This is a genomic window from Trinickia symbiotica, assembly GCF_003028655.1.
Classification (GTDB): domain Bacteria; phylum Pseudomonadota; class Gammaproteobacteria; order Burkholderiales; family Burkholderiaceae; genus Trinickia; species Trinickia symbiotica_A.
Window position 1 is genome coordinate 1 of record NZ_PYUC01000012.1, and the last position, 54,944, is coordinate 54,944.

54 protein-coding genes, 2 tRNA genes and 2 rRNA genes (1 of these 58 running past the window's edge) are annotated in these 54,944 nt (G+C 65.8%); 23 read left to right on the top strand and 35 right to left on the bottom strand.

The window, feature by feature from the left end:
• The 3 genes from C9I57_RS22335 to C9I57_RS22345 all read left to right on the top strand — a co-directional run.
• Positions 1–110: ribosomal RNA gene (locus tag C9I57_RS22335) — 23S ribosomal RNA — on the top strand; the annotation flags it as partial.
• Between the two features lie 194 nt (positions 111–304).
• A 5S ribosomal RNA gene (rrf, locus tag C9I57_RS22340) occupies positions 305–417 on the top strand.
• Between the two features lie 239 nt (positions 418–656).
• A complete protein-coding gene (locus C9I57_RS22345; protein WP_107152822.1) occupies positions 657–1,769 on the top strand; it encodes a PA0069 family radical SAM protein in 1,113 nt (370 codons plus the stop codon).
• A gap of 10 nt (positions 1,770–1,779) precedes the next feature.
• On the opposite strand, the gene C9I57_RS22350 is transcribed toward C9I57_RS22345, so the two are convergent.
• The gene (locus tag C9I57_RS22350) at positions 1,780–2,250 is read right to left on the bottom strand and encodes an NINE protein (protein WP_107152823.1); all 471 of its coding nucleotides are present in this window, start codon (positions 2,248–2,250) and stop codon (positions 1,780–1,782) included.
• A gap of 228 nt (positions 2,251–2,478) precedes the next feature.
• Here C9I57_RS22350 and rpsP point away from each other — a divergent pair, with 228 nt between their 5' ends.
• The 6 genes from rpsP to C9I57_RS22380 all read left to right on the top strand — a co-directional run bounded on the left by rpsP (position 2,479) and on the right by C9I57_RS22380 (position 6,671).
• A complete protein-coding gene (gene rpsP, locus C9I57_RS22355; RefSeq protein ID WP_018441513.1) occupies positions 2,479–2,733 on the top strand; it encodes a 30S ribosomal protein S16 in 255 nt (84 codons plus the stop codon).
• Positions 2,734–2,819: 86 nt separating this feature from the next.
• Positions 2,820–3,509 carry a ribosome maturation factor RimM gene (rimM, locus tag C9I57_RS22360; RefSeq protein WP_107152824.1) on the top strand — a complete coding sequence of 230 codons (690 nt, stop codon included), beginning with the start codon at positions 2,820–2,822 and terminating at the stop codon, positions 3,507–3,509.
• 2 nt (positions 3,510–3,511) lie between these two features.
• Entirely contained in the window at positions 3,512–4,303 is a 792-nt protein-coding gene (trmD, locus tag C9I57_RS22365; protein ID WP_107152825.1) for a tRNA (guanosine(37)-N1)-methyltransferase TrmD, read from the top strand.
• A 155-nt stretch (positions 4,304–4,458) separates the two neighbouring features.
• Positions 4,459–4,839, top strand: a complete 381-nt coding sequence (gene rplS, locus C9I57_RS22370) for a 50S ribosomal protein L19 (RefSeq protein ID WP_107152826.1) — start codon at positions 4,459–4,461, stop codon at positions 4,837–4,839.
• Positions 4,840–4,936: 97 nt separating this feature from the next.
• The gene (locus tag C9I57_RS22375; RefSeq protein WP_107152827.1) at positions 4,937–5,617 is read left to right on the top strand and encodes a CoA pyrophosphatase; all 681 of its coding nucleotides are present in this window, start codon (positions 4,937–4,939) and stop codon (positions 5,615–5,617) included.
• A gap of 115 nt (positions 5,618–5,732) precedes the next feature.
• On the top strand, positions 5,733–6,671 hold the full coding sequence (locus C9I57_RS22380; RefSeq protein ID WP_107152828.1) for a CobD/CbiB family protein: 939 nt from the start codon (positions 5,733–5,735) through the stop codon (positions 6,669–6,671).
• A gap of 45 nt (positions 6,672–6,716) precedes the next feature.
• On the opposite strand, the gene C9I57_RS22385 is transcribed toward C9I57_RS22380, so the two are convergent.
• From C9I57_RS22385 to C9I57_RS22395, 3 genes are read right to left on the bottom strand one after another with little or no spacing between them, the layout of a single operon-like run.
• Positions 6,717–7,040: a putative signal transducing protein gene (locus C9I57_RS22385; protein WP_107152829.1), complete on the bottom strand. Its 324-nt coding sequence runs from the start codon at positions 7,038–7,040 to the stop codon at positions 6,717–6,719.
• A gap of 44 nt (positions 7,041–7,084) precedes the next feature.
• Positions 7,085–8,062, bottom strand: a complete 978-nt coding sequence (gene rsgA, locus C9I57_RS22390; RefSeq protein WP_107152830.1) for a ribosome small subunit-dependent GTPase A — start codon at positions 8,060–8,062, stop codon at positions 7,085–7,087.
• Complete coding sequence (locus C9I57_RS22395; RefSeq protein WP_107152831.1) at positions 8,059–9,318, bottom strand: M48 family metallopeptidase; 1,260 nt, start codon at positions 9,316–9,318, stop codon at positions 8,059–8,061. Before C9I57_RS22395 ends, rsgA begins: the two co-directional genes overlap by 4 nt.
• A 72-nt stretch (positions 9,319–9,390) precedes the next feature.
• Here C9I57_RS22395 and orn point away from each other — a divergent pair, with 72 nt between their 5' ends.
• Positions 9,391–9,999, top strand: a complete 609-nt coding sequence (orn, locus tag C9I57_RS22400) for an oligoribonuclease (RefSeq protein WP_107152832.1) — start codon at positions 9,391–9,393, stop codon at positions 9,997–9,999.
• Positions 10,000–10,014: 15 nt separating this feature from the next.
• On the opposite strand, the gene mog is transcribed toward orn, so the two are convergent.
• Together mog and yjgA are read right to left on the bottom strand one after the other, a co-directional pair.
• Positions 10,015–10,635, bottom strand: coding sequence for a molybdopterin adenylyltransferase (gene mog / locus C9I57_RS22405; RefSeq protein ID WP_107152833.1), 621 nt, complete (start codon positions 10,633–10,635; stop codon positions 10,015–10,017).
• Positions 10,619–11,242 carry a ribosome biogenesis factor YjgA gene (yjgA, locus tag C9I57_RS22410; protein ID WP_107152834.1) on the bottom strand — a complete coding sequence of 208 codons (624 nt, stop codon included), beginning with the start codon at positions 11,240–11,242 and terminating at the stop codon, positions 10,619–10,621. Before yjgA ends, mog begins: the two co-directional genes overlap by 17 nt.
• A gap of 171 nt (positions 11,243–11,413) precedes the next feature.
• Between yjgA and pmbA the strand changes: the two genes are divergently transcribed.
• Complete coding sequence (gene pmbA / locus C9I57_RS22415; protein WP_107152835.1) at positions 11,414–12,784, top strand: metalloprotease PmbA; 1,371 nt, start codon at positions 11,414–11,416, stop codon at positions 12,782–12,784.
• 15 nt (positions 12,785–12,799) lie between these two features.
• On the opposite strand, the gene C9I57_RS22420 is transcribed toward pmbA, so the two are convergent.
• The 10 genes from C9I57_RS22420 to C9I57_RS22465 all read right to left on the bottom strand — a co-directional run bounded on the left by C9I57_RS22420 (position 12,800) and on the right by C9I57_RS22465 (position 22,184).
• Complete coding sequence (locus C9I57_RS22420) at positions 12,800–14,023, bottom strand: PepSY-associated TM helix domain-containing protein (RefSeq protein WP_107152836.1); 1,224 nt, start codon at positions 14,021–14,023, stop codon at positions 12,800–12,802.
• Between the two features lie 180 nt (positions 14,024–14,203).
• Entirely contained in the window at positions 14,204–14,710 is a 507-nt protein-coding gene (locus C9I57_RS22425) for a dihydrofolate reductase (protein ID WP_107152837.1), read from the bottom strand.
• Positions 14,711–14,782: 72 nt separating this feature from the next.
• Positions 14,783–16,219 (bottom strand): sigma-54 dependent transcriptional regulator, encoded by a 1,437-nt coding sequence (locus C9I57_RS22430; protein ID WP_107152838.1) that lies wholly within the window; start codon positions 16,217–16,219, stop codon positions 14,783–14,785.
• Positions 16,220–16,320: 101 nt separating this feature from the next.
• A complete protein-coding gene (locus C9I57_RS22435) occupies positions 16,321–17,742 on the bottom strand; it encodes a hypothetical protein (protein ID WP_107152839.1) in 1,422 nt (473 codons plus the stop codon).
• 156 nt (positions 17,743–17,898) lie between these two features.
• A complete protein-coding gene (locus tag C9I57_RS22440) occupies positions 17,899–18,768 on the bottom strand; it encodes a peptidase C39 (RefSeq protein ID WP_107152840.1) in 870 nt (289 codons plus the stop codon).
• 6 nt (positions 18,769–18,774) lie between these two features.
• Entirely contained in the window at positions 18,775–19,485 is a 711-nt protein-coding gene (locus C9I57_RS22445) for a C39 family peptidase (protein ID WP_107152841.1), read from the bottom strand.
• 65 nt (positions 19,486–19,550) lie between these two features.
• Positions 19,551–20,657: a hypothetical protein gene (locus C9I57_RS22450; protein WP_107152842.1), complete on the bottom strand. Its 1,107-nt coding sequence runs from the start codon at positions 20,655–20,657 to the stop codon at positions 19,551–19,553.
• A 30-nt stretch (positions 20,658–20,687) separates the two neighbouring features.
• Positions 20,688–21,158: a hypothetical protein gene (locus tag C9I57_RS22455; protein WP_146166250.1), complete on the bottom strand. Its 471-nt coding sequence runs from the start codon at positions 21,156–21,158 to the stop codon at positions 20,688–20,690.
• A 176-nt stretch (positions 21,159–21,334) separates the two neighbouring features.
• Positions 21,335–21,802: a hypothetical protein gene (locus C9I57_RS22460; protein WP_107152844.1), complete on the bottom strand. Its 468-nt coding sequence runs from the start codon at positions 21,800–21,802 to the stop codon at positions 21,335–21,337.
• Positions 21,803–21,812: 10 nt separating this feature from the next.
• On the bottom strand, positions 21,813–22,184 hold the full coding sequence (locus C9I57_RS22465; protein ID WP_107152845.1) for a hypothetical protein: 372 nt from the start codon (positions 22,182–22,184) through the stop codon (positions 21,813–21,815).
• Positions 22,185–22,694: 510 nt separating this feature from the next.
• Between C9I57_RS22465 and C9I57_RS22470 the strand changes: the two genes are divergently transcribed.
• Together C9I57_RS22470 and C9I57_RS22475 are read left to right on the top strand one after the other, a co-directional pair.
• Positions 22,695–24,065 (top strand): sigma-54 dependent transcriptional regulator, encoded by a 1,371-nt coding sequence (locus tag C9I57_RS22470; protein ID WP_107152846.1) that lies wholly within the window; start codon positions 22,695–22,697, stop codon positions 24,063–24,065.
• Between the two features lie 259 nt (positions 24,066–24,324).
• Entirely contained in the window at positions 24,325–25,296 is a 972-nt protein-coding gene (locus C9I57_RS22475) for a thymidylate synthase (protein ID WP_107152990.1), read from the top strand.
• Between the two features lie 20 nt (positions 25,297–25,316).
• Here C9I57_RS22475 and C9I57_RS22480 read toward each other — a convergent pair whose 3' ends face one another.
• Positions 25,317–27,794 (bottom strand): DUF6600 domain-containing protein, encoded by a 2,478-nt coding sequence (locus C9I57_RS22480; protein ID WP_181321928.1) that lies wholly within the window; start codon positions 27,792–27,794, stop codon positions 25,317–25,319.
• A gap of 230 nt (positions 27,795–28,024) precedes the next feature.
• Positions 28,025–28,756: an ArsR/SmtB family transcription factor gene (locus C9I57_RS22485; protein ID WP_107152848.1), complete on the bottom strand. Its 732-nt coding sequence runs from the start codon at positions 28,754–28,756 to the stop codon at positions 28,025–28,027.
• Between the two features lie 171 nt (positions 28,757–28,927).
• On the opposite strand from C9I57_RS22485, the gene C9I57_RS32840 reads away from it, so the two are divergent.
• Both C9I57_RS32840 and C9I57_RS22490 read left to right on the top strand, forming a co-directional pair.
• Positions 28,928–29,068 (top strand): hypothetical protein, encoded by a 141-nt coding sequence (locus C9I57_RS32840; protein WP_181321919.1) that lies wholly within the window; start codon positions 28,928–28,930, stop codon positions 29,066–29,068.
• Positions 29,069–29,167: 99 nt separating this feature from the next.
• Positions 29,168–29,671 carry an acyl-CoA thioesterase gene (locus C9I57_RS22490; protein ID WP_018441543.1) on the top strand — a complete coding sequence of 168 codons (504 nt, stop codon included), beginning with the start codon at positions 29,168–29,170 and terminating at the stop codon, positions 29,669–29,671.
• A 19-nt stretch (positions 29,672–29,690) separates the two neighbouring features.
• On the opposite strand, the gene fumC is transcribed toward C9I57_RS22490, so the two are convergent.
• From fumC to fdxA, 11 genes are all read right to left on the bottom strand, one after another.
• Positions 29,691–31,073 (bottom strand): class II fumarate hydratase, encoded by a 1,383-nt coding sequence (fumC, locus tag C9I57_RS22495; RefSeq protein WP_107152991.1) that lies wholly within the window; start codon positions 31,071–31,073, stop codon positions 29,691–29,693.
• A 38-nt stretch (positions 31,074–31,111) separates the two neighbouring features.
• Entirely contained in the window at positions 31,112–32,695 is a 1,584-nt protein-coding gene (locus C9I57_RS22500; protein ID WP_107152849.1) for a phospholipase D-like domain-containing protein, read from the bottom strand.
• 161 nt (positions 32,696–32,856) lie between these two features.
• Positions 32,857–34,227: an MATE family efflux transporter gene (locus C9I57_RS22505; protein WP_107152850.1), complete on the bottom strand. Its 1,371-nt coding sequence runs from the start codon at positions 34,225–34,227 to the stop codon at positions 32,857–32,859.
• Positions 34,228–34,386: 159 nt separating this feature from the next.
• On the bottom strand, positions 34,387–34,608 hold the full coding sequence (locus C9I57_RS22510; RefSeq protein WP_107152851.1) for an RNA-binding S4 domain-containing protein: 222 nt from the start codon (positions 34,606–34,608) through the stop codon (positions 34,387–34,389).
• A 137-nt stretch (positions 34,609–34,745) separates the two neighbouring features.
• A complete protein-coding gene (locus tag C9I57_RS22515) occupies positions 34,746–35,513 on the bottom strand; it encodes a DUF4088 domain-containing protein (protein ID WP_107152852.1) in 768 nt (255 codons plus the stop codon).
• Between the two features lie 224 nt (positions 35,514–35,737).
• Positions 35,738–36,061, bottom strand: a complete 324-nt coding sequence (locus tag C9I57_RS22520; RefSeq protein WP_107152853.1) for an AzlD domain-containing protein — start codon at positions 36,059–36,061, stop codon at positions 35,738–35,740.
• On the bottom strand, positions 36,058–36,762 hold the full coding sequence (locus C9I57_RS22525) for an AzlC family ABC transporter permease (RefSeq protein WP_258187791.1): 705 nt from the start codon (positions 36,760–36,762) through the stop codon (positions 36,058–36,060). Before C9I57_RS22525 ends, C9I57_RS22520 begins: the two co-directional genes overlap by 4 nt.
• Before the next feature lie 163 nt (positions 36,763–36,925).
• Positions 36,926–37,765 carry an AraC family transcriptional regulator gene (locus tag C9I57_RS22530; RefSeq protein WP_107152992.1) on the bottom strand — a complete coding sequence of 280 codons (840 nt, stop codon included), beginning with the start codon at positions 37,763–37,765 and terminating at the stop codon, positions 36,926–36,928.
• Between the two features lie 162 nt (positions 37,766–37,927).
• Positions 37,928–38,003, bottom strand: a tRNA-Asn gene (locus C9I57_RS22535).
• Between the two features lie 70 nt (positions 38,004–38,073).
• Positions 38,074–38,149 (bottom strand) — tRNA-Asn (locus tag C9I57_RS22540).
• 195 nt (positions 38,150–38,344) lie between these two features.
• Positions 38,345–38,668: a ferredoxin FdxA gene (gene fdxA / locus C9I57_RS22545; protein WP_107152855.1), complete on the bottom strand. Its 324-nt coding sequence runs from the start codon at positions 38,666–38,668 to the stop codon at positions 38,345–38,347.
• A 271-nt stretch (positions 38,669–38,939) separates the two neighbouring features.
• Between fdxA and pncB the strand changes: the two genes are divergently transcribed.
• The 5 genes from pncB (at position 38,940) to rmuC (ending at position 44,876) form a co-directional block, all read left to right on the top strand.
• Positions 38,940–40,142, top strand: a complete 1,203-nt coding sequence (gene pncB, locus C9I57_RS22550) for a nicotinate phosphoribosyltransferase (RefSeq protein ID WP_107152856.1) — start codon at positions 38,940–38,942, stop codon at positions 40,140–40,142.
• Positions 40,143–40,262: 120 nt separating this feature from the next.
• A complete protein-coding gene (locus C9I57_RS22555) occupies positions 40,263–40,934 on the top strand; it encodes a LutC/YkgG family protein (protein WP_107152993.1) in 672 nt (223 codons plus the stop codon).
• Positions 40,935–40,972: 38 nt separating this feature from the next.
• Positions 40,973–42,394, top strand: a complete 1,422-nt coding sequence (locus tag C9I57_RS22560; RefSeq protein ID WP_107152857.1) for a sodium:proton antiporter — start codon at positions 40,973–40,975, stop codon at positions 42,392–42,394.
• Positions 42,394–43,383, top strand: a complete 990-nt coding sequence (locus C9I57_RS22565; protein WP_107152858.1) for a 2-hydroxyacid dehydrogenase — start codon at positions 42,394–42,396, stop codon at positions 43,381–43,383. Before C9I57_RS22560 ends, C9I57_RS22565 begins: the two co-directional genes overlap by 1 nt.
• A complete protein-coding gene (gene rmuC / locus C9I57_RS22570; protein ID WP_107152859.1) occupies positions 43,380–44,876 on the top strand; it encodes a DNA recombination protein RmuC in 1,497 nt (498 codons plus the stop codon). The genes C9I57_RS22565 and rmuC overlap by 4 nt, the downstream gene beginning before the upstream one ends.
• 13 nt (positions 44,877–44,889) lie before the next feature.
• On the opposite strand, the gene C9I57_RS22575 is transcribed toward rmuC, so the two are convergent.
• The 6 genes from C9I57_RS22575 to C9I57_RS22600 form a co-directional block, all read right to left on the bottom strand.
• Positions 44,890–45,441 carry a GNAT family N-acetyltransferase gene (locus tag C9I57_RS22575; RefSeq protein ID WP_258187782.1) on the bottom strand — a complete coding sequence of 184 codons (552 nt, stop codon included), beginning with the start codon at positions 45,439–45,441 and terminating at the stop codon, positions 44,890–44,892.
• On the bottom strand, positions 45,441–45,716 hold the full coding sequence (locus C9I57_RS22580) for a hypothetical protein (RefSeq protein WP_107152860.1): 276 nt from the start codon (positions 45,714–45,716) through the stop codon (positions 45,441–45,443). The genes C9I57_RS22575 and C9I57_RS22580 overlap by 1 nt, the downstream gene beginning before the upstream one ends.
• 51 nt (positions 45,717–45,767) lie before the next feature.
• Positions 45,768–47,150: a molybdopterin molybdotransferase MoeA gene (moeA, locus tag C9I57_RS22585; RefSeq protein ID WP_107152861.1), complete on the bottom strand. Its 1,383-nt coding sequence runs from the start codon at positions 47,148–47,150 to the stop codon at positions 45,768–45,770.
• Positions 47,151–47,254: 104 nt separating this feature from the next.
• Positions 47,255–47,908, bottom strand: coding sequence for a molybdenum cofactor guanylyltransferase MobA (gene mobA / locus C9I57_RS22590; protein ID WP_107152862.1), 654 nt, complete (start codon positions 47,906–47,908; stop codon positions 47,255–47,257).
• A 14-nt stretch (positions 47,909–47,922) separates the two neighbouring features.
• Complete coding sequence (moaA, locus tag C9I57_RS22595) at positions 47,923–49,032, bottom strand: GTP 3',8-cyclase MoaA (protein ID WP_107152863.1); 1,110 nt, start codon at positions 49,030–49,032, stop codon at positions 47,923–47,925.
• Positions 49,033–49,166: 134 nt separating this feature from the next.
• Entirely contained in the window at positions 49,167–52,436 is a 3,270-nt protein-coding gene (locus tag C9I57_RS22600) for an Rne/Rng family ribonuclease (RefSeq protein WP_107152864.1), read from the bottom strand.
• A gap of 762 nt (positions 52,437–53,198) precedes the next feature.
• Between C9I57_RS22600 and C9I57_RS22605 the strand changes: the two genes are divergently transcribed.
• The 3 genes in view from C9I57_RS22605 to C9I57_RS22615 are tightly spaced (each overlapping or abutting the next) and all read left to right on the top strand, a layout consistent with a single transcriptional unit that may run on beyond the window.
• Positions 53,199–54,221 (top strand): RluA family pseudouridine synthase, encoded by a 1,023-nt coding sequence (locus C9I57_RS22605; protein WP_107152865.1) that lies wholly within the window; start codon positions 53,199–53,201, stop codon positions 54,219–54,221.
• Positions 54,202–54,861, top strand: coding sequence for an HAD-IA family hydrolase (locus C9I57_RS22610; protein ID WP_107152866.1), 660 nt, complete (start codon positions 54,202–54,204; stop codon positions 54,859–54,861). Before C9I57_RS22605 ends, C9I57_RS22610 begins: the two co-directional genes overlap by 20 nt.
• Positions 54,858–54,944, top strand: partial view of a Rieske (2Fe-2S) protein gene (locus C9I57_RS22615; RefSeq protein WP_107152867.1) — the 5' end (the start) only. Its footprint extends 312 nt past the window's final position; only the first 87 of its 399 coding nucleotides appear in the window; its start codon is at positions 54,858–54,860; its stop codon lies off the right edge, out of view. Before C9I57_RS22610 ends, C9I57_RS22615 begins: the two co-directional genes overlap by 4 nt.

A 54,944-nucleotide genomic window follows, 5' to 3' on the forward strand; every position in this document is an offset into this window, starting at 1 on the left:
CTTCGAGCCCCTTGAAGGGTCGTTCAAGACCAGGACGTTGATAGGTCGGGTGTGTACACGCAGTAATGCGCTGAGCTAACCGATACTAATTGCCCGTAAGGCTTGATCCTATAACCGGAGCGTTTTGAAAGGCGACCAGCGAGTGCTTGAGCACTGACTGGGAACCACCCCCTAGGGGGTAAGCCCCCAAAGGGGTACGCTTCAGGATCCTCGCGTGTGCCACGATGCACTCGCTACCCACCCCTTACTCCCCTTCTTCCCAGATTGGCTGTGCCGCCCACCCGCGACACGGCAACAAGTCATGCCTGATGACCATAGCGAGTTGGTACCACCCCTTCCCATCCCGAACAGGACCGTGAAACGACTCCACGCCGATGATAGTGCGGATCCCCGTGTGAAAGTAGGTAATCGTCAGGCTCCCCAACCCCCAGCAAACCCCCGCCAGCTCTCGCTCGCGGGGGTTTGTGCTTTGGGGCGCGAATAGCTCTCTTACCCCAACCGATCTCCCAGCGAAAAGCGCATTGACACTGTATAACCATACAGTATCATATCAATCTCGGTCGCGACATTGACCTCGAGTACCCGAACTGGGGCTACATGCCTGCTCTTTGTCCGACGAAAGGCAAGGCTTGCCGGATTCTTGTTTCAACGAGCAAATGGACGATTCAGACGTCGAATTTCCAATTGCCCCGCCCGCGCCGAGGAAAGGGCGCGGCGCCGTCTCCAACCTCCAAGGCCGCTACGAAGTCGATCAGCGCGAGGCGGTCGACGACGGCTGGACGACACAAGAAGCCGATGAAGCGCCGCCGCTGCGAACCGAAGTGTTCGAGGAGCATGCGAAAAGCATCCTGACGCGAAACGCGTCGCCCGACATTCCGTTCAACGTTTCGCTGAATCCTTATCGCGGTTGTGAGCACGGCTGCATCTATTGCTTTGCTCGACCGACGCACAGCTATCTCGGCTTGTCGCCGGGCCTCGATTTCGAGAGCCGCATCTACGCGAAGGTCAACGCGGCGGAATTGCTCGCGCGCGAGCTCTCGAAAAAGACCTACGCACCCGAGCCGATTGCGTTGGGTGTGAACACCGATGCTTATCAGCCCATCGAGCGCGAGTTGAAAATCACGCGCCGCGTGATCGAGGTCCTGCACGATTACGGGCATCCATTCGCCGCGATCACCAAGTCCTCATTGATCGAGCGTGACCTCGACCTGCTCGCTCCGATGGCTGCTCGCGGTCTCGTGATGGCCGCCGTTACCGTCACGACGCTCGATGCGGCTATCGCGCGCACGCTGGAGCCGCGCGCCGCGGCGCCCGCACGGCGCCTGAGGACGATCCGAGCGTTGAGCGAAGCCGGCGTTCCAGTCGGGGTCAGCGTCGCGCCCGTCATTCCGTTCGTCACTGAGCCCGATTTCGAGCGTGTGCTCGAGGCCTGTGCAGAAGCCGGAGCGACGAGCGCGAGCTATATCGTCTTGCGCTTGCCGTGGGAAGTGGCGCCGCTCTTCAAGGACTGGCTCGCCGCGCATTTCCCCCAGCGCGCAGAACGTGTCATGGCGCGCATCCACGACATGCGGGGCGGCAAAGACTACGATTCATCGTTCGCGCATCGGATGAAAGGCGAAGGAACATGGGCGCAGCTGCTGAAGCAGCGCTTCGCGAAGGCTACCAAACGGCTCGGCCTCAACGAGCGGCAACGAGGCATTCTCGACATGTCGCAGTTCCGGCGTCCCCAGCCACCCGAAGCGCCCGATCGGCAGCTGACGCTGTTCTGACGTTGCCGAGTCACCGAGATAGCGAGTGATTCGTATCGATCTGCGACTCGAAGTAAGTCTGAAACGCGAGCGCAAGCCCGGCCATCAGCAGCATCGCCCCGAAGAAGAGCGAGAAGATGACGATAAAGACGACGGTCCAGCCGGAGCGGCTGCGCTTGTCCGACCTCGCGTTGAATTGAGCATCCCACTTCTCGTCGGGTCGCAGCCCGTAGACGATCGCTGCCAGACAGCCCGTGAGCACGGAGACGGCGCCAGGTATCGCCAGTGCCCAGCCGAGCGTCGAGGTGCGCGCGGTCGCGATCAGTAGCAGTACGCCGCGAATGCCAAGCAACGTGCCCACGATGTGCGCCCAGCCGAACTTGTCGCGAAGGCCGTACAGATAAAAGCGGTGCGCGCCGAGGCTGCCGAAGAAGAAGGCGAGCGCGGCAGTCAAGGTTTTCGAGCGAAAGCGCGTCAGGGTCAGCGAGGCGGGACGGGACATAGAGCGGGAATATCGGAATCGAGCGGCCGGCACGGCCAGGGGTCACGTACCCCTCGGTCGCGACGCCGGATCGCGCATTCTACGCCGCTCGCTGGCGACGGGTCATGCGATCCCGACGCCTTGCCGCTCGCACTGATCTAAGTGTTTGTTATGGTTTCAATTTCCAGCTATAATCGAGCGTTTCGGTAGTCCCGAACCCCGGTTTTCAGGATTTTCAAGGATCAAGGCATGGTCATTATCCGTCTGGCACGCGGCGGCTCGAAGAAGCGCCCGTTCTACAACATCGTAGCCACCGATTCGCGCAGCCGTCGTGACGGTCGCTTCATCGAGCGCGTCGGCTTTTACAACCCGGTCGCGACGAAGGGTGAATCGCTGCGCATCGCGCAGGATCGCCTCACGTATTGGCAAGGCGTCGGCGCGCAGCTGTCGCCGACCGTCGAGCGTCTCGTGAAGCAAGCTCAGAAGGCGCAGCCGGTTGCTTGAACGCGGTATCGGCGGCTCGCGTCGGGTGCGCACCGGTTCTCCGGAGCAGCGGCGCAAAGAGGCCGCCAGGGCATGGAGGCGCGCCAATGACCGCTGGTGACTCGGGTGGTTCGGGGCGCGCGAAGTCGGACTCGCGTGCGCACGCGTCGTTTGGAGCGTTCGTTCCGAAGCGCGCCGAGCGCGCCGCGCCGGGCAGCGAAGCCGAAACAGCACTGCGTGCGGAGTCCACCGATAGCTGGCCCGAAGATGCGGTCGAAGTCGGCGCGATCGTCGACGCTTACGGGCTCAAGGGCTGGGTAAAGGTCTCGGCCCACGCAAGCGCCGGTCAAGGCGGCGATGCTCTGCTCAGCGCAAAGCGCTGGTGGCTCGAGAAGGGCCGAGAGCGGAAATCAGCGCGAGCGGCGCAGGCAAAGGTACATGGCGAGCATATCGTCGCGCAGCTCGGTGGTCTCGCCGATCGGGATGACGCACTCGCGCTGCGCGGGTATCGCGTTCATGTCAGTCGGGCCGATTTCCCCGCATTGGGCGAAGACGAGTTTTACTGGGTCGACCTGGTCGACCTCGAAGTCGTCAACGAGGCAGGTGTCGCGCTGGGCCGCGTTGCCGACCTGATCGACAACGGCGCGCATACCGTCTTGCGCGTCGAGTACCCGTCGATCGGCAAGAATGGTGAGCCCGCGACAGGCGAACGGCTGATCCCGTTCGTCGGGGTGTACGTCAAGGCGGTCGACCAGGCGGCGAAGCGCATCATCGTCGACTGGGAAGCCGATTACTGAGCATGGTCGAGCAAGGAGAGCGCGCGATGCAGTTCGATGTCGTCACGCTCTTTCCCGAGATGTTCCGCGCGTTGACCGAGTGGGGCATCACGAGCCGCGCGGCGAAGCAGGGGCGATTCGGTTTGCGCACGTGGAATCCGCGTGATTTCACGACCGACAACTACCGCACCGTCGACGATCGTCCTTACGGCGGCGGTCCGGGCATGGTCATGCTGGCCAGGCCGCTCGAAGCGGCGATCGCCGCGGCCAAGGCCGCGCAGGCCGCGCAAGGGATCGAGGGCACCCGCGTGCTCATGCTTTCGCCGCAGGGTGCGGCGCTCGACCATGAGCGCGTCATGCGGTTCGCGCACGAGCCCGGTTTGGTCCTGCTTTGCGGGCGGTATGAAGCGATCGACCAGCGACTCGTCGACCGCTGTGTCGACGAAGAGGTCAGTCTCGGCGATTTCGTCCTGTCGGGCGGCGAATTGCCGGCGATGGCGTTGATGGATGCCGTCGTGCGCCAGTTGCCCGGCGTATTGAACGACGCGCAGTCGGCGGAGCAAGACAGTTTCGTCGACGGATTGCTCGACTGTCCGCATTACACGCGCCCCGAGGAGTACGAGGGCGTGCGCGTGCCGGACGTGCTGCTCTCTGGGCATCACGCGGAAATCGAGCAGTGGCGCCGCCGCGAGGCGTTGCGCAACACTGCTGCCAAGCGGCCCGATTTGATCGAGCGCGCGAGGCGCAACAAGATGCTGAGCCGTGCCGACGAGGCATGGCTCGCGAGTCTTGCCAAGGAACCGCCGAAAGCTTGATTCGCTTTCGGTGAGCCGTGGCGGACGAGGGGGTGCCATTGCACGAAAGTGCGCGGCACCTGATGTGAACCCATCCTCTATCGGGGCCGTGCCGGGCGTGTCGTTTCGAGCGCAAGGCGGGCAAAACGCCGACAAGATGGCTTTAGGAGTCAGTGATGAATCTGATTGCAAAACTCGAGCAGGAAGAGATCGAGCGCGTGCTCGCCGGCAAGTCCATCCCCGATTTCGGCCCCGGTGATACCGTGGTCGTCAACGTGAATGTCGTCGAAGGCAACCGCAAGCGCGTCCAGGCTTATGAGGGCGTCGTGATCGCGAAGCGCAATCGTGGCCTCAACTCGTCGTTCATCGTCCGCAAGATTTCGTCGGGCGAAGGCGTCGAGCGTACGTTCCAGACGTACTCGCCGCTGTTGGCCAGCATCGTCGTCAAGCGTCGTGGCGACGTGCGCCGTGCGAAGCTCTACTACCTGCGCGAGCGTTCGGGCAAGTCCGCGCGCATCAAGGAAAAGCTCGTGACGAAAGACCGCGCCGCTTCCTGAGCGTCGGTAAGAGCTGTAAAAAAAAGCACCCTCCTCGGGTGCTTTTTTGTTTTGCAGGCGAGAATAGCGGTATCGAGGCCTTACGTTCGGAGTTGCGTTGATCCGCCCCGTTTTCGAACCTGACGCTTTGCCGGTCGAATCGACCGGTGCCGACTTGCCCGCTGTTCCCCATGCGCGGCTTACGCCGGAGGGCTTGCGTACGCGTTTCGCGCAGCGCCTCGTCTGGTCTCCGGAGCCGAGCGACGCTCACCGACGCGAAGTGGAAGATCCGCGCGCTGCGGCGGTATTGATGCCGCTCGTGGTCCGCGAAGAGCGCTTGACCGTTCTCCTGACGCAACGTGCCGATCACCTGAGCGATCATGCCGGGCAGATCAGCTTTCCGGGCGGCCGGCGCGAGCCGGACGACGAGAACGCGGTGGCAACGGCGTTGCGCGAGGCGCGCGAAGAAGTCTCGCTCGCGTCCGAGCGCGTCGAAATCCTGGGCGCGCTGCCCGATTATCTGACCGGCACGGGTTTTCGCGTGACGCCGGTTGTGGGCCTCGTGCATCCACCATTTTCGGTGCGGGCCGATACGCTCGAGGTCGCCGAGATCTTCGAGGTACCGCTCGACTATCTGATGGACCCGGCCCATCACGAGGTGCGATTGCTGCGCTGGGAAGGCGGCGAGCGGCGCTTCTTCGCGATGCCCTATCCGCGCCACGGCACGGGCGGACATTACTTCGTCTGGGGTGCGACAGCCGGCATGTTGCGCAACTTCTACCGCTTCCTTATCGCGTGATGCGCGTGCGCGCGCGACGCCACGCACCTGTGGCGATTCCGCACGTTCGGATGCAGCCGCCCTGTGCTATCGTTACGCGACAATAGCTAAGAATCCAATAGGCACGGCGCGTCGCATGACTTTTTTCTCCGTATTGCTGGCTCTCGTTATCGAACAGTTACGTGCGCTTTCACCGAGCAATCCGGTGTTCGCACTGCTTCAATATCACGCGGAGTGGGCGGCGCAAGGTTTCGACGCCGGCAAGAGAAAGCATGGAATCCTGGCCTGGCTGGCGGTCGTGCTGCCGTGGACGCTGGCGGTTGCGGCCGTCTACTACCTGCTTTATCGAATCAGCTTTGCACTGGCGTTTCTCTGGAACGTCGTCATCGTTTATTTCACGCTCGGCTTTCGGCAATTCAGCCATTACTTCACCGATATCCACCTGGCGCTCAATAACGACGACGTGCCGCGCGCACGCGAAATTCTCAACGAGTGGACAGGCATGGATACGATCGACATGCCGGTCGGGGAAATCGTGCGGCATACGCTGATTCATGCCGTCGTCGCTTCACATCGCCACGTCTTTGGTGTCTTCTTCTGGTTCCTCGTGCCGATCGGGCCGGCGGGTGCGGTCCTCTATCGGATCTCGGAATACCTGGCACGCGCCTGGGCCGTGCCCGTCGGCGACCGGACGGTCGCATTCGCGACGTTCCCGCAGCGTGTGTTCTTCGTCATGGACTGGGTGCCGGCGCGCCTCACGGCGCTCGGCTTTGCCATCGTCGGCAATTTCGAGGATGCGATTTACGCGTGGCGCAATCATTCGCGGCAGTGGCATGACGTGAACGACGGCGTGCTGCTCGCCGCGGGCAGCGGGGCGCTCGGCGCGCGACTGGCCGGCCCGCTCGCCGAGCCGTCGAGCCTCGACGCGCTCGGCGCAACCGAGGGCGGTCCAATCCCCGTCGGCGACGATTGCACGCCGCGTACGTTGCAGTCGGCGGTCGGCCTCGTCTGGCGCGCTGTCATCCTCTGGATGATTCTGCTGCTCATGCTGACGATTGCGGTCTGGGTAGGTTAGTGCCCTGTCCCGCAAGCGAGGGCAGAGCTCCTCGCCCTGCGCGATTCAATCGTCGCGTGGATCGCGTGCGGTTCCGCATTGCCAACAGAGGGTGAACTGAGGCTCGAGCGTCTCGCCGCAACGGCGGCAACGCCACGAAGCGCCGCCGGGAGGCGGGCCGTTGATGGCCGCCTCGATGAGTTTTCTCGCAATCGTCTCGTCGCGCTCGTCGACGAGCCATAGCTCGGGCGCACACTGCTCGGCCGGGATTTCACCGAGCGCGCCGTTCAGGTAGCGGTTATGCAACTCGCAAGGAATTCCAGCGACGGTCAGGAGGTTCACCCAGTGCTGGCCGATCACGGTGTTGGGCGCGAGCATCAGCTTGAGCATGACGAAAGCTTCTCGGCGTGTTTGCTGCCTATCGTTGCACGATGCTAGCGTACCGTCTGATTGGCTTCGTGTACCAGTTGTGCATAGAGCGCATGACGTTCGCGCGCAATGCGGCCGTCCGCCAAGGCCGCGAGTATCGCGCAGCCGGGCTCGTGCAAATGATGGCAGTTATAGAAGCGGCAGTCGGCGAGCAACGGGCGGAACTCGGGAAACGCGCGCTCGAGCTGGCCCTCGGTCAGATGATGAAGGCCGAACTCCTGAAACCCCGGCGAATCGATCAGCGCTCCGCTCACCGGAAGGGGATAGAGCCGCGTGAACGTCGTCGTATGGCGACCGCTGCCCAAGGCCGTCGAGATTTCGCGAGTGGCCGCATCGGCATTCGGAACCAGCAGATTGACGAGCGTCGACTTGCCCATGCCCGACTGACCGAGCAGCAGCGTCGAATGACCCGCGAGGCGCGTGCCGAGCGTCTCGTGCGCTTCATCCGCGCGCGTCCTGATCGACAGTTCGAGCACCTCGTAGCCTAGCGCGCGGTAGGGTGCGAGCCGTGCGCGCGCCTTTTCGAGCGCCGGCTCGATGTCGGTCTTGTTCAGCAGGATGAGCGGCGCGAGCACATTCGCTTCCGCGGCGACGAGCGCGCGGCCGAGCAGATCCTCGCTGAAATGCGGCTCAGTCGCGAGCACGATCAGCAGTTGGTCGAGATTGGCCGCGAAGAGCTTCGACTTGTACTGATCGGAACGATAAAGCAGATTGCGGCGCGCGCCGATTTCGACGATCACGCCCTGATCGGCCGAGGTCGGCTCGTAGACGATGCGATCGCCGACTGCCACTTCACTGCGCTTGCCGCGCGGAAAGCATTGCACGAGCACGCGCGTGTCGCCGCCGCGAGCGACGAGATAGTGGCGTCCATGCGCGGCGACGACGAGGCCGTCGACGCGCTTGGCGTCCGTCGCGCCGCAAGCGCCGTCGGCCCCTTCGGCCTCACGCGTTACGGCTCGAGCAGGGGCGGAGCGGCTCCTCATGCGGGGTGCAGCAGCCGATCGATGCGCTGCGAGGCCGGCGGGTGCGAGTAGTAAAACGCCGTGTACACGGGATCGGGCGTCAGCGTCGCCGCGTTATCCTCATAAAGCTTGACCAGCGCGTTGACCAGCTCGCGCGCATCCGTCTGGCTTGCGGCGAATGCATCGGCCTCGAACTCGTGCTTGCGCGAGCTCAGGCTGCCGAGCGGCGTGACGAAGAAGAGGAACACGGGGAGCGCGAGGAAGAACAGCACGAGCGCGAGGCCGTTGTTGCTCGCGGTCATCGACGGCTCGACGCCGAGCCCTTCGTAGAACCAGGTGCGTTGCGTCAGCCAGCCGAGCAGCGCGAGCAGTGCGAGACTGACCGCGAACATGACGGCCATCCGCTTGACGACATGGCGGCGCTTGAAATGGCCGAGCTCATGGGCCAATACCGCTTCGATCTCGGCGCCCGTCAGGCGGGCGAGCAGCGTATCGAAGAAAACGATGCGCTTTGATGCGCCGAAGCCCGTGAAGTAGGCGTTGCCGTGCGCGGAGCGGCGGCTCCCATCCATCACGAAGAGACCCTTTGCGGCGAAGCCGCAGCGCTTCATCAGCGCTTCGATCCGTACCTTCAGCGCTTCATCGGTGAGCGGCTCGAACTTGTTGAAGAGCGGTGCGATGAGCGTCGGGTAGAGCACGAGCACGAGCAACTGGAACGCGACGAGGACGACCCAGGTCCAGAGCCACCACAGATTGCCTGCCTGGTGCATGAGCCAGAGCACGACGAAGAGGAGCGGCAGCCCGAAGGCGGCGCCGAGCGCCGTACTCTTGGCGAGATCGGCGAAGAAGATCGCCTTTGTCATCCGGTTGAAGCCGAAACGCTCTTCCACGACGAACTGCCGGTAATAGTCGAACGGTAAGTCGATGATGCTCGTGATCGCGACGACGACCGCGACCAAGCCGATCTGCGCGACATAGCCGTGACCGAGCAGGTCCGAGACGCCGACGTTGAGCGCCTGCACGCCGCCGAGCAGCGTGAGCGCGATCGTGACGGCGGCGCCGACGACCACTTCGAGCATGCCGAGCCGCGTGCGCTCGATCGTGTAATCGGCCGCGCGCTGATGAGCGGAGAGTGTGATCGTTCCCGCAAACTGCTGCGGCACCGCGCCGCGATGGGCCGCGACGAACCGGATCTGGCGTGCGGCGAGCCATAGTTTCGTGCCGACCATGGCGAGCACGGTGGCTGCGAAGAGGACGGTGAAGTAAAGGGATGACATCGCGGAGGTCCGTTGTATCTATGCGACAATTATAGGGTTTTGCCAGCCCTTGTTCGTAACCTGGATGCCTTCATGACTGACACCCTCGAACTCGTCGGCGAGCCGACGCTTGCCCGCAGCGAGATGAATCTCGTCTGGCTCGACATGGAAATGACGGGGCTCGAGCCCGACACCGATCGCATCATCGAAATCGCCGTCGTCGTCACGAATTCGACGCTCGACAAGATCGTCGAAGGGCCCGTGCTCGCCATCCATCAGAGCGACGAGACGCTCGGCAAGATGGACGAATGGAACAGGAACACGCACGGCCGTTCGGGACTCACCGAGCGCGTGCGCGCCTCGACGGTGACGGAGCATGAGGCAACCGAGCAGATCCTCGCGTTTCTTTCGGCTTACGTTCCGCCGGGCAAGTCGCCGATGTGCGGAAACTCGATCTGTCAGGACCGTCGCTTCATGGCGCGCTGGATGCCCGAGCTGGAGCGGTTCTTTCACTACCGCAATCTCGACGTGAGCACGTTGAAGGAGCTCTGCCGGCGCTGGCAGCCGACCGTCTACAAAGGCTTTCAGAAGCGCGCGATGCATACGGCCTTGGCCGATATTCACGAGTCGATCGACGAGCTCAAGTATTACCGTCAGCATTTTCTCGTTGTCGCGCCGAGCGCGCCGGTCGAAGGCAACTGAGCGAGCCAAGCCGCGTCACGGGTTCGGCGGCCGCCGCGCGCTCTTCGGCCGGAAGGCGGCGACGACATCGTCGTTCGTCGTCACGTACGGGCCGCCGATCAGGTCGATGCAGTATGGCACGGCCGCGAAGATGCCCGGCACTTGCACCGCGCCAGTGTCGTCGCGCAAGCCCTCGAGGGTTTCCTGAATCGATTTCGGCTGGCCCGGTAAATTGACGATCAGCGCCGCGTGCGTCGGCGTTTCGCGCACCACGGCCACCTGTCGGGAGAGAATCGCCGTCGGCACGAAGTGCAGGCTGATCTGACGCATCTGTTCACCGAAGCCGGGCATTTCCTTCGTCGCCACCGCGAGCGTCGCTTCCGGCGTGACGTCGCGCCGTGCGGGGCCGGTGCCGCCCGTCGTCAATACGAGATCGCAGCCCACTTCGTCGACGAGCTCGATGAGCGTCTTCGAAATCGTGTCGGCCTCGTCGGGAACGAGCCGTTTTTCGGTGCGCCAGGGCGAGGCGAGCGCCTTTTGCAGCCAGGCCTCGAGCGACGGGATACCCTTGTCCTCATAGACGCCGCTCGTCGCGCGATCGCTGATCGAGACCAGGCCGATCACGATTTCGTCGGGGTGGCTACGCTTGGCTGTCATCTTCGTCGTCTTCCGTCGTCTCGTCGGGGCCGGCTCCTTCGACCGTGTGCCCGGCATCGCTGCCGCTCGCGCTCTTGATCCATTGGAACAGCTCGCGGAAATAGCGCGGCGGCTTGCCTTGCTGCACTTCCTTGCGCGCGTTCCGGATCAACGTGCGGCCCGTTTGCGCATCGGCCCCCGGATGTTCGCGCACGAAGGCCGTGAAAGCATCGTCGTCGGCGAGGAGGCGCTCGCGCGTGTCCTCGATCCAGTGCAGCCGCGCCGTTTCGGCCTTGTTGGCGCCTCGGTTCGCTTCGAGCGCCGTGCGCAGCGCGTCGATTTCTTCTTCGGTCAGCGAGCGCATCACACGGCCGATGTACTGAATCTGCCGGCGCTTGCCCTCGTGATCGGTGATGCGACGAGCTTCGAGAATGGCGTCGGCGAGATCGTCGGGCATCGGCATCCGTTTCAAGGCGTCCTTCGGCAACTCGACGAGCTCGACGCCGAGCGCTTGCAGCGCATGCATTTCGCGCTTCATCTGCGACTTGCTCGGCCGCGTGTAGGCGAGATCGTCGTCGAGGTCGGGGGCGGCCGGCTCGATCGGTTGAATGCGGGTTTTGCGTGTCATGCCGACATTGTAGCTTGGGCATTCGCATCGACGCGGACCTTGCTATGATCGCGGGATGCGCAAGACGACGGGCGCGCGAACCGGCTGCGATGCTTTTCGCCGAAGCCGGAGGGCGGAAGAGCCGCCGAGCGCCGCGTCTCCCCGAAAGCTCTACACCGGATGGCAACCACGATGGCAGCGGACACCGATACCCCACAACGCTTCTTTCCGCATACGCAAGACGAATTGAAGGAGATTGCATCGGACATCCTTCGCCACGCGAAATCGCTCGGGGCGACCGATGCGGCCACCGAGATTTCCGAGGGCGACGGCTTGTCCGTGACGGTGAGGCGCGGCGAGGTCGAGACGATCGAGCACAACCGCGACAAGATGGTCGGGGTGACGGTCTTCATCGGCGCGAAGCGCGGCAATGCGAGCACCTCCGATTTTTCGAAGGAGGCGCTGCGCGACACGGTCGCGGCGGCCTACAACATCGCGCGCTTCACGGCCGAGGACAACTGCGCGGGGCTGGCCGAGGCGGAGCTGCTCGAAACGGCGCCGCGCGACCTGGACCTTTACCATCCGTGGCATCTCACGGCGGAAGACGCGGTCGAGATCGCGCGCCGCGCCGAAGATGCCGCGTTCGCGACGGACGCGCAAATCAAGAATTCGGAGGGCGCGAGCGTCTCGGCGCAGCACTCGCAGTTCGTGCTCGCGACGACGCGCGGCTTTCTCTCTGGTTATCCGTACTCTCGTCACTACATCTCGTGCGCGCCGATTGCCGGCAGCGGACGCAACATGCAGCGCGACGACTGGTATTCGTCGAAGCGCAGCGCGAAGGAGTTGGCCGCGCCCGAGGCGATCGGGCGTTACGCGGCCGAGCGGGCGCTCGCGCGGCTCAGCGCGCGGCGCCTCGATACGCGCAAGGTGCCGGTGCTGTTCGAGGCGCCGCTGGCCGCCGGCCTGCTCGGGGCGTTCGTGCAGGCGACGAGCGGCGGCGCGCTCTATCGCAAGACGACCTTTCTCGTCGACAGTCTCGGCAAGCGCGTCTTCGCGCCGCACGTGCAGATCGTCGAAGACCCCCACATGCCGCGCGCGATGGGCAGCGCGCCGTTCGACGAGGAGGGCGTGCGCACGAAGCAGCGTGCGGTCGTGAGAGACGGGGTCGTCGAGGGCTATTTCCTGTCGACTTACTCGGCGCGCAAGCTCGGCATGCAGACGACGGGCAACGCGGGCGGCTCCCACAACCTTTCGCTCAGAAGCTCGCAAACGAGCGAGGACGACGATTTCGAGGCCATGCTCAGAAAGCTCGATACGGGGCTCCTGCTGACCGAGCTGATGGGCCAGGGCGTCAACTACGTGACGGGCGACTATTCGCGCGGCGCATCGGGTTTCTGGGTCGAGAACGGCAAGATTCAGCATGCCGTCGAAGAGATCACCGTCGCGAGCACGCTGCAGGAGATGTTCCGCAACATCGTCGCCATCGGCGCCGATACGATCGTGCGCGGCACCAAGCAGACCGGGTCGGTGCTGATCGAGCGGATGACGGTGGCGGGTCAGTAAGCGTCGCCGGGAACCTTATACGGGCGTACGCTCGCGTTCACGAGCCGGACGTCGTGCCGCCGCGGCCGCCAGTCGGCGCGCCCGCGCTTTCTTCAGCCAGATCGCGAGACCTGTCACGCTCAGCACGGCTACGGCCAGTCCAGTCATGCTGACGACGACGCGCCCGGCAAGGCCCGCAATGCGGCCCGAATGCAACGGAAACTGAGCTTGCATGAAAAGATCGCCGGCTGAGCCTCTGCCTGGAATCTGCCGGCCCGCCGGGGCGCCCGTTCGGGCGTCCCAATAGAGCCACGCATCGCCGAGCCCCGCCTCGTTGCGGTGACCGCTTGCATCGCAGTAGCGCACGCCGTACGCGGCGAGTCCGGGCGCGTACAGTAGCGCGCCGGGCGTATGCGGAATGTGCTCGCGTTGTGCCGCCGCCTCAGCAATTTGGACGATTTGCTCGCGGCTTAGCACGGGCTCGTGCGCCAACACAGGCTGGCGTTGGGCGCGCGACGTGAACGGCGTCGGCTCGAGCGGCGAGAACCGCGAGACGATCGGCCGCACGACAGGATCGGCGAGATTCATCGAGACGGAGGTGACGGCGACGATCGACAGCACGGCCCAGAGCCAGACCCCTCCCGAGCGGTGCAGATCGAACACGAGCGCATAGCCGCCGCGCTTCATGCGGAATGCGAACGACTTACGCCATGTCTTTGCGCTCGGGAACGCGATCAGGAGCGCGACGATGCAGTCGATCGTCCAGACGATGCCGACGATTCCCATCAGCCATCTGCCGATATCGACGCCGCCGCGCAATGGCAGGAAAAGCGTGTAGTGCAGCTTGTAGACGAACGGCAGCAGATTCAATCGCGAGAGCGACGGCGCTCCCCACGCACGCCGGCCTTGGATGGCGCCCGTCACCGGATCGAGCGCCACCTGGTTGAATCCGAGCTCGTACGGTTTGCCCGTTGCGGGATTCGTGCGGCCCGCGACGCCGACGATGAGCGTATGGCTGACCTTCACCTGCAGCGGAAGGTAAGTGACCGCAACGCGCGGATCGGCTGCTTCGAGTCGTTCGGCAAGCTGGAGCGGCGCCTTTGGCATACCGGGCGTGACGGAACGGAAGAAGGCCGGATTGAGCGCCGCATCGAGTTCTTGATACCACGCGATGACCGCGCCGCTCAGTCCCGCGACGACGAGGAACGAGGCCGTCGCAATGCCGAACCAACGGTGCAGGCGGACGAGAAGCGGCCTCATGTGAGGTGGCTCGTTCGGCTGAAGCCAAAGTCACCGCGGTTCTCGAGCGAAGCCGCTGATGCGGAGGCGAAAAAGAAGAACCTGCTCGGCACGAATCGAGCCTCATGCGAATGAGAATGATTCGCATTCTATGATGGCTGACGAACCGCCGCAAGCCGGCTGGAACCGCCGTGTCGCGCCTTAACCGGGAGGGGCGATGCGCCGATAGACGACGCGCGCGTAATCGAAGCCGTCCGCTCCTTCCTTGTGGTGCGATTCGCGCGAGATTTCTCGCCATTGCGCGCGATCGGGTGCTGGGAATGTCGCGTCGCCTTCGAAGTCGGCTGCGATTTCCGTCACGATGAGCTTGTCGGCGAATGCGATGCCTTGTTTATAAAGCTCCGTGCCGCCGATCAGGAAAGCCTCGGCGGCGCCGCCGGAGGCGGCAAGCTCGAGCGCGGCGCGGATGCTCGTCACGGTCTCGCAGCCTTCGAAGCGGCGAGAAGCATCGCGCGTCACGACGATGTTGCGGCGTCCCGGCAACGGCCGGCCGATCGACTCGTGTGTCTTGCGGCCCATGACGATGGGCGCACCCATCGTCGTGCGCTTGAAAAAGGCGAGGTCTTCGGGCAAGTGCCAGGGCAGGCGATTGTCGCGGCCGATCACGCCGTTGCGGGCGCGCGCGACGATCAGGGTCAACGTCGTCATCGAAAAATCGTCAAGAGAGCAAAGCGGGATTGGCGCCGATTGTACGCGACAGGCGGCGCCCTCGACCTTCGCTCACTTTTGGCACGCATCGCCGTTCGGCGGCCTGCCCGGCCGCTCGGGGAGCCTAGGCGGCAGCGGCGAACCGTCGGGTTTGTCGTGCTCCGGCGTACCGGCCTCACGCAGACCGTGCGCGGCCATCAGCCGGTAAAGCGTCACGCGTGAAATCCCGAGGTCGGTCGCGGCTTCGTTGAGCCGATGCCGATGACGCAGCAGCGCGGACTCAATCGCGCGTTTTTCGGCGGTGTCGCGCGCCTGCGCGAGCGTCATCGATTCTTGCGCGGCGAACTGCGCGAGATCGAGGTCCTCGGCCGTGATCAGCTTGCTCTCCGCCATCACGATCGCGCGCCGCACGCGATTGATCATCTCGCGCACGTTGCCGGGCCAGCCATAGCTGTACATCGCCTCGATCGCCGACGGCGCGAAGCCGCGAATCTTGCGCGAGCTATCGGTCTTGAACTTGTGCAGGATGTGATGGGCGAGTATCTCGATGTCCTTGCCGCGCGCGCGCAGCGGCGGCTCGTCGATGCGCAGCACGCAGAGCCGATGAAAGAGGTCCGCCCGAAAACGTCCGTCGCGCATCGCCCCGATGAGGTCGACGTGCGTGGCCGAGATGACGCGCACGTCGACCGCGATCGATTCGCGTCCGCCGAGCCGCTCGATCCGGCCTTCCTGCAAGAACCGCAGCAGGCTCGCCTGGCTCTCGAGCGGCAGATCGCCGATCTCGTCGAGAAAGAGCGTGCCGCCGTGCGCGGCTTCGACGCGCCCGATCTTGCGTTGATGCGCGCCCGTGAACGCGCCGCGCTCGTAGCCGAATAGTTCGGACTGCAGAAGGTGGTGCGGGATCGCGCCGCAGTTGATCGCGATGAACGGCTCCTTGCGGCGCGGCGAGCGCTCGTGGATCGCGAGCGCCGTGAGCTCCTTGCCCGTGCCCGACTCGCCCGAGATGAACACCGCGGCGTCCGTGTTCGCGACCTTTCGGATCGTGCGGAAGAGCTGCTGCATCGGTTCGCACGTGCCGACCATCTCGTCGTCGCCCGCGGCGGCCACGCCTGCCACCATGTCGAGGTCGCAAAGCGTCACCATCCCATAGGCATGACTCAGCAGATAGTCGACGGTCGGGTGCGCGACGGGCAGCTTCACATAGTCGAAGCAGTAGTTGCGAATCAGCCGGCGGATGTCGGGCTCGACGAGCCGTTCGGGATTGGCGAGCGCGATCCAGCCGATCTGCTGCTGGCGCAGGCTCGTCTCGAGCGCGGAAAGCTCGCGCAGGGTGAAGCGCGTGATGTCGATGAGGCCCGCGCTCGGCAGATCGGGTTTCGTGAGCCGAGCGGCTTCGCTCGGCGAGTGCGCGATCGACACATTCCAGCCGCGGCTCGTCAAGTGCTCGACGAGCGCTTCGTCGGCGGCGCGCGCCACGTAGAGGAGCGCCCTTTCGTGTGTGACGTTCATAACGACGCATTCCTTCGCGTCCGCGGCCGGCGGCAACGGCGTGCCGGTGGCGGACGGCGCAACGGGGGTGAGGTGAGGGGGTTCGCGCACAATGTCTGCCCCTAGAAGGTGTAAGGGAAGCGCACGCCGACGACGAAGTTCGGCGCGTCGGGTGTGAGCCCGACCGAGACAGATCCGTTGATCGTCAGGTGCTTGTTCACCACATGGTTCAAGCCGAAGTTCAGTGTCGCGGCCATCGTTTCGCTGCCCGGTACGCTTTGCCAGTCTTGCCCCGGCGCCTGCGTCTTGCTTTTCGGCTCGATCGCCATCGTGTAGGAGATGCTGGCCGAATCCTTTTCGGAGAAGGCGAGCGCGGCACCCGCGCCCCATTGCACGATGTCGCCGAGCTTTACCTTGGCGGGCTGCGTCTGGCCGACGACGGACGAGATATCGGAGAAGGAGCGGGCGACGTTGTAGGTGTACGAGACGCTGCCGAACAGCACGATCGGATCGAACGTCTTCAAGAGCGACAGACCGCCCGTGATGTTCCAGAAGCCCGTGCCCGTCGGCAGCTTGCTGGGCGCGACGAGGTTCGTGTTGTTCGGATCGAGCTGCACGAGCTTGATGCCGAACGGCGATGTGCCGGTCGGCGCTTTCACGCGCAGGCTCCCGACTATGTCGGGCCAGCTCGCGCTTTCCTTGACGAACTGGTAGTAGAGGCCGAAGTTGACGTCGCCGAGGGCGTTCGAGGTGGCGGATGCGTCCGACAGCGTACCCGCCGAGCCGCCGGCGCCGCCGACGATGAAGTTGCTATATCGGTAGACGTAGGGGACGTCGACGTCGATGCTCACGCGATCGGTGAGCCCGTAGCGCACGTCCAGGTCGGTCATCAACTGATGCGATTTCGTCTCGCCGAGGTTGATGTTGCCAAGAAAGATCGCGTCGAGCGCGAGGAACCCGGACAACTGCAACTGACGACGATCGTAGTAGGTGTCGCTGATGCCCCAGTCGAGGGTAAGCCTGCGATCGAAAAGCGGCGCGTGCTCGCGCTGGGCGACGGCCTCTTCCGCTTCGGTGCGCGCGGGCTGCGCGGCCTTTTGCGATGTGCCCACGGCACCGCTCTCGTCGGCCCCGGCGGCGGAGGCGGGCACGGGCGGGCGCGCCGGCACGCCTGTGGCGGTCTGCCCGCCGCCGCGAGGCGCGGGCGCGCCCGGCGTGATCTGCGCGAGCGCTGGTGAAGCGGCGTCGTCCTGGCGCGGCGCGGACGCCGAAGCCGCGCTCGTCGACGATTCGCCCGAGGCCGGGCTCGCCGCGGCGCCGGCGAGGCCGCGGCCGCGCTGCTCCATTTGAAGTTCGGTGACCTGCTGCTCGAGTGAGCGAATCCGTTGTTGCTGCTGATCGATGACGCGCATCAACGTATCGAGCCGTTCTTCGACGGACTGATTCGTGAGCGTTTGCGCATGTCCGGCAGGCGTGCACGCGAGCAGCGCGGCCGCGGCCGGAAGGGCCGTCAACCTCGTATGCCGCGACGTCTTGCTCGACATGCTGGACATTGTTCTTCCCCCGGTTCGCGGCTCTCGCGCTTTTCCCCGTTTTGCTGCCGCGCGTGCCGCTTGTGTTGCTTGTTACGATTCGTGCGAGAGCGCGGTACGACTCCGCGTTTTCGCGATTGCCCCGCTCGCGGCGAGGTCTCGATGACGTCATCTCCTCATGTAGGCCGTGTTGCGCAGCGCTTCGAGCATGCCGAGTTGGCGCACGAGCGCCGCCGGCATCGGTTGCGTTCGCAGGCTCAGCTGCAACTGGTTGGATACGGCCTGGGCATTGCCGACGATCCGCACGAATTGGGCGATCGTTCCGCTTTCATGCGCGGTGCCGGGCGCGATCGTTTGTGTCGCCGCGCCAGCCGGTGTCCGCAGCGCGAGCGTGACGCCGCCACTGCCGAACGCGATGCCGGATTTGATCGTGCCCGCCGCGTTCGCCGCGCTCGCGCTCGGTGCGTTGTTGCCTGCGAGCGGCTGCGCTTGTGCCCCGTTGAAGTCGATGACGGCCGAGTTGATGCCGACGTTGTTGTCGCCGGCCACTTGCGTCAATTGCGAGACGCCGCTGATCGCGACGTTCTGACCGCCTCGCGCGCTCGAGCCGGGACTCGCGCCCGCTCCGATGCCCGCGCCGTTGCCGTTGCCGTTGCCATGAGCGGAATCCGATACGCGTGCCGCTGTCGAGACTCGGGCGTCGAGCGCGCGGTTCGCGTCATCGACGACGAGCGAGCCTTGCGCGCTTGCGCTCGCGCCATTCGGCAAGCGCCATTGCGAAAGCACGTTGAGCACCATGCCGTCGATCATCGCCGAGCCCGCATACTTACCGGTCTGGCTCGCGAGTGTGGCGTCATCGACGGGTTGCCATCGAGCGGAGTCGGTCGACGAACTGTTCACCGAGAAGATCTGCGAGAGCGAGCAGCCGCCACATCGGCCGCCGGCGGAATCGACGACGCCCGCGTGTGCGGCGACGGCCATGACCGCACCGGCTGCGAATATCAGCGCGAAGCCGAGGGGAAAGGAAAGCGCGTTCATGATCGGTCAAAACCAGTCAGCTCGCGACAAGCCGTAGTCGACGAACGGCGTCGTGGCCGTGCTCGTCATGAGCGCTTGCGCACGCAGCTTGTCGGCGAGCGAGACGTTGCCGGCGAGGAGCGGCGAATCGTCGAGAAGCGGCTTGCCGAGCACCGCGAAGACGAGTCCGTTCCAGCTCTCGACGAAGTTCGACTCGGAGACGATGCGATTGCCGAGCGCGGGGTCCGCGATGAAGACGCGGCCATCTTGCGCATGTTTGACGATGACGAAGTGGTCGTAGCCTTCGATGTTCATGAGCACGAGCACGGGGACGCGCAGGTGATAGAGTGCGTCGACGCTCACGCGAAAGCCGCGTCCGCGCAGGCCCATCGTTTCGACGAACTTCTTCATGTCGAGCATGGAAAAGCCGTTCTTTACGACGATTTCGGGCGTCGAGAACGCCATCATCCGGCGGATCAGTTCCGTTTCCGCTATGTCGATGCCATAGCCGTATTTGAGCAGCGTCGCGAGCGCGGCCGAGCCGCAGCTGTAGTCGAACTGCTGGCTCACGACATGGCTATAGCGAATTTCACGCATCGAACGCACCGTTTTCGTGACTGGCACGCCTGCAAGCGTAGACGTGTCGATGGTCGATTGCGCGTTGCTTCGCGCACATATCGCGACGCAAGCGAGCACAAAGGTGGCTCGCCATGCCGCGAGCCGCGGATGCCCGGACATGTCCGTTACCCCGAGTCGAAAAGCGCCGGCCGCGCTCGAGCGACCGACGCGTTACACGTGAGCGGCTAGTGCGCGCCGGCGGCGGCGATCGCGAGCCCGTTGTGTTGCAGGTTGCCCGCGCCGCCCGCGATGTTCACGCCGATGTTGCCGGTCGATCCCGCGAGCGCGCCCGCGCCGAGCAGCGCGGTGCCCGCGATCGAACCGTGAAAGTCGAGCGATGCGGTTTGCGAGGTCTGATCGGTCGCGGCCATCGCAACGGCCACGGCGTCACCCGGATTCGACTGCGTCGTCGCGGCGGCGAGGCTGTTGTTCTGCACGTTGGCCGCGCCCGACGACACGTTGACGCCCACGTTGCCGGAAATGTGCTGCAGCGAGTTGTCGCCGATGGACGCATTGAGCACGAAGTTGTTGATCTTGACGTTGCCGCCCGACGATTGCGAGCTGAAGATCTGTGCGTTGCCGAACACGTTGCCGGTGTCGACGGATGCAAGCGAAGCGTCGTTGCTTTGCGCGTTCGCGATACCTTCCGTGACGTTGATGCCGACGTTGCCCGAAATGCCGTTGCCGGCGCCGCTGCCTGTAGTCGCCGTCAAGGTCGTCGGCGCCTGAGTGTCGATGTAAGTCGTCACCGAGCCGGATGTGCTCACGTTCGTCGAGTATTCCGTGCTGCTGAACGCCCATGACGCGTGGTGCGTTTGCTCCGATTTCGAATTCCATTCATGCGTGCTGGTCTTGTGCTCGCCGAGCGACTGCCCTCCCGAGCCCGCGTTGTCGCTCCATGCACTGAACCACGTCGTATCGCTGTCAGTATCAGACACCCGATGTGTGCCCGATCCGGAAGACGAAGTGGAGCTGGTGGCGAAGCCGCTCCCGCCGACGGAGCGATAGTCGTTCTCGACCGTGGTCGTGACCGAGCCCTTGAGGTAGGTGGACGGCAGCGCGTCGAGCACGACGTGCGGGGCGACGTGCTGCGCGTTGTTGACGACGGCACCGACGGTGCCCGATACGGACGCGCAGCCGAACAGAAGCACATTTCCTTCGATGCCCACGTGCTCGTCGACGACAGTCGCGTTGAACAGGTAGGCATGATGGCCCGAGTGAGCGAATGCGCTGCCGGACGCGACGGCGAAAAGCGCTGCGGCGACGAATATTCGTTTGAGGTTCGTTTTCATTTTTGACGCTCCGATATCAAGGTTGCTGCGTTAGAAAAGAGTGCCCGCCGGGGGACGGAGCACAAAACTGTTTGCCGTGGTGTTTCCGGCGCCTGCTGATTGGTTGACCTGGACGATGCCGCTCGCATGTTGAAAGGCATCGTCGGCGATGCTTGCTTCGCGCAGGCCGCCCCGGTCCGTTCTGTTATCGAACCGTTGGTTGCGCGGCGCCACCGCGGACAATTCGCTGTCGGTAAGGGCCTGAGCCTGTGCCGATGCCGTGCCGAGCACGACGCTGTTGCGCTGGAGATTGGCGATGCCGGCCGCCTGATTCACCGATATCACCCCCGCTCCATACGAGAAGGCATTGGCCCCGATCGTCGCGCGCGCGATCGATACGTGACCTTTGGCGCGCGTGGATTGGTCGATACCGCTTGCCGCCAACCCCGCCGTATTGACGGCGATCACGGTTGCATTGCTCTGTGCGTTGGCGACGCCCGCCGCCTCGTTGATCGCGATCACGCCCGTCGCGCCTGCCAGCGCTCCCGCGGAAACGGACGCGTCCGCGCTCATCGCCGGCGCGGGTAGCGCTTGCCCGAGCGCAGGCATCGCTACGCACAGGAAGAAGGCGGACAAGCACGTGTATTTGGCCGGTGAATGCTTGCCGGCTTGGCGCAGGAGAGCGTTCAAGACGGCGTTCATTTGAGCGCTCCGAGTGCTGCGCCGAGCGGCGCGAGTACGCCCGTCACGGACGAGGTGACGGCGCCTCCGATACCCGCCCCTTGCCCGGCAACGCCCGCGCTCGTCGCGGAACGCGCGCCGGCCGACGAGCCGAGACCGAGCGTCGCAAGCGTCGCCTTTCCGGCGGCTTCGATAGGGCTCGTTGCGGCGAGGCCTCCCGAGCCGTGGGTATGCTCGAGCTCGAGGTCGGACATGAGTCCGGCGACGGTCGGGCCGAACGCCCGGGTCGGGAACGTCTCGACCTTCGAGGCGATGGGGTTATCGGTCTTCGGTACGGAGTCGAACGCGTCGCGCGGCGTGATTTGCCGTTTGACGACGATGTCGCCCGGGTTCGCTTGCTCGGCGACGGCATGGACGGGCGCCCACGCGGTCGAGAGCGCGGCGAATGCGGCCATGGCGATGAGGCGAGCGCGGTGAGCGGTCATGGCCGTTTCCTCACTTGCGCGTGTAGTTGACCGCGTTGGACTGCACGGCGCCGGTCGTATCGACCGGCATCGGAAGCGGCGCGGGGGCGGGGCGGGCAAGCTCGTCCCAAAGTGTGACCGAGTTCGCGCCCGGCGATGCGTCGGGAAGCGCCGCAATGGTGACCATGCCGGCATGCCCGCCGCGCTGGCGGGCGAGCATGCTGTCGTCGAGCGCGCACGCCGCTGCAAATGGCGTACGCGCGTCGGCTGCGCACACATCGGTCATCCCCTCGGCGAGGGCAGCCGAGGGCGCGCCGAATGCCGCAAGCGCCGCTTGCAGCGTGAGCGCGAGGCCGGCGGCGAACGCGCGTTTGGCCAGACGGGTGAAGGGAAGCGATGGCATGACGGTACCTCCGTGGTGCGCCGCTTAGAGCGAAACGCATGCCATCGCCGGGAGACCGCCGTGCCTGTTGAGGTCCGCTTGCATCGACTGCAAACTCGCCGAAGCCGCGGACGAAAATCGTTTCAGCGTTGAAACGGGTCGGAAAAAATGAAATTAACGATCGGATGCGGTAAAAACGGCGCTGTCGTAAAACAGCCACGCAATAGGGTTAAAACTGAAGCGCGGGTGTGCCACTGGCGGCTGGAAGCCTTCTCCGGCGGGTCCAGCTTCAATTTGTTACATGCGTCTCATGCCGCAAGCGTGGGCCGTATAGTAAGCTTGGCATCAGTTTCACATCCTTAATAAGACCAACCGACCGCCTTTTCTAATAATAATTTTTATCGGGGGCAGCTTCCAGGGAGAGACAGAGCGATCGGCGCTTGCATGGCAAGACGCTGATGGAACGCGCGTTGCGGCGTTGCCGCGCGCGCCGTCATCCATTACGTTCGTCATAGAAAGAGGTCTGAAGAAATGGAACCCGCAACACGTCAACTGATTTACGTCACGCGAGAGGCGAACGCTCGGCTGAGTGCTCAGTTCAACCAGCGCGGGTGGCATGTCGACGTGGTCGCGAACGCGCGGGATGCGCGACGTGCGCTGCGCGGCGATGCAGTCGCGGGCGGCCTGCTCGATCTGTCGAGCGGGTTCGACGAGCAGGAAATCGGCGCGCTTGAAGCGTGCCTGACCGCGCCGCGCGTGGGCTGGGTGGCCGCCACGGCGCCGGGCCAACTACAGGATACGGCGTTGCGCCGTCTCGTGCGCGACTACTGTTTCGACTACGTGACCGTGCCGTACGAGGACCGTCGCATCGTCGATTCCGTCGGCCACGCTTACGGCATGGTCGTCCTGTCAGAAACCGACGAAGACACGACGACGCGGGTCGGCGAGGGCGAAATGATCGGGTCGTGCGAGGCCATGCGCACGCTTTTTCGCGCGATTCGCAAAGTCGCCATGACCGACGCACCCGTTTTCATTTCCGGTGAATCCGGCACGGGCAAAGAACTGACGGCCGTCGCCATTCACGAGCGCTCGCCTCGACACGATGCGCCTTTCGTCGCAATCAATTGCGGCGCGATTCCGCCGCATCTGCTGCAATCCGAGCTTTTCGGCTATGAGCGGGGCGCGTTCACCGGCGCGAACCAGCGCAAGATCGGCCGCATCGAGGCCGCCCACGGGGGAACGCTCTTTCTCGACGAGATCGGCGATCTGCCGCTCGAAAGTCAGGCGAGCCTGTTGAGATTTTTGCAGGAAGGCAAGGTCGAGCGGCTCGGCGGTCACGAAGGGATTGCCGTCGACGTGCGCGTGATTTCGGCAACCCATGTCGACATGCATCAAGCGATGGTCGAGGGGCGTTTTCGCGCCGATCTCTACCATCGTCTTTGCGTGCTGCAGATCGACGAGCCGCCGCTGCGCGCGCGCGGCAAGGATATCGAGCTGCTCGCGGGGCACATGCTCGAACGCTTCAAGAAAGACGCGAGCCGCCGGTTGCGGGGCTTCTCGCCCGATGCAATCGCCGCGCTCCACAACTATCGATGGCCGGGCAACGTGCGCGAGCTCATCAATCGCGTTCGGCGCGCCATCGTCATGTCCGAAGGGCGGCTCATCACCGCACGCGATCTCGAACTCGCCGAGTATGTCGAGATCGTTCCGGTTTCGCTCGCCCAGGCGCGCGAGGCGGCCGAGCGGCAGGCGATCGAGCTCGCCTTGCTGCGACACCGCGGACGGCTCGGCGACGCGGCACAGGAGCTCGGCATCTCACGTGTCACGCTCTATCGCCTGCTCGGGTCGCATGGGATGCGTCACATCGAGGTTCATCAGGGTAGCGAGCAGATGACGAGTTGACGAGTTGACGGCGCAAGGCCTCGCTGCTCGAAGCGCAGCGGCGGTCGGTCGATGGCTCGGTGCCTTGCTTCGCGCCGCGCGAGCAGCGGGGCGCAGTGCCGGTGCCGGCGGGATTGCGCGACGGCTTGGTAGAATCGCGGAAATGCGGGCGCTGAAACGCGCTGTCGTCCACGGCGCGGGCGAGAAGAGCGTCGAGCCGCGCGAGCCATGTCGAGCGCCGCATCGCAAGCCGCACCGAACGCCTGAGGACCCCCTTCGCATGAAACAGTATCTCGACCTCGTCCGCACCATTCTCGAGACAGGCACTTGGCAGGAGAACCGTACGGGCATCCGCACGATCAGCATGCCGGGCGCCATGATGCGCTTCGATCTGCAAGAAGGCTTCCCCGCGGTCACCACGAAGAAACTCGCGTTCAAATCGGCGATCGGCGAGCTCGTCGGCTTCTTGCGCGCCTCGCGCAGCGCCGCCGATTTCCGCGAGCTCGGCTGCAAGGTCTGGGATGCGAATGCCAACGAGAACGCGCAGTGGCTCGCGAATCCCTATCGCGAAGGGCCTGACGACCTTGGCGACGTCTATGGCGTCCAATGGCGCAAGTGGCCTGCCTACAAGGTGCTCGATGAAAAGGCACCGGCTCGCATCGCCGACGCCCAGGCGCGAGGCTATCGGATCGTCACGCGCTTCGAGGAAGACGGAGCGCGCAAGGTGCTGCTCTACAAGGCGATCGATCAACTGCGCCAATGCCTCGATACGATCATGTCCAACCCCACTGATCGACGCATTCTCTTTCATGGCTGGAATCCCGCCGTGCTCGAAGAGATCGCGCTGCCGGCCTGCCATCTGCTTTATCAGTTCCTGCCCAACGCCGTGCGCAAGGAGATTTCGCTCTGCCTCTACATCCGCAGCAACGACGTGGGGCTCGGAACGCCGTTCAATCTCGTCGAGGGCGCGGCGCTACTCTCGCTCGTCGGGCGGCTCACCGGCTACGCGCCGCGCTGGTTCACCTACTTCATCGGCGATGCGCACATCTACGAGAATCAGCACGCCATGCTCTTGAAGCAACTCGAGCGCGAGCCGTTCCCGAGCCCGAGGCTCGCGATCGCCGAGCGCGTGCCCTCGTACGCCGAGACGGGCGTTTATGCGCCCGAGTGGCTGGAGAAGATCGAACCCGGCGATTTTTCGCTAGTGGGCTATCGGCATCATGAGCCGCTGACGGCGCCGATGGCTGTTTGATCGTTGCGCCTACAACTAGCTCAACCTTGCGGATGGTTCTCGTGCCCCTGCTGTGGATGCGGTTGCTCGTGTGGCTGCGCGTGCGGTTGAGCCGGCGCTTCGAAATGCGGCTGAGGCGGCGGCGGTTGTCGGACTTCCACGCGCGGCTGCGGCTGGGGTTGCGGCCTCGGCTCGAAATGCGGCTGCGGCTCGGGTCGAGCTTCGATATGAGGCTGCGGTTGTGGCCGAGCCTCCATACGCGGTTGCGGCTGCGGCCGAGCTTCGACACGCGGTTGTGGCTGGGGCTCGGGCCGGGGTTCGATTCGCGGTTGCAGCTGCGGCTGCGGCCGCGCTTCCATTCGTGATTGCGGCTGCGGCCGAGCTTCGACACGTGGCTGCGGCTCCGGTTGTGGGCGGGCTTCCGTTCGCGGTTGCGCCTCGGCCGGCGGTTCGAAGCGCGCCTGCGGCTGCGGCGCCTGTTGCGGCCGGGCTTCGACGCGCGGTTGCGCCTCGGCCGCGATGCCGGGCCGCGGTACGGCGCCGCCTTGCGGCCCGCGCTCGACCTGCTGTGCCGCCGGTTGCCGTGCGTGATCGAGGCCGCCTTGCGCGGCAGGCGCATGCGGTTGCGTCCAGGCCGGTGCGCCATGCGCCGGATTGCCCGCGCCGGCCCCCGCTCCGAACGCGTTCTGGGCCGGCGGGCGAGGCACGCCGTTCGTTTGCGGCCGCTCGGCGACGGGCCCTTGCGGCGGGCGTTCCGCGGCGGGTGCTTGCGGCCGCGGCTCGAAGCCGGGGCGCGCTCCGTTCGGCCCACCGGCCGCGCCCGCGGCAGGCCGTTCGCCTGCCTGCGCGGGGCCGTGCCCCTGCATGACGACCGGCGATTCGCGACCCACGATCCGCACATTGCGAGCCTCACCCGCATTCGCCCCGGGGTGGGCAAGCTGCGCCGCAACGCCCGCCGGCGGCGTCATCGGCGTTCCGGGCCGTCCCGCGCCCGGCACCTGTCCGCCGCTTTGCGCGAGGTGCTGCGCAAGCGAATCGCGGTACACGGGCGGCACGGCCGGCGCGCGCGTCGCGACGACCTGGCGCGCCGCGATCGACTGTGGCGGTCGGTAGGTCGCGGGGCGCATGCCCGGCGCATAGCTCTCGCGCACGGGCGCGATGCCTGGCGTGCCCGGGCTCATCCGCGCATTGCGCCACTGTCGCGGATCGACCTTTTGCGCGAAGCGCGCGACGGGCTGCCCATGGACGAACGCCGTCGCCGGCACGGCGGTCACGGCGCCCGGTGCGCGATAGTTGATGTACGTGTTATGGATGTTCGTGATGTTGACGTTCTGGTTCACGATGACGGTCTGATTGACTCGCTCGTAATAGCGCGGACTCCAACCGCCGTAATGCGGGCGCCAGGCTTCGCCGGGGCCGAGCGGGAACCAGGCGACGCCGGGCGAGGCGGCACCGCCGATCGACAGGCTCACGCTCCAGTCGAAGCCGCCGCCTCCGCCGCCCACGAACGCGACCAGTGCCGGTGCATAGACGGGCGGCGCCGCGACGATGCGGCCGGGCACCCAGCACCATGACGAGCCGACATAAGCCCAGCGGCCGTAATGGAACGGCGCGAAGCCCCATGGCGCATTGTCGACCCACGTCCAGCCCCACGGCGCGATCCATGCCCAGTGACCGTAGTGATAGGGCGCCCAGCCGACAGGTACGGCGGTTGGAACCCAGACTGCGCCGTACTGCGGGTCCTCGCGCCAGGTGCCGTTTTCGTCGAGATCCTCGTAGCCCGGTACCTCGCGCGAGACGTAGCGCGCGGAAACCGAGCGGTCCTCCGCCAAGTCGCGGTTCTGCGCCCACCGATCGAACTCGTCGGGCGCCGGCGCCTCGGCGCTCGCCACTTCCTGCAGGCTCGTGCCCGAGAAGGTGATCTGCTCGCCGGCCTCGATGGGCGTCTGGCCGTTGTCGCCGTACGCGGTCAGCGCGCCGCTTCGCACGGTCACGGTCGTCGTGCTGCCGTCCGGCGCCACGTCGACGCGGTAATCGCCTGGCCGCGTCGCGGCGAGCGCGACGTTCGGCGTGTCGATTTCGTACGAGCTGCCGGGCGGCAATGCGCGCACACGCGTCGAGAGGGTGCCTTGCGTCACCTTCAGCTGCGCGTTGGTGTCATCGAGATTGAGGATGTCGAGGTTCGTCGATGCGCCGAGCCGGAGCGCCGTCGAGCCGATGTGCAGCTCCGAGCGGGCGTTTGCATCGTTCCAGAGCTGGTCGCCCGTCGTGAGCGGGCGGTTGATCGAGGCATAGGACCAGTCGCTCGCGCCCGCGGGCTCGGTCGTCACAGTGCCGGCCATGTAATTGAGCCGCGCGACGCGGCCGGGCGGATCCACGCTTTGGGTGGCCGCCGGCGCCTCGTCGGGCGGCGCGGTTTGGGCGAGGGCATGCTCGGCGGCGAGCGCGAAAGAGATGGCTGCGATCAGCGTGCAGTTCGTCAGGCGCCTGAAAGTGACGAGGGGCGAGGTGGTCCGCATTGTCATGATGGTTCTCGTTGGCCGACCGGATAGTACGTTATCCGTGTCACCAATGTAGCGGCGCGGCTTGTATCAATGCATACGCATTTGTAAGGTCATGGTCTGTCGCTGTAACGAAAAATATCCGGGCCGAGGGTTCTCGCGCCACCCGGCGTTGACTCGCGCGCTCTGCGTGTCTTGCGTGTCTCCGCCCGCGTCAGCTTGCGCCATCCGATAGGACGGCGAGGGGCTCACCGTGCCAGCAGCGCGTCGAAGTAGCGCCGGCCCGCGGGCGTCACGCGCAGCACGCGCGGCTTCTCCGCACGTTCGACACAGCCGCGCTCACACCAGTGCGCCAGCAGCGCCGCGCCGAGCGCTCCGCCGAGGTGAGCGCGTCGTTCGCTCCAATCGAGGCACGTGCAGCCGAAACGGCGTTTGAGCGTGCGCTGACGCTCGAGGTCGATTCCCCACTCGGCGAGCGCGCGCGCGCCTCTTTCCGTGGTCTCGACAGCACGGCCATCCTCGACGAGGAGCCAGCCTTGCGCGAGCATATGGTCGAAGACGCTTACGGCCAGTTCGCCGGCCATGTGGTCGTAGCAGGTCCGCGCATAGCGAAGGTCGACCGGCACGGTGCGGGCGGGCCGCATCGTCGCGCGTTGCGGGGCGCTCGCCTGCGCAATGTTCGCAAGCGCCTCGAGCGAGTCGGCCACTTCGGGTGTCGCGATCCGGTAGTAGCGGTGCCGCCCGCGCACTTCGAGCGTCAATAGACCACCTTCGGTCAGTTTCGCGAGATGCCCGCTCGCCGAAGACGGCGAAAGCCCGGCGATCAGCGTCAACTCGCCGGCGGGGCGCGCGCTGCCGTCCATCAGCGCCCAGAGCATGGCCGCCCGCCCCGGGTCGGCCAGCAGGGCGCCGATCCGGCTCAGGCCAGGGAAATAGGCGACTTCGCGATTCAACTCGGCATTCGGCAGGGAAGCAGTCATGGCATACCTCACGGCAACGTCGGAGGTTTACTTTAATCGCCGCTGACATTCGATGTTTCAATCGTCGATGAACTGTCGAATGCGCGTCGGGACGGCGGTCCCGTTCGCGCATTCGCGTGCGCGCTAGAATCGGCTCGTGGAAAGAGGAGCCGATGCCTCGCGGAGGGACCGATGAAAACATGGATAGCGGCGGCGCTTGCCGCGTGGCTCTGCGCCGCGTGCGCGCAGGGAGAGCCTTCGAGCGCCTGGCCGCAAGGCGGCAGCATCACGATGTACGGCACGATCGATGAGGGCGTCTCGTTTCATAACTGAAGAGCGAACAGTGAATCGCAGTCCGCTCATCGCGTGCGGGAAAATTGGGCCCGTATAATCGGGCCCTTTCCAGCACGCTTTGCGCCAGACGGAGTCCCGATGAATACGCCGACCGCCCCGCTCGACCGTTCCGAAACGACTTTTCGCTTTCTCGCGGAGCCCACCTCCGTGAACTTCGGCGGGAAGGTGCACGGCGGCGCCCTGATGAAGTGGATCGACGAAACCGCTTACGCGTGCGCGGCGGTGTGGTCGGGGCGCTATTGCGTCACGGTCAGCGTCGGCAACATCCGTTTTCGGCGACCGATCCTCGTCGGCAATCTCGTCGAATTGCGTGCGCGCGTCGTCGCGACGGGACGCACGAGCATGCACATCCACGTCACCGTCCATGCGGGCGATCCGAAGAGCGGCCAGTTGCGGCTGACGACTGACTGCCTCGTTGTCTTCGTCGCCGTCGACGAGAACGGCACACCGATTCCGGTGCCGCCGTTCGTCCCTGAAACGGAAGAGCAAAAGCGCGTGGCCAAGTACGCAATGGACGTCAAGGCCGCGCTCGACGCCATCGTCGAGCTCAAGCCCGAGGAGATGGCGCAGGGCAGGATCTGAAGCGCCCCGCGCGTCGCGCTCACTGGCCGTGCCCGCCGACCATGTCCGCGGGTCGCACCCACTCGTCGAACTGCTGCTCGGTCACATAGCCGAGGGCAAGCGCGGCGGCCTTCAGCGTCGAGCCCTCCTTGTGTGCCTTCTTCGCGATCTGCGCGGCTTTGTCGTAGCCGATGTGCGGATTGAGCGCCGTCACGAGCATCAGCGATTCGTTGAGCAGCGTATCGATGCGCTCGCGATTCGGCTCGATGCCGACCGCACAGTGATCGTTGAAGCTCTGCGCGCCATCGGCGAGCAATCGGGTCGACTGCAGCACGTTGTGCGCGATCATCGGCCGGAACACGTTGAGCTCGAAATTGCCGCTCGCCCCCCCGATATTGATCGCCACATCGTTCCCGAATATTTGGCAGCACAGCATCGTCACGGCTTCCGATTGGGTCGGATTGACCTTGCCGGGCATGATCGAGCTGCCCGGCTCGTTTTCGGGAATCGAGATTTCGCCGAGCCCGCAGCGCGGGCCGCTCGCGAGCCAGCGAATGTCGTTGGCGATCTTCATCATGCTCGCGGCCACTGTCTTCAAAGCGCCGTGCGCGAAAACGAGCGCGTCGGCCGCGGCCATGACCTCGAACTTGTTCGGCGCGCTGACGAACGGGAGCCCCGTCAGGCGCGCGATCGCGGCCGCCACGCGGTCCGCGAATTGCGGATGCGCGTTCAGTCCCGTGCCGACGGCGGTGCCGCCCTGCGCGAGCTCGTACAGATGCGGCAGCGCCGACTCGACGTGCGCGATACCGTGCTCGAGCTGAGCGACGTAGCCGGAGAACTCCTGGCCGAGCGTGAGCGGCGTCGCGTCCTGCAAGTGCGTGCGGCCGATTTTGACGATACCGGCGAACGCACGCGCCTTCGCGTCGAGCGTCGAGCGCAGTGTCGAGAGCGCCGGGAGCAGATGCTTGACGATGCCCACGGCAGCGGCGACGTGCATCGCTGTCGGGAATACGTCGTTCGAAGACTGCCCGCGATTCACGTCGTCGTTCGGATGAACCTTGCGCGCCATTCCGCGCTCACCGCCGAGCATTTCGCTCGCGCGGTTCGCGATGACCTCGTTGAGGTTCATGTTCGTCTGCGTGCCTGAGCCCGTTTGCCAGACCGCGAGCGGAAACTCGCCGGCATGCCGGCCCTCGATGATCTCGTCGGCCGCCTGCATGATCGCCCGGGCCTTGTCTTCGGCCAGCACGCCAAGCTCGAGGTTGACTTCGGCCGCCGCGCGCTTGACGAGAGCAAGCGCGGTGATGATCTCGGGCGATTGCTTTTCCGTGGAAATCTTGAAGTTCTGCAGCGAGCGCTGCGTCTGCGCGCCCCACAGACGCGCGCTCGGCACGGCGATCTCGCCGAACGTATCGCGCTCCATCCGTACGTCTTCGGTGTTGTCCGTCATGAGTGGCTCCGTCACAGCTGGGAATCGATCGGCAACAACAAGAATAAACCCGTCAGCGCATTACGTACGAATCCCCCCTGCGGATCGAAGGACCACGTATGCGGGACGGTGCGCGAGCCGAGGTGATCGTCGCCGGTCCAGACCAGGCCCGAAGCGGGGACGCCGAGCGCGTGCAGTTGGGCGTTCTCTTGCGGAGTCGCGAGCCGCACCCGGTAGCTCACGTCGGGCGACATCGCGCGCTCGATCAGCGAGGCGTCGGCCGCGGCGAGTTCGGGACTTTCGATGAAGAGCGCCAGTTCGGTGTTGAGAAAAGCCGAGCGCGGGTCGAGGTTCATCGAGCCGATGATGAGCGTATGCCGGTCGATCACAAAGGTTTTCGCGTGCAGGCTCGAGCGCGAATTCGAGCCTGCGAAGTAGCGTCGGCCATCGCGCTGCAACGGCTGAAACTCGTAGAGTTCGACCCCCTCCTTCAGCAACGGGATCCGGTAGGGGCTGTAGCCGGCCTGCACGGCGACGGCATCGGTCGATGCCATGGAGTTCGTCACGACGGCGACGCGCACGCCACGCTTCGTGAGGTCGCCGAGCAATTTGACGCCGGCATCGTGCGGCACGAAGTACGGCGACAGCATCAGCACCTCGTGCTGAGCGCCGTGCAGCAGTTCCGCGAGCCGATGCATCGGCGGGCTCTGATAGTCGCCGTCGGCCGCCGTCACCTTGCGCGGCGAATCGGAAAGGAACTGCGCCGGCGCCCAAACGAGGCCAAGCTCGCCGTCGGCAATTTGCGTCGCGAGCGGCGCGCTTTTGAGCGGCTTCGCGCCGACCGCCTGCGCCTCGGCGCGCCAATGCGCGCGCAGCGCTTCGCGCGCCGCATGCAGATCGGCCATCTTGTAGTGATGCCGGTCCCGCACGGCGAGCGGGTAGGCAAGGGCGCTATTCCAGAACGTATCGAAGCTCGTTGAAATCTGCTCGACGATGGGCCCCGCCGCCAGCGCGTCGAGGTCGCGAAACTGCAGCGTCGGGCTGGCGCTGAAGTACTCGTCGCCGAGGTTGCGGCCGCCGACGATGGCGACCGAGCCATCGACGATCATCGCTTTGTTGTGCATGCGGCGTGTGAAGCGGTCGATGCGCGTGAAGATGTCTTCGGTTCGCGTGAAGAAGCTGCTGCGAGTAGCGCCGAACGGATTGAAGACGCGGACCTCGATCGACGGATGGGTGGCAAGCGCGGCGAGCAGGTGCCGGCTATCGTCCAGGTTGAGATCGTCGACGAGCATCCGCACGCGCACGCCGCGATCGGCTGCATAGAGCGCGGCGGCCAACAGCAGCCTTCCTGTCGTGTCCTCGGCGGCGATGTAGTACTGAAGGTCCAGGGTTTTCGTCGCCGCGCGGGCCAGCGCGATCCGCATCTGCAGCGCGTCGGTCCCGTTCGAGAGCAGACGAAAACCCGATTGGCCCGGGTGCGCGGCGTCGAGCGGCGCGAGCGCTTGGCCGAGCGGTGTCGCTTGCGGGTCCGCGAGCGCATGGGTGACGGGCCGATCGAAAGACGTCGCCGGCGGCAGCGAGGAGCAGGCTGCGACGAGCAAGGCCAGCAGGGCCATTGCCAGGCGCGCGATGAACGAGACGGCGGGTTTCCTCTCTCGGTGCATGACAGTCGGGTTGGGCCGAGAGCGGATTGCTCTGGCACGAATAGACATTCTAACGCTCTGCAAGCACCGTTCCTGTTTCTTCCGACCGGCGCCAGCCTATGCGAGAAAATCGCTCATGACGGCGTGCGCGTCATCCGCTCGAATCGCAACGTCATGAGCGCGGCGACGCTCGCCAGCCCCGCGGCGAGTCCCCACCAGAGGCCGCGTGCGCCGAGGCCCGCGTGAAAGGCGAGCAGATACCCGGTCGGAAACCCGATGCCCCAGTAGCCGAACGCGGCGGCGAGCATCGGAATCCGCGTGTCCTTCAGACCGCGCAGACAACCGGAGCCGATCGCCTGCATGCCGTCGACGATCTGGAAGACGGCGGCGACGCCGAGCAGCGAGGCAGCGATCGCGGCCGTTTGTACATTCGCGGGATCGTCGAGGCGCAAGTAAAGTCCGACGATTGCGCGCGGCGCTGTGATGAAGACGAGCCCAGTGAGGGACATGAAGGCGACGCCGAGCCCGAGCGCGACAAAGCCCGCATGACGCGCGGCGAGCGGTTGTCTGGCGCCCATCCAGTAGCCCACGCGTACATTGGCGGCTTGTCCGATCGCGAGCGGCACCATGAACGTGACGGAAGCCACACTGAGGGCGATCTGGTGCGCCGCGAGCGGCGTCGGCCCCAGCAGACCGATCATGAGGCCGGTTGCAAGGAAGAGCGTCGACTCGACGCCATAGGTGATCGCCACGGGCCAGCCGATGCCGAGCAGCTCTCCCATGAGCGGGGCGTTGGGCCGCTTTGCCGCGACGAAATGCCGATACCGCGGCCGGCCGTGGAGCCAGGCCACGAGCGCGATCGCCGTCAGCCAGACTGTTGCCGTCGTGGCGGTGGCCGAGCCGAGCAGGCCGAGGCGCGGCAGCCCGTAGGCGCCGTGAATGAGACCGTAGTTGAGCACGCCGTTGATGCCGACGCTCCCGATCGAGATCCATAGCAGGCGCTTGCCCGCGCCGATGGCTGGCAAAAACGCGCGCATCATGCCGACGCCGATGAGGCTGCCGAGCGATGCCCAGCGCAGCACGGCGGTGTAGGCGCCGACGTCGTGCGCCAGCACGGCCGGCTCGCCGAACCTGAGCAGGATCGGCTCCGTGAACGAAAGGAGGACGAAGGCGGGTATGGCGAGCAGCGCCGACAGCAGAAGCCCCGTCCAATAGATGTGCGGCACGTGGTGATCGGCCTGGGCCCCGCGTGCATTGGCGACCGTGACGCTGACCGACGTCAGCACGCCTTGCAGCAGCGTCGCGACGACGAAAAACGTGCCCGCGCCGAGGCCGCCGGCGGCGATGGCCTCCGGGCCGAGCGCGCCGAGCAGAATCGTGTCGGTGACGCCCATGGCCATCTGCGAAAGTTGAGCGATGGCGAGCGGCGCCGCGAGCCGTGCCGTCTCGGCCGCATGGCGAGTGAAAGTGGGCGGCGCGGCGGCCGCGTGTCCGGAATGCGACATGGCGGATATCGAAACGAAAAGCCTCGGAACCGGCGCCGATTCGTGGCGCCCTGGCGTGTTATTGATCTGAAAGATGAACAGCTTATTGCCTGGCGGCCAAACTGTCGATGAACAGTCGGCCCCGGCGAGTGGCGCGGACTGTGCCGGTCTGCGGAACCGTCAGACGGCTTCGTGCACGGCGATACGCGCATCGCCGAGCAGGACGACCTGGCCCGCGCGGATCTTGCAGGTCTTGCGCAGCTCGATGCGGCCGTCGACCTTCACCGCGCCCGCGGCGACGAGCGATTTCGCCGCGCCTCCGCTATCGGCGAGGCCCATAAGTTTGAGCAGGTTGTGCAGTTCGACGTACTCGCCCGTCAGCGTGAAATCGAGATTGGCCATGCCGGTATGCGCTCCGTGAAACGGAGTAAGGGCACGCATGATAAGCCAAGCAGGGCGCCGAGTGAACCGGACTTTTCCGAATCAGTTTGAACCGGGCCCACGAACGAAACCGTCGAACCGAACGGGCCGACCGGGGCTCAGCGCGGGCGGCGCTGTTCGGGCTGCGGCGGCCGCACCGGGGCCATGAAGAAGTTGCGCAGCCAGGCGGCCATGCGCGAGAAGATGTCGTAGGGCTCCTCGACGAAGATCTCGGGCTTGAGCAGCCGCAAGAATTCCATGATCTGCTGAGCTTCCTGTTTTTGAAACGAACCGTGCGAGAGCCCGAGCTTGAGGAGTCCGCGCAGCTCGCCGAGTTTTTCCCGCGCCGTGCTGCCGACGCTCGTCTCGCAGGCGATCTTGGCCTCGTAGACGCGCTGCCGCAGCGATTCCGCGAGCCGCCAAGCGGGGGTCTGCATCTTTTCCTCGAGCGACTGGATGTCGCGCGCGGACGACTTGATCTGCGCCGCGAGAGGGTCGACGAGCGACGCGTCGCCGCCCGCCTCTTTGACGATCGCCGCGGCCCACTCGCGACAGGCCTTCGCGAGCTCGTCGGGCGTCCATTCGGAGCGCACGGCGAAGGCGAAGCCGTGGTCCTCGGCCTGCCGCACGAGAATCGCGACGACATCGGGGAATTCCTTGTCGAGCGTGCGCTTGGCCCAGGCGTACTGGCCGCCTTGCAGCATCCGCTGCACCGCGTGCTCGGTCAGCGGCACCATGTTGTCGAGCAGCTTCGCGCGCAGGAAGTCCTCGAACGACGGGGTCGCGAACTGCGGATCGAGCTTCAGCGATACGCGCACGAAGGCTTCGAAGTCCTTTTGCAGAGAGGCGATCGTCTCGTCACGAAGTGAAAGGGTGATGTGGCCCATGAGATGTCCTGAGAGCGAGTCCGTGTGCCCGGCGCCGCGGGCGGCAGCGCAATACTGGCGGTCTGCCGCGCGGACGCGTTCGTGCGGCCCCCGGCGCGGCTCGCGCCGGAAGGTCCGCGAAATCAGCCCGGGCTTCGGCCGAGAAACGCTGTACGGCTCTTTATCGGCGGCAATCGGCCGAACTTGAGGGCTCCGGGTCGCCTCGCATCGAGCATGCGGGCCCTTCAACCCGTGACGAACGCCTGCCAGGCGAAGAATACGGCGAGGCCGACGGCGATCGTGACGAGCGGCCGGCGCGTGACGGCCGAGATTCCTACGGCCGCGAGCGCGCCGACGAGCTGCGGATTGCGCCATGTCAGCTCGGCGCCGCCGCCGTGCGGCGCGACGGCCATCGGCACGATGATGGCCGTGAGAACAGTGACGGGCACGAAGCCGAGGGCCGTGCGCACGAGCGGCGGAAAGGCGATGCGCTCGCCGAGCACGAAAACGGCCGCGCGAATGAGGCAGGTGACGACGGCCATGCCGAGGATCAGCAGCACATAGTTCATCGCGTCGCTCCCGCTTCGGCGCGCGACTGGGCTTGGCAGCGGCTGTCGGCTCGATGGGGCGTCGACCGGCGCCGCGACAGGGCGACGCCCACCGCAACGCCGCCCGCGACGGCCGCCAGCAGCCCGAGCTTGTAGGGCCAGGCATGGCAAACCCAGGCGAGCGTGCCGGCGGTTGCGGCCGCTGCGATATAGCGCACGGCGACGAGCTGCGGCACGACGATCGCGATGAACGTGGCGACCATCGCGAAGTCGAGCCCGAGCGACTGCAATCGCGGGAAGGCGGCGCCAAAGAGCAGCCCGGCCAGCGTCCAGAGCTGCCAGTTCACATACATGGCGACGCCTGAGCCCAGGAAGTAGTGCGGGCCGATCGCACCGGGCGGCGCGTGGCGATAGCGAGCGTAGGCGACGGCGAACACCTCGTCGGTCAGCAGCGCGGCGAGCGTCCAGCGCCAGCGCGCGGGCAGCCGCGCGACATACGGAGCGAGCGTCGCGCTGTAGAGCAGGTGACGCAGATTGACGACGAGCGTCGTTGCCAGCACGACGGCGAATCCCGCGTGACCGGCGATGAGGCCGAGCGCGATGAATTGCGCCGAACCGGCGAAGACTGCGAGCGACATCAGCTGACCCTGCCAGAGGTGCAACGGGCCCGATGTGACGAGCGTGCCGAAAATCACGCCGAACGGCGCCGCGCCGATCATCATCGGAATCGTATCGCGGGCGCCTTCGGCGAATTCGCTGAGCGAAGTGCGGGTGTTCGATTCAACCAATTTAATGCTCCTCCTTTGCCGTCGAGCTTAACGCCCGGCAGGAGAACGGCGCTTGTACGTTCTTGCGCTGGCGATGCGGGCGCGCGCCAGCCGCGGGTCAGCCCGCCTGCCAGCGGCCGGGCGGCACGCCGAACATGCGGCGGAAGTGCCGCGTGAAGTGGCTTTGATCGGTGAAGCCGCTCGCGGCGGCGACTTCAGTGATGGACGCGCCGGCGCGCAGCGGTGCGAGCGCGCGCTGCAACCGCAGTTGGTTGCGCCAGGCATGCGGCGGCAAGCCCGTGGCCTGCGCGAAGAGGCGCGCCGCATGAAACGGCGAAAGGCCCACCGCTTCGGCGAGCTCCGTCAGCGTGACGGGCTCGACGAGATTGGCCGCAAGCCGCGCTTTCATCGTCGCCACGCGCGGCGCATCGGCGGCCGGCCGCGCCGCGTCGGTCCGCCGCTGAGCATGGCGAACGAGGAGCGTGGAGAGCGCATCGACGAGTGCCGTTTCGCCCGCGAGCGAATCGGCACCGGCTTCGAGCACGCGGTGCGCGTGGCCGATGCGGGCGGCAAGATCGGCATCGCGGATCGGCTCCAGCGGAAACCATGGCAGCGGCTGCGGCTTGCCCGCCATCTCGTCGGCGAGCCGCTGGACATAGTCGACGGGGACATAGAAGACGCGATAGCGCCAGCCCGCTTCGATCGCGCGCGAGCCCGTGTGGACTTCGCCGGGATTGACGATCGGAACGGACCCTGCCTCGGCGACGCGGCGCGCGCCGCAATAGGCATAGGCTTCCGCGCCCGCTTCGATGACGGGCACGGTATAGGCCTCGTGCCAATGCGGCGCGAACTCGTGCTCGCGGTACTCGGCCGTCAGCATATCGGCGCCGGGCACGAGCGGGCTACGCCAGAAACGGGCGAAGTCGCGAAAAGGGGGCGCGTTTGTCGTCGTACTCATATTCGAGAAGACTAAGCCGTTCGGAATACTTTGCAAGCGGCCTCGCGCGATGGGGGCCGCCATGCCGCCGGTCGGCCGGCCTCGGCCTCGAGCCCGGCACCGAAAGCGCCCGCGACATCGAACGAAAAAGGGGCGGCGTTTGCACGCCGCCCCTTTCAAGCTTGGCTCCCCGACCTGGGCTCGAACCAGGGACCTACGGATTAACAGTCCGGCGCTCTACCGACTGAGCTATCGGGGATCGACAATGACAAGTCTTGACGAAAAAGAGCCCGTTTTCTCGAACGGGCTCTTTTTCGTACGCATTTCTTTGGCTCCCCGACCTGGGCTCGAACCAGGGACCTACGGATTAACAGTCCGGCGCTCTACCGACTGAGCTATCGGGGAACAGCTGAGAAACGAGATTGTATGAACCGAAGCGTACCCTGTCAATACCTTCGGTCACTCGCGGCTCTCGCGCGCGGGCGTCACGCGGACGAAGCGCGCCGACGCGCTTGCGGGACGGCGAGAGGGCTCGCGCCGTGCGAGCCTGACGGGAAGAACATGAGCCGAGAACGTAGGGACGCGCGCCAACGCGCTATTTCAGCGCTCGAGCAGATTCAGCTTCTCTTGCACGTCCTTCCACTCGTCCGCTTCCGGCAGCGAACCTTTGGTCTTCGTGATGCTCGGCCAGTTCTTGGCCAATTCGGCGTTGAGCGCGACGAATTGCTGCTGATCGCCGGGAACATCTTCCTCGGCATAGATCGCGTTCACCGGGCACTCGGCTACGCAGACGGCACAGTCGATGCATTCATCGGGATCGATCGCGAGGAAGTTGGGACCTTCGCGAAAGCAATCCACCGGACAAACGTCGACGCAGTCCGTATATTTGCACTTGATGCAGCTTTCGGTCACAACGTGAGTCATTCAAGCTCCTGCACACTCAGGGTATCGGAAGGGGACGCAAACGCGGTATTTTAAGATGCCGGGTACGCAAACGGGATATTGTAGCGTAATGCCAAGGCGCCAATGGCCACGGGCCCGAGCGGCGGCTTAGATCGATTCGTGATTAGTTTATGGGCGATTGCCGCGCTCTGTGCGTGAGGCCCGGCGACCGCGGTTCGGGTAACATGCGGCAGCGGCGGGCGCCGTGCGTCGTGCCCGGCGCGCCTCGACCGTTAGCGCTCCGGCTTCGATCATGATCATCACATCGCTCATCGACACCGATCTCTACAAGTTCACGATGATGCAAGTCGTCTTGCATCATTTCCCCGCCGCGACAGTGGAATATCGCTTCCGCTGCCGCACGCCGAACGTGAATCTCGTCCCGTACGTCGGCGAGATCCGCGAGGAGATCGGCAAGCTCTGCCAGTTGCGCTTCGGCGAGGACGAGCTCGACTATCTGCGCCGCATGCGCTTCATCAAGAGCGATTTCATCGACTTCCTCGCGCTCTTTCACCTGAACGAAAAGTACATTTCGGTCGAACCCTCCGCGAAGGGCAACGGCGAAATCGACATCGTCATCAACGGCCCATGGCTCCATACGATCCTCTTCGAGATCCCGGTGCTGGCGATCGTCAACGAGGTGTACTTCCGCAACACGCAGCGCCACCCCGACTATCAGATCGGCCGCGATCGTTTGCGCGAGAAGATCGAGCTGCTCGCGCGGCCCGAACTCGCCGAGTGCAAGATCGCCGATTACGGCACGCGCAGGCGTTTCTCGAAGCGCTGGCACGAAGAGGTCATTCTCACGTTGATGGATGGCATCGGCGGGCAGCTCGCGGGGACGAGCAATGTCTACTACGCGAAAAAGCATGATCTGACGCCGCTCGGCACGATGGCGCACGAATACCTGCAGGCCTGTCAGGCGCTCGGCCCGAGGCTGCGCGACTCGCAGACCTATGGCTTCGAAGTCTGGGCGAAGGAGTACCGCGGCGACCTCGGCATCGCGCTTTCCGACGTCTATGGCATGAAGGCGTTCCTCAACGACTTCGACATGTATTTCTGCAAGCTCTTCGACGGCGCGCGGCACGATTCGGGCGATCCGTTCGAGTGGGGCGAGGCGCTCTTGCGCCACTACGAGGAAAATCGCTGCGATCCGCGCACGAAGGTGCTCGTCTTCTCCGACGCGCTCGACATTCCGAAGGTGCTCAAGCTCTACGAGCGGTTCCGCGGGCGCTGCCGGCTCGCGTTCGGCGTCGGCACGAATCTGACGAACGATCTCGGCTACAGCCCGTTGCAGGTCGTCATCAAGATGGTTCGCTGCAACGGGCAACCGGTCGCGAAGCTGTCCGACTCGCCCGGCAAGAACATGTGCGACGACAAGGCGTATATCGCCTATCTACGCCAGGTCTTCGGTATCGAGACGCCCGTCGAGGATACGCCCGACCAATCGGAATGAGCGCGCGGGCGTCCTCGCGATGCTCGCGCGGATTGGCTTGACGGCCGGTTTATCCCAAAAAACACCGCCGCTATAATCGACCGTTCTTGTTCGATTTCGCCTCGCAAAATGGAGAAGGTCATGGATACGTCGGCGGCCCGCCGCAACATCCTCGCGCGCATACGCGCCGCGAGCGGCCGTGCGGCGCAGCCTGAGCCGGCCGAGCTCGAGGCCGCGGCCGACTATCTCGCGCGCCATCCGGCGGGGCCGCGCCCGCCGATGCCGGCCGACGCGGACGGGCTGATCGCGCGCTTCATCGATGAAGCGCGCGCAATGGCGACTTCGGTAGAGGAAGTGGCGACGCTCGCTGACGCGCCGGCGGCGGCGCTGCGCTACCTGAACGCGAACGGCCTGCCGACGCAGGCTGTCGCCTGGCGCTCGCTCGAGGCGCTTGCATGGGCGCAAGCCGGTATCGCCGTCGAGTTCCGGGCACCGCGCGATTCCGATCTCGTCGGCATTACCGGTTGTTTCTGCGCGACGGCCGAGACCGGTTCGCTCGTGCTGCTCTCGGGGCCGGGCACGGAAGTCTCCGCGGCGCTGCTGCCCGAGACGCACATCGCGGTCGTGCCGGCTTCGCGCATCGTCGCCGCTCATGAGGAAGCGTTCGCGCTGATGCGCGCCGAGCGCGGCGAGTTGCCGCGCGCGGTCAACTTCGTGTCTGGGCCTTCGCGCACCGGCGACATCGAGCAAACCATCGTTCTCGGCGCACACGGTCCCTACCGCGTGCACGCGATCGTCGTACTCGGCGCATAACCCGGATGAGGACTCGAAACACCGCGCCAGCGAGCGCGATGGTCACGGCCGCGCTCGCGCTGGGCTTCTGGTCGCACGGCGTCGCGGCCGCCACGCTCGACGGCGCAAAGCTATCTCCGCTCTGGGCCTTGCCGTTCGCAGGCATCTTGCTGTCGATCGCGATCGGTCCGCTCGTTGCGCCCGGATTCTGGCATCGCCACTTCGGCAAAGTCGCCGCCGCATGGGCTGTCGCGCTGCTCGCGCCGTTCGCCTATGCTTTCGGCGCGCCGGCCGCGCTCGGCACGCTCGCCCATGCGCTCGTGACCGAGTACGTGCCTTTCATCGTGCTCCTCACCGCGCTTTACACGATCGCGGGCGGCATTTGCGTACGCGGGAATCTGCATGGCTCGCCGAAAGTCAATACGGCGATCCTCGCGCTCGGCACGCTGCTCGCGAGCGTCATGGGCACGACAGGAGCGGCGATGCTGCTGATTCGCCCGTTGCTGCGCGCGAACGACAATCGCAAACACGTGGTGCACGTCGTCGTGTTCTTTATTTTTCTCGTCGCCAATGCGGGAGGTTCGCTCTCGCCGCTGGGCGATCCGCCGCTCTTTCTCGGCTTCCTGAACGGTGTGAGCTTTTTCTGGACGACGCGGCACCTTGCGTTGCCGATGCTGTTCATTTGCGCGGTGTTGCTCGCGCTTTTCTATGCGCTCGATTCGTACTTCCATCACTGTCGCGAGGGGGCGGCCGAGGAAAGGGCGGCGTTCCTCGATCCGACGCCCGATACGCGCGGCGTCTTCATCGAAGGGAAGGTGAACTTCGTGCTGCTCGCGCTCGTCGTCATGCTAGTGCTGACGAGCGGAATCTGGAATCCCGGCGTCGAGTTCGCCGTATTCGGCGCGCCCGTCGAGTTGCAAAACGCCTTGCGCGACGTGGCGCTCGTCGCGCTCACGTTGCTGTCGCTCGCGATCACGCCGCGCTCGGCGCGAGTCGGCAACGCGTTCAACTGGGGGGCGATCGTCGAGGTGGCCAAGCTTTTCGCGGGCATCTTCGTCACGATCGCGCCCGTGATCATGATGCTGCGCGCCGGGGCAGAGGGCGCCTTCGCGCCTGTCGTCGATCTCGTGACCGATGCGCAGGGCAAGCCGATCGACGCGATGTATTTCTGGGCGACGGGGCTGCTTTCGTCGTTTCTCGACAACGCGCCGACCTACCTCGTCTTTTTCAATCTCGTGGGCGGCGACGCGCAAACGCTGATGACCTCGGGCGCGAGAACGCTGGCGGCGATCTCGGCCGGGGCCGTCTTCATGGGGGCGAACAGCTATATCGGCAACGCGCCGAATTTCATGGTCAAGTCGATCGCCGAAGCGCGCGGCGTGCGCATGCCGAGCTTCTTCGCTTATCTTATCTGGGCCGGGGCGATTCTGGTGCCCGTTTTCCTGTTGACGACGTGGCTCTTTTTTTCCGGGGGTAGGTGATGCAAAAGGTATTGGTCGCGCGCTCGATCTTTCCCGATGTCGTCGAAAGGCTCAGGGCGTATTTCGAGGTCGATTGGAACGACGGACCCGCGCTGAGTCAGGACGAACTCTTGCGCAGACTCGCCGACAAGGACGGGGCGCTGACGGCGGGCGATCCCATCGGAGCCGCCACGTTCGCCGCCGCGCCGCGGCTGCGCGTCGTGTCGAATATGGCCGTCGGCTACAACAACTTCGACATCGCCGCGTTCAATGCGGCCAATGTGCTGGCGACGAACACACCGGACGTGCTCAATGAGTCGACGGCCGATTTCGGATGGGCACTGATGATGGCGGCGGCGCGGCGCGTAACGGAGAGCGAGCGCTGGCTGCGCGCGGGCGAGTGGCGCGGATGGCGTTACGACGGCTTTCTCGGTGTCGACATTTATGGCTCGACGCTCGGTATCGTCGGCATGGGGCGAATCGGTCAGGCGCTCGCGCGCCGCGCGCGCGGCTTCGCCATGCGCGTCCTTTATCACAACCGCTCACGCGTGACGCCCGAGATCGAGGCCGAGCTCAATGCCGAATACCGGTCGAAAGAGGATCTGCTGCGTCAAGCCGACCATGTCGTGCTCGTATTGCCCTATACGCCCGCGAACCACCATACGATCGGGCGCGCCGAGCTTGCGCTGATGAAGCCGACGGCCACGCTGACGAATATCGCGCGCGGCGGGATCGTCGACGATGTCGCGCTCGCCGAGGCGCTGCGCGCGAATCGCATCGCCGCCGCCGGACTCGACGTGTTCGAGGGCGAACCGAGCGTGCATGCTGCATTGCTCGAGGTGCCGAACGCCGTGCTGACGCCGCATATCGCGAGCGCGAGCGAAACGACGCGCCGCGCGATGGCGAACCTCGCCGCGGACAATCTGATCGCGGCGCTCGGGGCGGGGCCGCGCGCGGGGCGGCCGCCGAACCCGATCAACCCTGAAGTGCTCGGGAAGGCGCGCACATGACGACGATCCTGACGATCGCGCTGGCGCTTGCCGTCATCGCGCTGGCCGTGGCGCTGGCCGTATTGATGCGCGGTCTGGCTCGCGCGAACGATCGCGCGGCGTTCATCGAGCTCGGCGAATGCATCGAGGCGGCCGGCGAAAAGCAAGCGCGCGCCTACGAGCGGCTCGAGCGCGAGCTGCGCGGCGAGATCGCCGAAACATCGCGCTTGTCGCGAGTCGAACTCGGCGGCGGATTCGCGCAGTTTCAGCAAACGCTCGCGGCTCAATTGACGAGCGTGGCGACCGTGCAGAATCAGCAGATCGACGGCTTCGCCGCGCGCCTCGCCCAACTCATCGATACGAACGCGAAGCAACTCGATGCGATGCGCGAGAGCTTGCAGCGCCAAGCGCTCGAAGCGCGCGAAGAGCAAGGCGCGACGCTGAAGCGCTTCGGCGATACGCTGTCGCAGCAGCTCGCTCAATTGATGGAGGCGAACGATCGCCGCTTCGCGGAAGTGCGTGCGACGCTCGAGCAACGCCTCAAGGATATCGAGGCGAACAACGCGACGAAGCTCGAGGAGATGCGCCGCACCGTCGACGAGAAGCTGCATGCAACGCTCGAGCAACGACTCGGCGAATCGTTCAAGCTCGTCTCGGACAGGCTCGAGCAGGTCCATCGCGGGCTCGGCGAGATGCAGACGCTCGCGGCCGGCGTCGGCGATCTGAAAAAAGTGCTGACGAACGTCAAGACGCGTGGCACGTGGGGCGAGGTACAGCTCGAAGCGCTGCTCGAGCAGATGCTGACGCCCGATCAATATGCGAAGAACGTCGCCACGGTGCCGAAGAGCGGCGAACGTGTCGAATTCGCGATCAAGCTGCCGGGCCGCGGCGCGAGCGGCAACGGCGATGCCACCGCGGCGGCCGCCCCGGTCTGGCTGCCGATCGACGCGAAGTTTCCGCGCGAGGACTACGAGCGGCTCATCGATGCGCAGGAGCGCGCGGACCCGGTGGCCGTCGAAGAGGCGTCGCGCGCACTCGAGGCGCGGGTGCGCGGCGAAGCGCGAACGATTGCCGAGAAGTACGTCGCGCCGCCGCACACCACCGATTTCGCGCTGCTCTTCTTGCCGACCGAAGGCCTTTATGCGGAAGTGCTGCGCCGCCCGGGACTGACCGATCTACTCCAGCGCGACTACCGCGTCACGGTCGCGGGACCGACCACGCTCACGGCACTGCTCAACAGTTTGCAGATGGGCTTCCGCACGCTTGCGATCGAGAAGCGATCGAGCGAGGTCTGGCAGGTGCTCGGCGCGGTCAAGACCGAGTTCGGCAAATTCGGTGATGTGCTCGCGAAAACGAAGTCGCAGCTCGAGACGGTCACGCGTTCGATCGAAGCGGCGGAACGCCGTACCCGCGTCATGAACACCAAGCTGCGCGAAGTCGAGGCGTTGCCGGGCGAGCAGACCGAAGGGCTCCTCGGCGATGCCTATGCGAGCCTGCAGGAGCCTGAAGCGTGACGCGCAGCGGACGTCATGCGCCTTGCGCGAGCTGAGCGAGCGAGTCGCCGGTGACCCGGACGATTCGCCAGTCGGGCAGGACGGTCGCCCCCATCTTCGTGTAGAAATCGATGGCGCGTTGGTTCCAGTCGAGGACCGACCATTCGAAGCGGCCGCAGCGACGCTCGATGGCGAGTGCCGCGACGCGCCGCAGGAGCGCCGTTCCGAGCCCGCTGCCGCGCAGCGCGGGCTGAACGTAAAGGTCCTCGAGATACAGCCCGCGACGGCTCAGGAATGTCGAGAAGTTGTGGAAGAAAAGCGCATAACCGACGAGGCGCCCGTCGAGCTCGGCGACGAGCGCCTCGGCCGCGGGCCGCGCACCGAAGAGCGCGTCCGAAAGGCTCTGCTCCGTCGCGACGAAGAGATGTGTCAGCTTCTCGAACTCGGCCAACTCGCGCATCAGTGCGAGGATGGGGCCGACGTCGTCCGGCTCGGCCGGTCGAATGCAGGCCTCCCGTAGTCCCTCTGGGGGAGCGAGAGGCCAGCGATACTGAGCGTGGGGGGCGTCGTCGTCATGATTAAGCATTACGCTTCCTCCGGCGCGTCCGAAAGAACGATCTCGATGCCGCCGAAGCGCGAGGCGACCCAGTTATACGCGTGACATGCGATCCAGAGCAGGACGAAGCCGAGGATGGCATTGAGCAGCAGAGCGCTGAAGATCGTGCTCAACTCGACGGATCCGTATCTGATGTATGCGACCAGCATCCCGAGCAGGACGATGGGTACGCTGAACGTCAGGTAGACGAGGATCAGCGCTTTCGCGGTCTGACCCGCTGCGATCGACGAGATTTGTTTTTTCATTGGCGAGAAGCCCCGGTAAGAAACGAACTGGCTCGATTCGTGGGTCATGGATCAGATGAGTCCTTCGAAGGGCATGATGTCGACGAGTTCACCGGCGATCACGTCGCCGCGTTCGTGCGCGAGCACGATGAAGCAATTCGCTTCGCTCATCGAGCTCAAGGCGCCCGAGCTTTGCGTGCGCGTCGGCGCAACGCGCCAGGCTCCGTCGGCCCCGCGCGATGCGATGCCGCGCAGGTATTCGGTCCGGCCCGCGCGTTTTTTCAGCGTGACCGTGGCGGCGGCCGCCAGCGTCAGCGGGGCGGCAGCGTCAGCCCCTGACAGGGAAAGCAAAGCCTCGCGGACGATCTGATAGAACGTCGCCATCACGGCCACGGGATTGCCGGGTAGCCCGAAAAAGAGGGCGGGCCGCTCCCCGCTTTGTCGACCGCTCGCCCCGTTGGGCCAGAGACGTCCGAACGCGAGCGGGCGGCCCGGTCTCATGGCGAGGTGCCAGAACGCAACATCGCCAAGCTTTTCGAACATACGGCGCGTGAAATCGGCTTCTCCGACGGATACGCCGCCCGAGCTCAACACCACGTCGGCGCTTTGCGCTGCGGAGCGGAAAGCGGCTTCGAGGGCAGCCGGCTCGTCGCGGACGATGCCGAGGTCGAGTGCATCGACGCCCAGCCGCGCAAGCATCGCCGCAATCGTATAGCGGTTGCTGTCGTAGACCGTGCCCGCCGCAAGCGGCTCGCCGATCGAGCGCAACTCGTCGCCCGTCGAAAAGAACGCAACGCGAAGCCGCCGGCGCACCGCCACTTCAGCGATGCCGAGCGATGCGAGCAAGCCTACATCGGACGAGCGGATGATGCGCCCCGCGCGCAGCGCCGGTTGTCCGCGCGCCAGGTCTTCGCCGGCGCTCCGGCGATTGGCGCCGCGTGCTATGCGACGTGGATCGAACGCGACCTGCTTGCCACTCACCGCGACCCACTCCTGAGGGACGACGGTGTCGCAGCCCGACGGCATCGGCGCGCCCGTCATGATCCGGACGCATTGGCGCGCCGCGAGTGCACCCGCGAACGGATGGCCGGCGAAGGCCTGGCCGGCTACCTCGAGCGTGAGCTGCTGCGCCGCGGCCGATGCCGCGCCGTCGGCGGCATCAGCGCCCCCATCCCGCTTCGCCGCGCTCGCGCCGCGCGGGCCCGCCGCCGCTTCGTCGACGATGGCGCCATCGAACGCGTAACCGTCCATCGCGGCATTGTCGTGCGCGGGCACGTCGATCGGCGATACGACGTCTTCGGCCAGCACACGGCCGAGGGAGGCGCGCAGCGCGACACGCTCGGCCGCCGCCACGGGCTCGGCCCAGCGCCGCACGACAGCCTGCGCCGCGCCGACCGGCAAGGCCTGCGCGTCGTGCTCGGAAATGCAGCTGGAAATGTTGTCGGACGTTGTCATCGCTGGTGAAACCGCGCGCCAGATAACCCGGTGGCGCCGGAAGAGGTCGGGCAGGGCCGCGGCTCTGTTCCCGAGGGGCGCCGCGTCTCGGGCAACGCTCTCGCTCAGGACTCGTGTCTCGATTCGCCGACGGCGGGCAACGCACGCTCGAGCTCGGCGAGCTCCTGCAAAGAGTTGGCATTGTAAAACGCGTGCTCGTCCGGAAAGACGACTTCGACGTTCATGTGGCGCGCGTACCACGCGCGGACCTTGCGCTCGCCGCGAGCCAGCGTTGCCGCGAGGTCGTCGGCCAGCGTCGTGCGCAGCAGCGCAAAGACCGGATGCAGCGTGGCCCGTCCGTTCGAATCGCGCGTGGCGACGGTCGCGACGTCGGCGCGCGCCGCATCGAGGGCGTGCGTCAATTGCGCCGCGAGATCGAGCGGCAGATTCGGCGCGTCGCAGGGCACGCAGAGCACGAGTTCCGTGCGCGCCGCCCGCAGTGCCGCAAGCATGCCCGCGAGCGGGCCGGGGAAGTCAGTCGTTGCATCAGCTAGGACCTGCGCATCGAAGGGCTCGCCAATCGCCGCGTACGCGTCGAGATGACGGTTGGCGCTGACGAGCAGCGCATCGACCTGCGGCGCGAGCCGCCTTGCCGCATGCAGCGCCAACGGCTCGCCGTGCAGGGGCTGCAGCCCTTTGTCGAGGCCGCCCATGCGCGTGCCGCGACCGCCTGCGAGAATGAGCCCCGTGATACGCGGATGCCGAGCGGACCGTTCCATGACGACGACGCGTGCTATCCGCCGATGTACGACATCTCGACGCGCGGCGCGGCCGCAACGGAGGTGCTCGCGGTTTCGCTTCCGCGCAGCAGCGAGTAACGGTCTTCGCGTCCGTGCCAGATGCGCGCAATAGCCGTGGCGATTTCGGCATCGGATGCGCCGTTGCGCAACAGCGCGCGCAGGTCGTGGCCCGCGGACGCGAACAGGCAAAGGTATAGCTTGCCTTCGGTGGAGAGCCGAGCACGCGTGCAGGTACCGCAAAACGCGCGCGTGACGCTCGAGATGACGCCGATTTCGCCGCCGCCATCCGCATAAGCCCAGCGCTGCGCCGTCTCGGCCGGCGTATGCCGCTCGAGCGGCACGAGTGGAAAGACTTCGGCGATGCGCGCGATGACATCGGCCGAGGGCAGCACCTCGGCCATGTTCCACCCGTTCGATGTGCCGACATCCATGTATTCGATGAAGCGCAGCGCGACGCCCGAACCCTTGAAATGGCGCGCCATCGGCACGATCTCGCCGTCGTTCGTGCCGCGCTTCACGACCATATTGACCTTGAGCGGCTCGAGCCCCACCGCTTGAGCGGCCGCGATGCCCTCGAGCACACTCGCCGCCGCGAAATCGGCGTCGTTCATCCGCTTGAAGAGGGCGTCGTCGAGCGCGTCGAGACTCACGGTGACGCGCGTCAAGCCCGCATCCTTGAGCGCGCGCGCTTTACGGGCGAGCAGTGAGCCGTTCGTCGTCAGCGTGACGTCGAGCGGCCGGCCATCGGGCGTCGAGAGGCGGGCGAGGCGCTCGATCAGCCACTCGATATTCTTGCGAAGCAGCGGCTCGCCGCCCGTGAGCCGGATCTTCTCGACCCCGTGCGCCACGAACGTGCGGGCGAGCCGCTCGATTTCTTCGAACGTGAGCAGCGCATCGTGCGGCAGGAACGGGTAGTCCTTGTCGAACACGGCGCGCGGCATGCAGTAGATGCAGCGAAAGTTGCAGCGATCCGTTATCGAGACGCGCAGATCGCGCAGCGGCCTCGCGAACGTATCGGTCACGATTCCGCGCGGCTCGATCGGGACGCCGGCGAAATCGGGAGCTGCGCTGATGTCGGCGACCGGAATGATGCGGCGGGACATGATCGATGGCAAAAGGGACTAGACGATCATTCTAGCCCAATAGGCCGGAGCGGGATGGGAAAGGACTTCCTGCCGAAAAAAAGCCTGCCGAAGGGGCAGGCTTTTCGTCATCGTAAAACCACAACGAGCGTGGCTTACTCTGCTTTGCGCGTTTCGACCTGCTGCATGGGCGCCGTATCGGCCGGCGGCAGCGGCTTGCGTTCGCGCGGCACGCGCACCGGCGCGGGGATCCGTGCCGCGGCTTCCTGCGAGGCGCGCAGCTTCTCGGCATCGGTATTGACCCATACGAGTCCCGCCGACTCGAGCATCGGCTGGAGCTCCGCGGCCGAGAGGCCCTTCGCGACGCCGTTCGGCAGACCATTCGACAGCTGGCGTGCCGGTGCGGATTCGGCGACAGGCTGCGTCTCAGCTTGCGGCTGCGTCGTACCGGCTTCGGCTGTGTGCACGTCGGCCGCGCCCTCGGCTTTTGCCGCCGCCGGGGCGACGGCTTCCGCCACTTGCGCTTGCGCAGCGCTCGTCGATACGGGCTCGACGGCCGCGATCGGCGTCGGCTCGGTCACCCGCGGTGCCTCGGCGAACTCGGACGGGGCGCTTGCCGACTGTTCGGCCGACGATTGCGGCGCGGCTTCTGCCGGCGCAGCCGGGACTGACGAGACGGCCGGTTCGGTCGTGGCTGCCTGCTCCACGGGAGCCGGCGACGGCTGCCAAGTCGGCGCGGCGGCCCCGCTTTCGGGCGGCGGCACCGCCACCGGCGTTTCGGTCGGCACGGGCGTCACGACCGCATGCTCGGCGCCGGCGCGATCTTCCGCGCGTTGCGGGGCGGCTTGGCCAGGGGCATGCGATACGAGTTCGGCAGTTGCGGCTTGCTTGCCGGCATCGACCGTGGCGGCGTGTGTGGCCGCGGCCTGCTCGGCGGCACCAGCCGTAGCGGCGCGCGCGCCGGCTGTCGGCACGGCTCCAACCGTCCCTTCCGCTTCGGCGACGTCGGCCTCGTGCGTGACGTTCACCGTTTCGTCTTCGCGTTCGCGACGGCCGCCACGACGACCGCGGCGGCGACGACGACGCTCCTCGCCGTCACGTGCGCCCGTTTCCTGTTCGGGTGCCGGAACACCTTCAGCGACGCTTGCCGCGACGGCGCTCTCGGAACCCGTCGTTTCAGGCCGCGTCGTCATGTCGGCGATTTCGGTCAGCGGCTTGCGGCGCTCGCCCCGTTCCGGCCGCTCGGGCCGTTCGCGGCGCTCGCCGCGCTCGGGCCGCTCGCCCCGATCCTGACGCTCGCCGCGCGGCGCCGCTTCGGCGACTTCGGCGCGTTCCGCGCGCTCACCGCGCTCGGCACGCTCGGCACGCTCGGCACGCTCGAGTGCGCGTTCCCGACCGTCACGGCCCTCGCGTGCTTCGCGACCTTCACGCGCCTCGCGGCCCTCGCGACCTTCACGCGCTTCCCGCGGCTCGCGCCGCTGAGACGGCTGTTGCGCCTGGCGCAGTCCTGCGACGCCGTCGGCGCGCGCCGCGGCTTCGCGACCCGCGCCGCCGCGCTTGCCGCGATTGCGATCGCCCGCGCGCTCGGTACCGCGCGCCGTCGCGCCCTCACGCGGCTCGCGGGCTTCGCGAGCAGGGCGGGCGGGCTGGACCGGTTCGGGCGCCGGCGCCGGAGCGGCCGGCTGCGCACCGAAGAGGCTCTTGATCCATCCGAAGAAACCGCTGCCGGCGCGGGGTGTTGTAACCGCCTGCGCGGACGCCGCCACGGGGGCTTCCTGGGGGCGGACCGGCGCGCCCGGAGCGGGCTTCTCTGGCGTGATGCCCTTGACCGCCGCTTCCTGCTTCGGCTTCACGTCTTCCGACCGCTTGCTGTAGCCCGTCTCCGACTCGAGCTCGCGGGCCGCTTCCTCGGCCATGCGCCACGACGCGCGCGGATCGTCGAGACGCGCGTCGTCGTGACGCAGGCGCTCGAGCTTGTAGTGCGGCGTGTCGAGGTGCTTGTTCGGAATGAGGATGACGTTGACCTTGAAGCGCGATTCGATCTTGTTGATTTCCTGGCGCTTTTCGTTGAGCAGGAATGCGGTGACTTCGACGGGCACCTGGCAGTGGATCGCCGCGGTGTTCTCCTTCATCGCCTCTTCCTGGATGATCCGCAGCACCTGCAGCGCCGACGATTCGGTATCGCGGATATGTCCGGTGCCGTTGCAGCGCGGGCAGGTGACGTGGCTGCCTTCGGAGAGGGCCGGGCGCAGCCGCTGGCGCGACAGCTCCATCAGGCCGAAGCGCGAGATCTTGCCCATCTGCACGCGCGCCCGATCGTGCTTCAATGCATCCTTCAGGCGCTGCTCGACTTCACGCTGGCTCTTCGTCGACTCCATGTCGATGAAGTCGATGACGATGAGGCCGCCGAGGTCGCGCAGGCGGAGCTGCCGGGCCACTTCGTCCGCCGCTTCGAGGTTCGTGCGCGTCGCCGTTTCCTCGATGTCGGCACCCTTCGTGGCGCGCGCCGAGTTCACGTCGATGGCGACGAGCGCCTCGGTGTGGTCGATGACGATCGCGCCCCCGGAAGGCAGCGGCACCGTGCGCGAGTAAGCCGTCTCGATCTGGTGCTCGATCTGGAAGCGCGAAAAGAGCGGCACGTCGTCGTGATAGCGCTTGACCTTGCCCACGTTGTCGGGCATCACGATATCCATGAAGGCTCGCGCCTGATCATGGATCTCGGTCGTATCGATCAGGATCTCGCCGATATCGGGCTGGAAATAGTCGCGAATCGCGCGGATGACGAGGCTCGATTCGAGATAGATCAGCATCGGCTGGCCGGGCTGGCCGCTTTGCGACGCGGCCTCGATCGCGCGCCATAGCTGCATGAGGTAGTTCAAATCCCATTGCAGCTCTTCAGCGCTGCGGCCGATGCCGGCCGTGCGCGCGATCATGCTCATGCCGTCGGGCAATTGCAGCTGCGCCATCGTTTCGCGCAGTTCCTGCCGATCCTCGCCCTCGATGCGGCGCGAGACGCCGCCCGCACGCGGGTTGTTCGGCATCAGCACGAGATAGCGCCCCGCGAGCGAGATGAAGGTCGTGAGCGCGGCGCCCTTGTTGCCGCGCTCTTCCTTCTCGACCTGGACGATGAGCTCCTGTCCCTCGCGCAGCGCATCCTGAATGCGGGCGGAGCGCGTTTCGACGCCATCGCGGAAATACTGACGCGCGACTTCCTTGAACGGCAGGAAGCCGTGGCGATCTTCGCCGTAGTTGACGAAGCAGGCTTCGAGCGACGGCTCGATGCGGGTGACGACGCCTTTGTAGATGTTGCCTTTGCGCTGCTCGCGCCCGGCGGTTTCGATGTCGATGTCGATGAGCTTTTGCCCATCGACGATGGCGACGCGCAGTTCTTCCTGCTGCGTCGCATTGAACAGCATGCGTTTCATTGAACGGCTCCAGAGCGGCTGCGCCGGCGAGCACCCCGGTCAGTGGAGACTGAGCCGAGGGCGTGCTCGCAATGGCGCGCCGCGCCTTTGTTTTGTTGTCACAAGCACGCTGGAGCGGGAAAAATGGCGGGGAGAATTGCCTTGAAGGGGCTCGCCGCGAATCGAAATAGGGCCGCGAGCCGCCGGGGCGCATGCGAATACGGCTTCAAATAACGGCGCCGCACGGGACGTGCTTTGCGCTGCCGCGCGGCGATGCCGCGGCGCACATCGTACGCTGCGGGTCTCGAAGCGCCAGGGTAAGTCCGCGTCACGGGGACGCGGCTTGAAGCCCGGGACGCTCGACAGCCGCGCGGGTGCCTCGCCAGTTTTGACGTCGCCGAGAACGCCGCTTGACGCGGGACGCTCGTGGGCGCTCGCCGTGGTGTTCGCAATCGGGGAGCCCGGGCGCCGGCTATCTATGCCCCGACGCTTGCGGCTCTCCTGATGAATTCTTTTTTACCAAAATTCCGTTACCGTCGACACCGGCGCGACCGAACGCGCCTGTGGGCGCCATCCTTGCCGCGGCGAATGCCGTGCGTGCAACTCGTTGCTTCTCGGTTACAGGGCAAGCAACCAGCCCTTGGGTACTGCCAACGAAGCTAAAATAGCGGCTTCCTGCTTCGGTGTCCCCACACAACCCGCCAGTTATCCTGGCGAACCGCCGACAAACTCGCCGACAAACTCGCCGGCAGCGGTAAGTTGCTGGCGTAAATTATATTCAGAATGAATGAGTTAGGCAAAATTTCCCAGAAATTGGTCGCAGGCGACCAAGTCTCGATGATACAGGTAGACGAGGGTATCGCCGGACAGCGGATCGACAATTTTTTGTTGCGCGTCTGCAAGGGGGTGCCGAAAAGCCATATCTATCGGATCCTGCGCAGCGGTGAGGTGAGGGTCAACAAAGGGCGCGTCGATGCGAAATACCGGCTCGTTTCGGGAGATATCGTCCGTGTGCCGCCCGTGCGCGTTGCCGAGCGCGGCGTCGACGTGCCGCTCGCGGCGCCGCCCGCGCGGTTCGAGGTGCTGTTCGAGGACGAATACCTGCTCATCATCGACAAGCCGGCCGGCGTCGCCGTGCACGGCGGCAGCGGGATCGCGTTCGGCGTGATCGAGCAAATGCGCGAGGCGCGGCCACTCGGCAAGTTCCTCGAGCTCGTGCACCGGCTCGATCGCGAAACGTCGGGCGTGCTGATGCTCGCGAAAAAGCGCGCTGCGCTCGTCGGATTGCATGAACAGATTCGCGACAACCGCATCGACAAACGTTACTACGCCTGCGTGCATGGGAATTGGCCGAGCGACTGGGGACGGCGCCGGGCCGTGAAGGAGCCGCTTCACAAGTATCTGACTGCCGACGGCGAGCGGCGCGTGCGCGTGGACCCGGAGGGCCTGCCGTCGCACACTGTGTTCAACCTCGTCGAGCGCTGGCCCGACTACGCGCTCGTCGAGGCCGAGTTGAAGACGGGCCGCACCCATCAGATCCGCGTCCATCTCGCGCACCTGGGGCTGCCGATCGTCGGCGACGCCAAATACGGCGACTTCGCGCTCAACAAGGCGCTGGCGCGCGCCGACGCGCGTCCCGGGCTCAAGCGGATGTTCCTCCACGCTCACCGGCTGCGCCTGACGCACCCGGTGACGGGTGAGCCGTTGACTTTCGAGGCGTCGTTGCCCGACGATTGTCGGCGTTTTATCGATCAATTGAACGCAGTGCGCGACGAGGCGCAACACGATGGCCCGACAGCAATTTGACCTGGTCGTTTTCGACTGGGACGGCACCCTGATGGATTCGACGGCGCATATCACGCGCAGCATCCAGGCCGCCTGCCGCGATCTCGGGCTGCCCGTGCCGGCGGACGAAGCCGCGAGCTACGTGATCGGGCTCGGCTTGCGCGACGCCCTCTCGATCGCGGCGCCGTCGCTCGATCCGGCCGAATACCCGCGGCTTGCCGAGCGCTACCGCTATCACTATCTGATCAAAGGCACGCGCACCGAGCTTTTCGAGGGGGCGCGGGAACTGCTCGAAGAACTGCGTGACATGGGTTACCTGCTCGCCGTCGCGACGGGCAAGAGCCGGGTTGGCCTCAACCGGGCACTCGACGAGGCGCATCTCACTTGCCTCTTCGACGGTACGCGCTGTGCCGACGAAACGTTTTCCAAGCCGCATCCGGCCATGCTGCACGAGCTTTCGCGCGAACTGGGGCAGGACCTTGAGCGCACCGTCATGATCGGCGACACGACCCACGATCTGCAGATGGCGCTGAACGCGGGAACGGCCGGCGTTGCCGTGAGCTATGGCGCACACCGGGCCGACGCGCTCAGCGCGCTCGAGCCGAAGTTCGTCGCCGACAGCGTGCCGGCGCTGGCCGCCTGGTTGAGGGAGCACGCGTGAGCGCGGGCGACGGTCACGTGGAGGCGGCGGCCGTGCGCGTTTGCGCGTCCGACGAGCTCCAGGATGGGGGAGCGGGCGTTCGC

Bases quoted from the DNA above. Each gene is read 5' to 3' on its own strand.
- mobA (WP_107152862.1), bottom strand. From the start codon at position 47,908: ATGGAACGGTCCGCTCGGCATCCGCGTATCACGGGGCTCATTCTCGCA.
- C9I57_RS22460 (WP_107152844.1), bottom strand. From the start codon at position 21,802: ATGACCGCTCACCGCGCTCGCCTCATCGCCATGGCCGCATTCGCCGCG.
- C9I57_RS22490 (WP_018441543.1), top strand. From the start codon at position 29,168: ATGAATACGCCGACCGCCCCGCTCGACCGTTCCGAAACGACTTTTCGC.
- C9I57_RS22530 (WP_107152992.1), bottom strand. From the start codon at position 37,765: ATGAGTACGACGACAAACGCGCCCCCTTTTCGCGACTTCGCCCGTTTC.
- C9I57_RS22465 (WP_107152845.1), bottom strand. From the start codon at position 22,184: ATGCCATCGCTTCCCTTCACCCGTCTGGCCAAACGCGCGTTCGCCGCC.
- fumC (WP_107152991.1), bottom strand. From the start codon at position 31,073: ATGGAGCGCGATACGTTCGGCGAGATCGCCGTGCCGAGCGCGCGTCTG.
- yjgA (WP_107152834.1), bottom strand. From the start codon at position 11,242: ATGACACGCAAAACCCGCATTCAACCGATCGAGCCGGCCGCCCCCGAC.
- C9I57_RS22350 (WP_107152823.1), bottom strand. From the start codon at position 2,250: ATGTCCCGTCCCGCCTCGCTGACCCTGACGCGCTTTCGCTCGAAAACC.
- C9I57_RS22485 (WP_107152848.1), bottom strand. From the start codon at position 28,756: ATGACTGCTTCCCTGCCGAATGCCGAGTTGAATCGCGAAGTCGCCTAT.
- C9I57_RS22500 (WP_107152849.1), bottom strand. From the start codon at position 32,695: ATGGCCCTGCTGGCCTTGCTCGTCGCAGCCTGCTCCTCGCTGCCGCCG.
- rimM (WP_107152824.1), top strand. From the start codon at position 2,820: ATGACCGCTGGTGACTCGGGTGGTTCGGGGCGCGCGAAGTCGGACTCG.
- orn (WP_107152832.1), top strand. From the start codon at position 9,391: ATGACTGACACCCTCGAACTCGTCGGCGAGCCGACGCTTGCCCGCAGC.
- C9I57_RS22600 (WP_107152864.1), bottom strand. From the start codon at position 52,436: ATGAAACGCATGCTGTTCAATGCGACGCAGCAGGAAGAACTGCGCGTC.
- C9I57_RS22605 (WP_107152865.1), top strand. From the start codon at position 53,199: ATGAATGAGTTAGGCAAAATTTCCCAGAAATTGGTCGCAGGCGACCAA.
- C9I57_RS22520 (WP_107152853.1), bottom strand. From the start codon at position 36,061: ATGAACTATGTGCTGCTGATCCTCGGCATGGCCGTCGTCACCTGCCTC.
- C9I57_RS22510 (WP_107152851.1), bottom strand. From the start codon at position 34,608: ATGGCCAATCTCGATTTCACGCTGACGGGCGAGTACGTCGAACTGCAC.
- C9I57_RS22380 (WP_107152828.1), top strand. From the start codon at position 5,733: ATGACTTTTTTCTCCGTATTGCTGGCTCTCGTTATCGAACAGTTACGT.
- C9I57_RS22610 (WP_107152866.1), top strand. From the start codon at position 54,202: ATGGCCCGACAGCAATTTGACCTGGTCGTTTTCGACTGGGACGGCACC.
- mog (WP_107152833.1), bottom strand. From the start codon at position 10,635: ATGACAGCCAAGCGTAGCCACCCCGACGAAATCGTGATCGGCCTGGTC.
- moeA (WP_107152861.1), bottom strand. From the start codon at position 47,150: ATGACAACGTCCGACAACATTTCCAGCTGCATTTCCGAGCACGACGCG.
- rsgA (WP_107152830.1), bottom strand. From the start codon at position 8,062: ATGAGGAGCCGCTCCGCCCCTGCTCGAGCCGTAACGCGTGAGGCCGAA.
- pncB (WP_107152856.1), top strand. From the start codon at position 38,940: ATGATCATCACATCGCTCATCGACACCGATCTCTACAAGTTCACGATG.
- C9I57_RS22565 (WP_107152858.1), top strand. From the start codon at position 42,394: ATGCAAAAGGTATTGGTCGCGCGCTCGATCTTTCCCGATGTCGTCGAA.
- C9I57_RS22560 (WP_107152857.1), top strand. From the start codon at position 40,973: ATGGTCACGGCCGCGCTCGCGCTGGGCTTCTGGTCGCACGGCGTCGCG.
- C9I57_RS22505 (WP_107152850.1), bottom strand. From the start codon at position 34,227: ATGTCGCATTCCGGACACGCGGCCGCCGCGCCGCCCACTTTCACTCGC.
- C9I57_RS22430 (WP_107152838.1), bottom strand. From the start codon at position 16,219: ATGAACGTCACACACGAAAGGGCGCTCCTCTACGTGGCGCGCGCCGCC.
- C9I57_RS22470 (WP_107152846.1), top strand. From the start codon at position 22,695: ATGGAACCCGCAACACGTCAACTGATTTACGTCACGCGAGAGGCGAAC.
- C9I57_RS22580 (WP_107152860.1), bottom strand. From the start codon at position 45,716: ATGAAAAAACAAATCTCGTCGATCGCAGCGGGTCAGACCGCGAAAGCG.
- C9I57_RS22515 (WP_107152852.1), bottom strand. From the start codon at position 35,513: ATGGGCCACATCACCCTTTCACTTCGTGACGAGACGATCGCCTCTCTG.
- C9I57_RS22575 (WP_258187782.1), bottom strand. From the start codon at position 45,441: ATGCTTAATCATGACGACGACGCCCCCCACGCTCAGTATCGCTGGCCT.
- C9I57_RS22385 (WP_107152829.1), bottom strand. From the start codon at position 7,040: ATGCTCAAGCTGATGCTCGCGCCCAACACCGTGATCGGCCAGCACTGG.
- C9I57_RS22445 (WP_107152841.1), bottom strand. From the start codon at position 19,485: ATGTCCGGGCATCCGCGGCTCGCGGCATGGCGAGCCACCTTTGTGCTC.
- rplS (WP_107152826.1), top strand. From the start codon at position 4,459: ATGAATCTGATTGCAAAACTCGAGCAGGAAGAGATCGAGCGCGTGCTC.
- C9I57_RS22450 (WP_107152842.1), bottom strand. From the start codon at position 20,657: ATGAAAACGAACCTCAAACGAATATTCGTCGCCGCAGCGCTTTTCGCC.
- C9I57_RS22475 (WP_107152990.1), top strand. From the start codon at position 24,325: ATGAAACAGTATCTCGACCTCGTCCGCACCATTCTCGAGACAGGCACT.
- fdxA (WP_107152855.1), bottom strand. From the start codon at position 38,668: ATGACTCACGTTGTGACCGAAAGCTGCATCAAGTGCAAATATACGGAC.
- C9I57_RS32840 (WP_181321919.1), top strand. From the start codon at position 28,928: ATGAAAACATGGATAGCGGCGGCGCTTGCCGCGTGGCTCTGCGCCGCG.
- rmuC (WP_107152859.1), top strand. From the start codon at position 43,380: ATGACGACGATCCTGACGATCGCGCTGGCGCTTGCCGTCATCGCGCTG.
- pmbA (WP_107152835.1), top strand. From the start codon at position 11,414: ATGGCAGCGGACACCGATACCCCACAACGCTTCTTTCCGCATACGCAA.
- C9I57_RS22555 (WP_107152993.1), top strand. From the start codon at position 40,263: ATGGATACGTCGGCGGCCCGCCGCAACATCCTCGCGCGCATACGCGCC.
- C9I57_RS22525 (WP_258187791.1), bottom strand. From the start codon at position 36,762: ATGATGATCGGCGCGGCGCCGTTCGGCGTGATTTTCGGCACGCTCGTC.
- C9I57_RS22420 (WP_107152836.1), bottom strand. From the start codon at position 14,023: ATGAGGCCGCTTCTCGTCCGCCTGCACCGTTGGTTCGGCATTGCGACG.
- moaA (WP_107152863.1), bottom strand. From the start codon at position 49,032: ATGTCCCGCCGCATCATTCCGGTCGCCGACATCAGCGCAGCTCCCGAT.
- trmD (WP_107152825.1), top strand. From the start codon at position 3,512: ATGGTCGAGCAAGGAGAGCGCGCGATGCAGTTCGATGTCGTCACGCTC.
- C9I57_RS22395 (WP_107152831.1), bottom strand. From the start codon at position 9,318: ATGTCATCCCTTTACTTCACCGTCCTCTTCGCAGCCACCGTGCTCGCC.
- C9I57_RS22440 (WP_107152840.1), bottom strand. From the start codon at position 18,768: ATGAACGCGCTTTCCTTTCCCCTCGGCTTCGCGCTGATATTCGCAGCC.
- rpsP (WP_018441513.1), top strand. From the start codon at position 2,479: ATGGTCATTATCCGTCTGGCACGCGGCGGCTCGAAGAAGCGCCCGTTC.
- C9I57_RS22345 (WP_107152822.1), top strand. From the start codon at position 657: ATGGACGATTCAGACGTCGAATTTCCAATTGCCCCGCCCGCGCCGAGG.
- C9I57_RS22425 (WP_107152837.1), bottom strand. From the start codon at position 14,710: ATGACGACGTTGACCCTGATCGTCGCGCGCGCCCGCAACGGCGTGATC.
- C9I57_RS22435 (WP_107152839.1), bottom strand. From the start codon at position 17,742: ATGTCGAGCAAGACGTCGCGGCATACGAGGTTGACGGCCCTTCCGGCC.
- C9I57_RS22480 (WP_181321928.1), bottom strand. From the start codon at position 27,794: ATGCGGACCACCTCGCCCCTCGTCACTTTCAGGCGCCTGACGAACTGC.